This window comes from Acidobacteriota bacterium, assembly GCA_016184105.1.
Lineage (GTDB): Bacteria > Acidobacteriota > Vicinamibacteria > Vicinamibacterales > 2-12-FULL-66-21 > JACPDI01.
Genome location: JACPDI010000041.1, coordinates 1 through 47,473, shown reverse-complemented (window position 1 = coordinate 47,473; position 47,473 = coordinate 1). Strand labels below are relative to the sequence as shown.

59 protein-coding genes and 2 pseudogenes are annotated in these 47,473 nt (G+C 67.3%); 8 read left to right on the top strand and 53 right to left on the bottom strand.

Features of this window, described 5'->3' with window-relative positions:
- The 3 genes from HYU53_15435 to traF form a co-directional block, all read right to left on the bottom strand.
- Window positions 1-714, bottom strand: a 714-nt coding sequence (locus tag HYU53_15435; GenBank protein ID MBI2222587.1) for a PilT/PilU family type 4a pilus ATPase, incomplete at its 3' end; no start/stop codon positions are given.
- Window positions 715-767: 53 nt separating this feature from the next.
- Window positions 768-2,531, bottom strand: coding sequence for a type IV-A pilus assembly ATPase PilB (gene pilB, locus HYU53_15430; GenBank protein MBI2222586.1), 1,764 nt, complete (start codon window positions 2,529-2,531; stop codon window positions 768-770).
- A gap of 178 nt (window positions 2,532-2,709) precedes the next feature.
- Window positions 2,710-3,705: a conjugal transfer protein TraF gene (gene traF, locus HYU53_15425; GenBank protein ID MBI2222585.1), complete on the bottom strand. Its 996-nt coding sequence runs from the start codon at window positions 3,703-3,705 to the stop codon at window positions 2,710-2,712.
- Window positions 3,706-3,934: 229 nt separating this feature from the next.
- Between traF and HYU53_15420 the strand changes: the two genes are divergently transcribed.
- Genes HYU53_15420 through HYU53_15405 form a run of 4 tightly spaced genes read left to right on the top strand, consistent with a single transcriptional unit; the run spans window position 3,935 to window position 8,440 of the window.
- Window positions 3,935-4,564 carry a YIP1 family protein gene (locus HYU53_15420; protein MBI2222584.1) on the top strand — a complete coding sequence of 210 codons (630 nt, stop codon included), beginning with the start codon at window positions 3,935-3,937 and terminating at the stop codon, window positions 4,562-4,564.
- Window positions 4,565-4,567: 3 nt separating this feature from the next.
- On the top strand, window positions 4,568-5,899 hold the full coding sequence (locus tag HYU53_15415; protein MBI2222583.1) for an efflux RND transporter periplasmic adaptor subunit: 1,332 nt from the start codon (window positions 4,568-4,570) through the stop codon (window positions 5,897-5,899).
- A 3-nt stretch (window positions 5,900-5,902) separates the two neighbouring features.
- Complete coding sequence (locus HYU53_15410) at window positions 5,903-7,126, top strand: ABC transporter permease (protein ID MBI2222582.1); 1,224 nt, start codon at window positions 5,903-5,905, stop codon at window positions 7,124-7,126.
- A 3-nt stretch (window positions 7,127-7,129) separates the two neighbouring features.
- Window positions 7,130-8,440, top strand: coding sequence for an ABC transporter permease (locus HYU53_15405; GenBank protein ID MBI2222581.1), 1,311 nt, complete (start codon window positions 7,130-7,132; stop codon window positions 8,438-8,440).
- Between the two features lie 87 nt (window positions 8,441-8,527).
- Here the strand turns inward: HYU53_15405 and HYU53_15400 are convergent, their stop codons facing one another.
- Window positions 8,528-8,929 carry a response regulator gene (locus HYU53_15400; GenBank protein MBI2222580.1) on the bottom strand — a complete coding sequence of 134 codons (402 nt, stop codon included), beginning with the start codon at window positions 8,927-8,929 and terminating at the stop codon, window positions 8,528-8,530.
- Between the two features lie 217 nt (window positions 8,930-9,146).
- Here HYU53_15400 and HYU53_15395 point away from each other — a divergent pair, with 217 nt between their 5' ends.
- On the top strand, window positions 9,147-11,159 hold the full coding sequence (locus HYU53_15395; GenBank protein ID MBI2222579.1) for an elongation factor G: 2,013 nt from the start codon (window positions 9,147-9,149) through the stop codon (window positions 11,157-11,159).
- A gap of 83 nt (window positions 11,160-11,242) precedes the next feature.
- On the opposite strand, the gene rplQ is transcribed toward HYU53_15395, so the two are convergent.
- From rplQ to HYU53_15225, 34 genes and pseudogenes are all read right to left on the bottom strand, one after another.
- Entirely contained in the window at window positions 11,243-11,866 is a 624-nt protein-coding gene (rplQ, locus tag HYU53_15390) for a 50S ribosomal protein L17 (protein ID MBI2222578.1), read from the bottom strand.
- A 39-nt stretch (window positions 11,867-11,905) separates the two neighbouring features.
- Window positions 11,906-12,886, bottom strand: a complete 981-nt coding sequence (locus tag HYU53_15385; protein ID MBI2222577.1) for a DNA-directed RNA polymerase subunit alpha — start codon at window positions 12,884-12,886, stop codon at window positions 11,906-11,908.
- 101 nt (window positions 12,887-12,987) lie between these two features.
- Entirely contained in the window at window positions 12,988-13,617 is a 630-nt protein-coding gene (gene rpsD / locus HYU53_15380) for a 30S ribosomal protein S4 (protein MBI2222576.1), read from the bottom strand.
- 27 nt (window positions 13,618-13,644) lie between these two features.
- On the bottom strand, window positions 13,645-14,097 hold the full coding sequence (gene rpsK / locus HYU53_15375; GenBank protein MBI2222575.1) for a 30S ribosomal protein S11: 453 nt from the start codon (window positions 14,095-14,097) through the stop codon (window positions 13,645-13,647).
- Between the two features lie 2 nt (window positions 14,098-14,099).
- Window positions 14,100-14,474, bottom strand: coding sequence for a 30S ribosomal protein S13 (gene rpsM / locus HYU53_15370; protein ID MBI2222574.1), 375 nt, complete (start codon window positions 14,472-14,474; stop codon window positions 14,100-14,102).
- Window positions 14,475-14,574: 100 nt separating this feature from the next.
- The gene (gene rpmJ / locus HYU53_15365) at window positions 14,575-14,688 is read right to left on the bottom strand and encodes a 50S ribosomal protein L36 (GenBank protein MBI2222573.1); all 114 of its coding nucleotides are present in this window, start codon (window positions 14,686-14,688) and stop codon (window positions 14,575-14,577) included.
- On the bottom strand, window positions 14,685-14,855 hold the full coding sequence (gene infA / locus HYU53_15360; GenBank protein MBI2222572.1) for a translation initiation factor IF-1: 171 nt from the start codon (window positions 14,853-14,855) through the stop codon (window positions 14,685-14,687). Before infA ends, rpmJ begins: the two co-directional genes overlap by 4 nt.
- Before the next feature lie 48 nt (window positions 14,856-14,903).
- The gene (gene map, locus HYU53_15355) at window positions 14,904-15,692 is read right to left on the bottom strand and encodes a type I methionyl aminopeptidase (GenBank protein ID MBI2222571.1); all 789 of its coding nucleotides are present in this window, start codon (window positions 15,690-15,692) and stop codon (window positions 14,904-14,906) included.
- On the bottom strand, window positions 15,689-16,375 hold the full coding sequence (locus tag HYU53_15350) for an adenylate kinase (protein ID MBI2222570.1): 687 nt from the start codon (window positions 16,373-16,375) through the stop codon (window positions 15,689-15,691). Before HYU53_15350 ends, map begins: the two co-directional genes overlap by 4 nt.
- 4 nt (window positions 16,376-16,379) lie before the next feature.
- Complete coding sequence (gene secY / locus HYU53_15345; protein MBI2222569.1) at window positions 16,380-17,765, bottom strand: preprotein translocase subunit SecY; 1,386 nt, start codon at window positions 17,763-17,765, stop codon at window positions 16,380-16,382.
- Window positions 17,766-17,771: 6 nt separating this feature from the next.
- The gene (rplO, locus tag HYU53_15340; protein MBI2222568.1) at window positions 17,772-18,218 is read right to left on the bottom strand and encodes a 50S ribosomal protein L15; all 447 of its coding nucleotides are present in this window, start codon (window positions 18,216-18,218) and stop codon (window positions 17,772-17,774) included.
- On the bottom strand, window positions 18,219-18,434 hold the full coding sequence (rpmD, locus tag HYU53_15335) for a 50S ribosomal protein L30 (GenBank protein MBI2222567.1): 216 nt from the start codon (window positions 18,432-18,434) through the stop codon (window positions 18,219-18,221).
- Between the two features lie 2 nt (window positions 18,435-18,436).
- The gene (gene rpsE / locus HYU53_15330) at window positions 18,437-18,952 is read right to left on the bottom strand and encodes a 30S ribosomal protein S5 (GenBank protein ID MBI2222566.1); all 516 of its coding nucleotides are present in this window, start codon (window positions 18,950-18,952) and stop codon (window positions 18,437-18,439) included.
- 14 nt (window positions 18,953-18,966) lie between these two features.
- A complete protein-coding gene (locus HYU53_15325) occupies window positions 18,967-19,341 on the bottom strand; it encodes a 50S ribosomal protein L18 (GenBank protein ID MBI2222565.1) in 375 nt (124 codons plus the stop codon).
- 2 nt (window positions 19,342-19,343) lie between these two features.
- Window positions 19,344-19,883 (bottom strand): 50S ribosomal protein L6, encoded by a 540-nt coding sequence (gene rplF / locus HYU53_15320; protein MBI2222564.1) that lies wholly within the window; start codon window positions 19,881-19,883, stop codon window positions 19,344-19,346.
- Window positions 19,884-19,888: 5 nt separating this feature from the next.
- Entirely contained in the window at window positions 19,889-20,293 is a 405-nt protein-coding gene (gene rpsH / locus HYU53_15315; GenBank protein MBI2222563.1) for a 30S ribosomal protein S8, read from the bottom strand.
- A 71-nt stretch (window positions 20,294-20,364) separates the two neighbouring features.
- Window positions 20,365-20,550, bottom strand: coding sequence for a type Z 30S ribosomal protein S14 (locus tag HYU53_15310; GenBank protein MBI2222562.1), 186 nt, complete (start codon window positions 20,548-20,550; stop codon window positions 20,365-20,367).
- Window positions 20,551-20,629: 79 nt separating this feature from the next.
- Window positions 20,630-21,172 carry a 50S ribosomal protein L5 gene (gene rplE, locus HYU53_15305; GenBank protein MBI2222561.1) on the bottom strand — a complete coding sequence of 181 codons (543 nt, stop codon included), beginning with the start codon at window positions 21,170-21,172 and terminating at the stop codon, window positions 20,630-20,632.
- Entirely contained in the window at window positions 21,169-21,501 is a 333-nt protein-coding gene (locus HYU53_15300) for a 50S ribosomal protein L24 (GenBank protein ID MBI2222560.1), read from the bottom strand. The genes rplE and HYU53_15300 overlap by 4 nt, the downstream gene beginning before the upstream one ends.
- A gap of 3 nt (window positions 21,502-21,504) precedes the next feature.
- Window positions 21,505-21,873, bottom strand: coding sequence for a 50S ribosomal protein L14 (gene rplN / locus HYU53_15295; GenBank protein MBI2222559.1), 369 nt, complete (start codon window positions 21,871-21,873; stop codon window positions 21,505-21,507).
- 6 nt (window positions 21,874-21,879) lie between these two features.
- Window positions 21,880-22,134: a 30S ribosomal protein S17 gene (gene rpsQ, locus HYU53_15290; GenBank protein ID MBI2222558.1), complete on the bottom strand. Its 255-nt coding sequence runs from the start codon at window positions 22,132-22,134 to the stop codon at window positions 21,880-21,882.
- Between the two features lie 5 nt (window positions 22,135-22,139).
- Window positions 22,140-22,328: a 50S ribosomal protein L29 gene (rpmC, locus tag HYU53_15285; protein ID MBI2222557.1), complete on the bottom strand. Its 189-nt coding sequence runs from the start codon at window positions 22,326-22,328 to the stop codon at window positions 22,140-22,142.
- Window positions 22,325-22,763 (bottom strand): annotated as a pseudogene (rplP, locus tag HYU53_15280) (50S ribosomal protein L16). Before rplP ends, rpmC begins: the two are co-directional and overlap by 4 nt.
- Before the next feature lie 3 nt (window positions 22,764-22,766).
- Complete coding sequence (gene rpsC, locus HYU53_15275; GenBank protein MBI2222556.1) at window positions 22,767-23,447, bottom strand: 30S ribosomal protein S3; 681 nt, start codon at window positions 23,445-23,447, stop codon at window positions 22,767-22,769.
- A 2-nt stretch (window positions 23,448-23,449) separates the two neighbouring features.
- The gene (rplV, locus tag HYU53_15270) at window positions 23,450-24,196 is read right to left on the bottom strand and encodes a 50S ribosomal protein L22 (protein ID MBI2222555.1); all 747 of its coding nucleotides are present in this window, start codon (window positions 24,194-24,196) and stop codon (window positions 23,450-23,452) included.
- An 88-nt stretch (window positions 24,197-24,284) separates the two neighbouring features.
- Complete coding sequence (rplB, locus tag HYU53_15265; GenBank protein ID MBI2222554.1) at window positions 24,285-25,109, bottom strand: 50S ribosomal protein L2; 825 nt, start codon at window positions 25,107-25,109, stop codon at window positions 24,285-24,287.
- Between the two features lie 2 nt (window positions 25,110-25,111).
- Entirely contained in the window at window positions 25,112-25,405 is a 294-nt protein-coding gene (locus tag HYU53_15260) for a 50S ribosomal protein L23 (GenBank protein ID MBI2222553.1), read from the bottom strand.
- A gap of 2 nt (window positions 25,406-25,407) precedes the next feature.
- Entirely contained in the window at window positions 25,408-26,028 is a 621-nt protein-coding gene (gene rplD / locus HYU53_15255; protein MBI2222552.1) for a 50S ribosomal protein L4, read from the bottom strand.
- Window positions 26,029-26,030: 2 nt separating this feature from the next.
- A complete protein-coding gene (gene rplC, locus HYU53_15250; GenBank protein ID MBI2222551.1) occupies window positions 26,031-26,717 on the bottom strand; it encodes a 50S ribosomal protein L3 in 687 nt (228 codons plus the stop codon).
- A gap of 78 nt (window positions 26,718-26,795) precedes the next feature.
- Window positions 26,796-27,128, bottom strand: coding sequence for a 30S ribosomal protein S10 (gene rpsJ / locus HYU53_15245; protein ID MBI2222550.1), 333 nt, complete (start codon window positions 27,126-27,128; stop codon window positions 26,796-26,798).
- Window positions 27,129-27,176: 48 nt separating this feature from the next.
- A complete protein-coding gene (tuf, locus tag HYU53_15240; protein MBI2222549.1) occupies window positions 27,177-28,376 on the bottom strand; it encodes an elongation factor Tu in 1,200 nt (399 codons plus the stop codon).
- A gap of 90 nt (window positions 28,377-28,466) precedes the next feature.
- Complete coding sequence (gene fusA, locus HYU53_15235; protein MBI2222548.1) at window positions 28,467-30,566, bottom strand: elongation factor G; 2,100 nt, start codon at window positions 30,564-30,566, stop codon at window positions 28,467-28,469.
- 9 nt (window positions 30,567-30,575) lie between these two features.
- The gene (rpsG, locus tag HYU53_15230) at window positions 30,576-31,049 is read right to left on the bottom strand and encodes a 30S ribosomal protein S7 (protein ID MBI2222547.1); all 474 of its coding nucleotides are present in this window, start codon (window positions 31,047-31,049) and stop codon (window positions 30,576-30,578) included.
- A gap of 44 nt (window positions 31,050-31,093) precedes the next feature.
- The gene (locus tag HYU53_15225; GenBank protein ID MBI2222546.1) at window positions 31,094-31,468 is read right to left on the bottom strand and encodes a 30S ribosomal protein S12; all 375 of its coding nucleotides are present in this window, start codon (window positions 31,466-31,468) and stop codon (window positions 31,094-31,096) included.
- Between the two features lie 474 nt (window positions 31,469-31,942).
- Here HYU53_15225 and HYU53_15220 point away from each other — a divergent pair, with 474 nt between their 5' ends.
- Window positions 31,943-33,598, top strand: coding sequence for a M20/M25/M40 family metallo-hydrolase (locus tag HYU53_15220; GenBank protein ID MBI2222545.1), 1,656 nt, complete (start codon window positions 31,943-31,945; stop codon window positions 33,596-33,598).
- A gap of 19 nt (window positions 33,599-33,617) precedes the next feature.
- Here HYU53_15220 and HYU53_15215 read toward each other — a convergent pair whose 3' ends face one another.
- The 12 genes and pseudogenes from HYU53_15215 to HYU53_15160 all read right to left on the bottom strand — a co-directional run bounded on the left by HYU53_15215 (window position 33,618) and on the right by HYU53_15160 (window position 42,255).
- Window positions 33,618-33,950, bottom strand: a complete 333-nt coding sequence (locus HYU53_15215; GenBank protein ID MBI2222544.1) for a DinB family protein — start codon at window positions 33,948-33,950, stop codon at window positions 33,618-33,620.
- 1 nt (window position 33,951) lies between these two features.
- Complete coding sequence (locus HYU53_15210) at window positions 33,952-34,683, bottom strand: sulfite exporter TauE/SafE family protein (protein MBI2222543.1); 732 nt, start codon at window positions 34,681-34,683, stop codon at window positions 33,952-33,954.
- Entirely contained in the window at window positions 34,683-34,820 is a 138-nt protein-coding gene (locus tag HYU53_15205) for a hypothetical protein (GenBank protein ID MBI2222542.1), read from the bottom strand. The genes HYU53_15210 and HYU53_15205 overlap by 1 nt, the downstream gene beginning before the upstream one ends.
- Window positions 34,817-36,304: a DUF853 family protein gene (locus HYU53_15200; protein MBI2222541.1), complete on the bottom strand. Its 1,488-nt coding sequence runs from the start codon at window positions 36,302-36,304 to the stop codon at window positions 34,817-34,819. The genes HYU53_15205 and HYU53_15200 overlap by 4 nt, the downstream gene beginning before the upstream one ends.
- Before the next feature lie 8 nt (window positions 36,305-36,312).
- Window positions 36,313-36,804, bottom strand: a complete 492-nt coding sequence (locus HYU53_15195; GenBank protein MBI2222540.1) for a ferritin — start codon at window positions 36,802-36,804, stop codon at window positions 36,313-36,315.
- A 107-nt stretch (window positions 36,805-36,911) separates the two neighbouring features.
- A complete protein-coding gene (locus tag HYU53_15190; GenBank protein ID MBI2222539.1) occupies window positions 36,912-37,475 on the bottom strand; it encodes a class I SAM-dependent methyltransferase in 564 nt (187 codons plus the stop codon).
- Between the two features lie 66 nt (window positions 37,476-37,541).
- A pseudogene (locus tag HYU53_15185) lies at window positions 37,542-38,021 on the bottom strand (GNAT family N-acetyltransferase).
- On the bottom strand, window positions 38,021-38,407 hold the full coding sequence (locus HYU53_15180) for a DUF488 family protein (GenBank protein ID MBI2222538.1): 387 nt from the start codon (window positions 38,405-38,407) through the stop codon (window positions 38,021-38,023). Before HYU53_15180 ends, HYU53_15185 begins: the two are co-directional and overlap by 1 nt.
- Window positions 38,408-38,418: 11 nt before the next feature.
- Window positions 38,419-39,945: an MFS transporter gene (locus HYU53_15175; GenBank protein MBI2222537.1), complete on the bottom strand. Its 1,527-nt coding sequence runs from the start codon at window positions 39,943-39,945 to the stop codon at window positions 38,419-38,421.
- A gap of 50 nt (window positions 39,946-39,995) precedes the next feature.
- The gene (locus tag HYU53_15170; GenBank protein ID MBI2222536.1) at window positions 39,996-41,273 is read right to left on the bottom strand and encodes an aminopeptidase; all 1,278 of its coding nucleotides are present in this window, start codon (window positions 41,271-41,273) and stop codon (window positions 39,996-39,998) included.
- 47 nt (window positions 41,274-41,320) lie between these two features.
- Window positions 41,321-41,827 (bottom strand): isoprenylcysteine carboxylmethyltransferase family protein, encoded by a 507-nt coding sequence (locus tag HYU53_15165; GenBank protein MBI2222535.1) that lies wholly within the window; start codon window positions 41,825-41,827, stop codon window positions 41,321-41,323.
- A complete protein-coding gene (locus HYU53_15160) occupies window positions 41,824-42,255 on the bottom strand; it encodes a hypothetical protein (protein ID MBI2222534.1) in 432 nt (143 codons plus the stop codon). Before HYU53_15160 ends, HYU53_15165 begins: the two co-directional genes overlap by 4 nt.
- A 300-nt stretch (window positions 42,256-42,555) precedes the next feature.
- On the opposite strand from HYU53_15160, the gene HYU53_15155 reads away from it, so the two are divergent.
- Together HYU53_15155 and HYU53_15150 are read left to right on the top strand one after the other, a co-directional pair.
- The gene (locus tag HYU53_15155; protein MBI2222533.1) at window positions 42,556-42,750 is read left to right on the top strand and encodes a DNA-binding protein; all 195 of its coding nucleotides are present in this window, start codon (window positions 42,556-42,558) and stop codon (window positions 42,748-42,750) included.
- Window positions 42,747-43,139, top strand: coding sequence for a type II toxin-antitoxin system death-on-curing family toxin (locus HYU53_15150; protein MBI2222532.1), 393 nt, complete (start codon window positions 42,747-42,749; stop codon window positions 43,137-43,139). The genes HYU53_15155 and HYU53_15150 overlap by 4 nt, the downstream gene beginning before the upstream one ends.
- Before the next feature lie 168 nt (window positions 43,140-43,307).
- On the opposite strand, the gene HYU53_15145 is transcribed toward HYU53_15150, so the two are convergent.
- The 3 genes from HYU53_15145 to HYU53_15135 form a co-directional block, all read right to left on the bottom strand.
- Entirely contained in the window at window positions 43,308-44,102 is a 795-nt protein-coding gene (locus HYU53_15145) for an inositol phosphorylceramide synthase (protein MBI2222531.1), read from the bottom strand.
- A 14-nt stretch (window positions 44,103-44,116) separates the two neighbouring features.
- Entirely contained in the window at window positions 44,117-44,317 is a 201-nt protein-coding gene (locus HYU53_15140) for a hypothetical protein (GenBank protein ID MBI2222530.1), read from the bottom strand.
- A 101-nt stretch (window positions 44,318-44,418) separates the two neighbouring features.
- The coding region (locus tag HYU53_15135; protein MBI2222529.1) for a DNA-directed RNA polymerase subunit beta' at window positions 44,419-47,473 on the bottom strand (3,055 nt) is incomplete at its 5' end.

The following is a 47,473-nucleotide window of genomic DNA, read 5'->3' as shown; positions in this document are numbered from 1 at the left end:
GATCGTCTGCGCCGCCGAGTTCGTGTGCAGCGTTCCAAATGTAAGATGGCCCGTCTCCGCGATCCTCAGGGCCGCCTCGATCGTCTCCAGGTCGCGCATCTCGCCGATGAGCACGATGTCCGGGTCCTCGCGCAGCGCGGCCCGTAGCGCCGCCGTGAACGAGTTCGTGTCGCTGTGCAGCTCGCGCTGGTTCACCACGCACGACTTGTGCGGGTGGATGTACTCGATCGGGTCCTCGATCGTGAGGATATGGTCGTGGCGCTCGTTGTTGATCTTGTCGATCATCGCGGCCAGGGTCGTGGACTTGCCGCTCCCGGTCGGGCCGGTGACGAGCACCAGGCCGCGCGGCCGCTCGGCCAGCGTCGCAATGACCGCCGGCAGCCCCAGCTCCTCGAATGTCTTGATGCGCTCGGGAATGACACGGTACACCGCGGCCACGGCGCCGCGCTGGTTGAACACGTTGCACCGGAAACGCGCCAGCCCGCGGATCCCGAACGAGAAGTCCAGCTCCAGGCTTTCCTCGAACCGTTTCTTCTGCGAGTCGGTGAGCACGCTGTAGGCGAGCTGCTTGGTCTCGGCCGGCGTCAGCACGGGCAGATCCAGCGGCTGGAGCTTGCCGTGAATCCGTATCTGCGGCGGCGTGTTCGTGGTCAGGTGCAGGTCGGACCCGTCCAGGTCAACCAGCGCTTTCAACAGATCCGGAAGTGTCGCCATGCCTGTTTGCCTTTTCCCTTTTTCCTTGTCCCTTGTCCCTTGTGCCGTGTGCCTTACCTGACCGTCTCCCGCACGACCTCTTCGATCGTCGTGACACCCTCTTTGACCTTCAGCAGCCCGCTGCGGCGGAGCGAAATCATGCCTTCCTCCACCGCCTTCTTCCGCAGCTCGAGCCCGGAGGCGCCGACCAGGATCAGCTCGCGCAGTTCGTCGGTGATCTCCATCACCTCGTACAGGCCGACGCGTCCCTTGTACCCGGTGCCGTTGCACTTCTCGCAGCCGGCCCCCTTCTTCGGGACGACGTGCTTCGCCTCCTCCGCCGTGAAGCCCGCCTCCTTCAGTCCCTCGGCCGGCAGCGCGTGGTCTTCCTTGCAGTTGGAGCACACGCGCCGCACGAGGCGCTGCGCGCAAATCAGGTTGACGGAACTGGCCACCAGGAACGGCTCGATGCCCATGTTCATCAGGCGGTTGATCGTGCTCGGCGCGTCGTTGGTGTGCAGCGTGGAGAGCACGAGGTGGCCCGTGAGCGCCGCCTTCACGGCGATTTCCGCCGTTTCGAAATCGCGGATCTCGCCGACCAGGATGATGTTCGGGTCCTGCCGGAGGAAGGAACGCAGCGCCGCGGCGAAGTTCAGCCCGATGTTCTCGCGGATCTGCACCTGGTTGACCCCCACGAGGTTGAACTCGACGGGGTCTTCGGCCGTCATGATGTTCGTTTCCGACGTGTTGATCTTGGAGATCGAGGAGTAGAGCGTGTTCGTCTTGCCGCTGCCCGTCGGACCGGTGACGAGCACCATGCCCCACGGCTTCAGGATCGCCGTCTCGAACTTCTTGAGCGACTCCGCCTCGAAGCCCAGCCTCGTCATGTCGAGCATGAGCTTGTCCTTGTCGAGGAGCCGGAGCACGATCTTCTCGCCGAACAGCGTGGGCAGGCACGAGACGCGGAAGTCGATTTCCTTCTGGCCGACGTTGTCGGCAAACCGGATCTTGATGCGGCCGTCCTGCGGCAGCCGCTTCTCGGCGATGTCGAGCTTCGCCATGATCTTGAGGCGCGACGTGATCGCGTCGCGGAACTTCATGGCGGTCTGCATGATGTTGTAGAGGATGCCGTCGATCCGGAACCGGACCCGGAACTCCTTCTCGTACGGCTCGATGTGGATGTCGCTGGCGCCCTTCTGGATGGCGGAGATCAGCATCAGGTTCACGAGCCGGATGACCGGCGCCTCGCCGCTCTGCTTCTCCAGCGCCCCGACGTCGATCTGGTCCAGCTCCTCGAGCACCTCGACGTCTTCGTCGCCGACCTGCGACACCTCCTCGAGCGCCCTGGTCGCGAACTCGAGCGAGACGCCCTGGCCCTGCCCGTCCCCCTTCGCCCCGCCCGCGGGGGCAGCCGCCGCAATGTAGTACTTCGAAATCGCATCCAGAACCGCGGTTTCCGACGCCACGACGGGCTCGACGTTGTAGCCCGTCATGAACTTGATGTCGTCCATGGCGAACACGTTCGTCGGGTCCGTCATCGCAATGGTCAGCGTGGCGCCGGCGCGCGAGAGCGGAATGATCTGGTACTTGTGCGCCGTGTCGGACGGAACCAGCTTGATGACGGTCGGATCGATGTCGAACTGGTGCAGGTTGATGGAGGGAACGCCGTACTGCTTCGAGAGGAGCGCCGTGATCTCCTCGTCCTTGACGAACCCCAGCTTGACGAGATTGAACCCGAGCTTGCCGCCGTTCTGCTTCTGGTAGTTCAGCGCCTCCTGCAGCTGGGCAGGCGTGATGCGCTTCTCTTTGAGCAGCAGCTCGCCGATGCGGACAGCCATTTAGATGCGGACCACTCCCTCACGTGAAGGCGCGTTGTGCTCTGGGGAAAGGGTATTGTCGCCCGCTCTGACATTTTTTGTCAAGACAGAACAGTAATTGTCACCGCGTGCAAGTATGTGTAGATGCGGACGTTGGAGGTGCAGACGCCGGCCTTCAGGCCTGCGGACACCGGCGACCTTAGTACGCCACTCGCCCCGCCACCCCCCAACGGCTGTCATTGTCCTGGCCTTGGCTCCAAAACCCATCCACCCAGATGCCCGGCCGCACCGCGATGCTGCCGCCCAGGGCGAATACCCTTTCGCCCTCCGAGCGCGTCGTCGTGCGGACTCCTCCCCGGAGCGCAAATCGGGGCAGCCAGCGGCGCTCGATGCCAACCGCCACCCGGCGTCCGGCGAGGTCTTCGCGCTGCTCGGTCAAATCTACGTCGGCCGAGAGCGTCGTCTCCGCTCCGAGGGCAAGCGCAACGCCGGCGCGCGCCTGGCGCTCGAGCATGAACCTCTGGCCGTCCACCGCCCTGAACGACGGCTCTGCCAGGTGGCGCACGGTGAGCCCCGCCCGCAGCGCGCCGGCGTTCCAATGGATCCCCAGGTCGGCATCGAACCTGTTGGTCGCGCGCCCCACAAGGTCGGCTGCCCGGTCGAGCACCACGCCGGTTCCCCCCTCCACCTCCATCCCGGCGGCGGCCACGCCGCGGACGAATTTCAGCGTGGATCCGACGACGAGGGCGCTCGTGAGCGAGTGCGCCAGCGTCACTCCCGTCTGGTGCGTGACGAGCGACCGCACTGGGGTATTGCCGCTTTCTCGGCCGATCCGTTCGCCTGCTGCAGGCACAGCCGTGTACCGGGTTCGGTAGTACGAGAGGCCCAGCGGTGGAGTCGCGAGGGCGAACCCGGTCACGCTCTGGTCGATTGCCGAACGCGCCAGCCGCGACGGGTCGGGGTCCGGCTCACGGCGGCGCGCCTGTCTCTCCAGGATCAGGTTGAAGAACGGCCCGCTTGCCAGACCCGCCGGATTCCACCACGCCGCGGCCGCATCGTCTGCCACGGCAACAAAGGCCCCCCCCAGCCCGAGGGCGCGGACGCCGGCTTCCTCAAAAGGTTGGGCGAGTGCCCTTCCATCGCTGCCCAACAGCAGTGCCAAAACCGTCAGCAGCGTGCGTTTTTGTCGGGACATGAGGCCAGATTATCCGAAATCGAAACCGCCAGAACGGCCGCTTCGTATAACCATCTGGAGTACAATTTGGATGAGGGCTCCGCCTTGCGGGACCCGGCCTTTCTACTCACCCGAGAGACCCGCCATGCCGACATCACTCGCTGACACAGGGCCGAGCCCTGCCCGGTCTGGCGTTCTGGCCAGGCTTATCGGGATCGTTTTTTCTCCCCGCGCGACCTTCGAGCAGGTCGTGGCCCAGCCGAAATGGCTGGGCGCGATGGTCATCATCTTGCTGACGATGGGGGTCATTTCCTTCGTCTTCATGAGCACGGAGGTTGGGCAGGAGGCGGTGCTGGCCAAGCAGTTGGACAGCATGGAAGCCTTCGGGATGGAGGTCACCCCCGAAATCGAGTCCCGCCTCGAGCAGGGGATCGGGCGCGTGAAATATTTCGGCGTGCTCAACGGTCTGGCCTGGGGGCTGCTGCTGGCGGCGATCGCCGGCATCCTGTTCGTGGTGTTCAACGCGGCGCTGGGAGGCGCCGCGAGCTTCAAGCAGGTCTTCGCGGTCACGGTCTACTCGTCGGTCATCACGCTGGTGCAGCAGCTCTTTTCGACGCCGATCGCGTACGCGCGCGGGTCGCTCGACAGCTCCACGAACCTGGCGGTCTTCTTCCCGATGCTGGACGACACGTCGTTTTTCGCGCGCCTGCTCGGCACGATCGACCTGTTCTGGATCTGGTGGTTTGCCGTCCTGGCGATTGGCCTGGCGGTGCTGTACCGGCGCCGCACGCAGCCGATTCTCACGACGTTTCTGGGCATCTACGCGCTGATTGCGATTGTGATTGTGATTGCCGCGGTGATGGCCGGCCGTAACGGATAACTCATGAAGATGTCGCGGAACAAGATCATCATCGCCGTTGTCGTTGTTCTCGCCCTCGCAGCGATCGCGATTGCGAATCTCGCGTTCAGGCGGAACGACGCGGTCACCGTCGACGCGGAAGCCATCAGGCGGCACCGGCTCGAGGCGATTGTCTCGGCCTCGGGCAAGATCCAGCCGAAGCGCTCGGTCAACATCAGCGCCGACACGATGGGGCGCGTCGTCGACCTCGCGGTCGAGGAGGGCCAGAACGTCACGCGCGGCCAGTTCCTGCTGCAGATCGACCCGCGCAACCTGCAGACGCGCGTCGAGAGCGGCGAGGCGGGCGTCCGCGCCTCGCAGGCGCAGCTCGAGCAGATGCGCGTGGCGCTGGAATCGGCGCGCACCGCGTACACGCTCGCCCAGGATACGGTCGCGCGCCAGCGCGAGCTCTGGAAGCAGGGCCTCACGACGAAGGAAAACCTCGATCGCGCCGAGACCGAGGCGCGCCAGCGCGAAATCGAGGTGCGCAACCAGGAGAAGCAGATCGAAACGCTGCGCATCCGGGCCGGCCAGGAGCGCGCCAACCTCGCCAACGCGCGCTACGACCTGAGCAAGGTCCGGATCGAGTCGCCCATCGACGGCATCGTCACGCGGCGGAACATCGAGGAGGGGGAGACGGTCGTCATCGGGACGATGAACAACCCGGGGACGCAGCTGCTGACGATCGCCGACATGTCGATCATCGAGGCGGAAGTCGAGGTGGACGAGACCGACATCCCGAGCGTCAGGCTCGGGCAGCCCGCGAAGATCACGATTGACGCGATGCCGGACAGGACGTTTACCGGCAAGGTGACCGAGATCGGCAACAGCCCGATCCAGGCGGCGCAGACCGGGCAGCGGCAGGCGACCAACTTCAAGGTCGTCGTGACCGCGGACGCGCAGATCCCCGAAGTGCGCCCCGGGTTCACGTGCACGGCGGAGATCACGACGGCGACGCGCGAGAATGCCGTCGGCGTCCCCATCCAGGCGACGACCGTGCGCGAATTCACGGTGGACGAGCAGGGCCGCATCGTCCGCGAGCCCCGCGCCACGAAGACGCGGCGGCGTTCCTCCTCCGTGGGCGTGCAGGCGGCCGAACTCAAGGCGGGTCAGACGCGCAAGGAGATCGAAGGCGTGTTCCTCGTGCGCGAGGGCCGCGCCGAGTTCACGCCGGTCAAGACCGGCATCGCGGGCGAGAAGTACTTCGAGGTGCTCTCCGGGATCAAGGAAGGGGACCAGGTGATCACCGGGCCGTTCAGCTCGGTGAGAACGCTCGGCGACGGAGACGCGGTGAAGATCGAGACGAAGAAGAAGTAAGACGTGTATCAATTCCTCGAGTCGGCTCGCATCGCCCTGAACGCGGTCTGGGCGAACAAGCTGCGGTCGTTCCTCACGCTGCTCGGCAACATCGTGGCCGTGACGTCGATCATCGCGGTGGTGTCGCTCATCCAGGGCATGAACGGCTACGTGACCGACGTCATCCTGAGCGACGTCGGCGCCGACTCGTTTTCGGTGCAGCGCTACCCCATCACCCGCAGCGACGAGGACTTCGACAAGGTCCGGAACAACCCGCGGATCACCCTCGAGGACGCGGCCGCGATCCGCCGCTTCAGCTCCAACATCTCGGCGGTGATGGCCGAGGCGGGCGCCCAGGCGGAGATCCGCTATCGCGACAAGAAGCTGGACGCGGTCCGCACGCGCGGCGTCTCGCGCGACTACGTGTACTTCTCCGGGTACGACATGGAGAAGGGGCGGCTGATCAGCCCGAGCGAGAACGATCGCAACCGCAACGTCGTCATCCTCGGGTACGACACGGCGGACAAGCTGTTCGGACCGCAGGACCCGTTGGAGAGGATCGTCACGATCGAGGGCATCCACTTCCGCGTGCTCGGCGTTGCCGAGAAGAAGGGATCCGCCTTTGGCCACTCGCAGGACGAGTTCGCGCTGATCCCGCTCGGCGCCTGGTTCAAGCTGTTCGGGTCGCGCCGCAGCCTCGACCTGACCGTCAAGCCGAAGAACCCCGAGGTCCTCGCGGCGGCCATGGACGATGCGATCGTCGCGCTGCGGGCGTCGCGCCGGCTGCGCGCGCGGCAGGACGACAACTTCGGCATGTTCACGTCCGACACGCTGCTGGACATCTACCACTCGGCCACCAACGGCATCTTTGCGGTGCTCATCGGGGTCGTCGCGCTGTCGCTGGTGGTGGGCGGCATCGTGATCATGAACATCATGCTGATGGTCGTCACCGAGCGCACGTCGGAGATCGGCCTGCGCAAGGCGCTCGGCGCGCGGCGCCGGGACATCACCTGGCAGATCCTCACCGAGTCGATCACGCTGTCCACGGTGGGCGGCGTGGCCGGCATCTTCCTGGGCTTCGTCCTCGCCCGGATCGTCAGCACGCTGACGCCGATCCCCTCGGCGGTCGAACCGTGGTCGGTCGTGCTGGGGCTCTCCATTACCGCGGGCGTGGGCCTGTTCTTCGGCCTGTACCCCGCCATGCGCGCGGCGCGCCTCGACCCGATCGAGGCCTTGCGGAGGGAGTAGCGCGTGGCGATCCGGGCCGGGCTTCTCGACGAGATCGTCCGCATGGCGTTCGACACGGTGCGCACCAACAAGATGCGGTCCGGGCTGACGATCCTCGGCATCGTGATCGGCATCACCGCGCTGGTCGGCATGACCGCCGTGATCAAGGGCTTCGACGAGTCGATGCGGGACATGTTCCGCGAGCTCGGGCCCAAGACGCTGTTCGTCCAGAAATTCGGCGCCGTCAGCATGACGCAAGGCAAGGCGTTCGCGGACCTGATCAAGCGCCCCACGCTCAGCGTCGCCGACGCGAAGGCGATCGAGCGCGAGTCGGAGACGCTCGACCGCGTGGACGTCTGGATCGGCGCGTGGGGCATCGCCACCCAGGAGCGGATCTTCTACCGGAACAAGCGGACCAAGCCGCTCGTCGTGTTCGGCGCGACCCAGAACTTCGCGGCCGTGAACTTCGTGAAGCTCGACATGGGGCGGTTCTTCAACGACGGCGAGGTGCAGCGCCGCCGCCAGGTCGTGGTCCTCGGCCGCACCGCGTTCGAGTCGCTCTTCGACAACATCGACCCGCTCGAGAAGGTCGTCCGGATCGGCAGCGACGAGTACACCGTCGTCGGCGTGCTCGGCAAGCGCCCGAGCCCGGGGGGCTTCAACGTCGGCGCGGATGACTTCGTCGTCGTGCCGTACACCACCCACCAGAAGTTCTACGGACAGGTCGGAAACGACCGGCTCCGCTTCCGCGGCGTCGCCACCAACGCCAGTGCCATGCGCAGCGCGATGATCGCCGTCGTCCCCCGCGAGAACGCGACGCGCGACGAGGCGATCGCCGAAGTCCGCAGCATCATGCGCGCGCGGCACAACCTGCGGCTCGACCAGGAGGACGACTTCGACATCGTCACGCAGGAGGCGGGCATGAAGATCTGGGACAAGTTCAGCCAGGCCATCTTCCTGGCGCTGGTGGTGATCTCTTCAATCGCGTTGATGGTGGGGGGCATCGGCGTCACCGCCATCATGACGATCTCGGTGACAGAGCGCACGCGCGAGATCGGCCTGCGCAAGGCGCTCGGCGCGCGCCGGCAGGAGGTCCTCTGGCAGTTCCTGTTCGAGGCCGTCTTCCTGACCTGCGTGGGCGGCCTGATCGGGATCCTGCTGGGCAGCGCCATCGGCGTCGCCGTGCACTACTTCACCGGCTTCCCCGTGTTCCTTCCCTGGTGGTCCTTCGCGCTCGGGTTCGCCTTCTCCGCGATCGTCGGGATCTTCTTCGGCATGTATCCCGCGCTCCGCGCCTCGCGGCTCGATCCCATCGAAGCGCTGCGGTACGAGTAGGCTCACCACGGAACTCGCGGGAGCCGCCCGCCCTGAAGGCTCCTCCTGCGGGTTCCGCGGATGCTGTGGTGGACATCCGGGATCGGCCTACTGCGGCTGGTCCCGTCCCAGGAGCTGGTCCAGGAACTTGATCAGGACGTCCAGGCTTTCGGGCTTCGCGAACAGAAATCCGCGTTCGCGGGTCACCTCGCGCTCTTCTTCGTCGCTGAGGACCGCTCCGGTCAGGATGATGACCGGCACGGTGGCCAGGGGCGCTTCACGCCGCAGCATTCGCAACACGTCAAGGCCCGTGAGCGTCTCCGGCAGGCGCACGTCCAGGATGACGGCGTCCACCGGACCCCGGCGCAGCGCGGCAAGCGCCTCGCCCGCCGTCGCGGCTTCCACCGGCCGATAGCCGTACTTCGTCAGAAACCGGCGCAGCAACGCCCGCGCAATCGGCTCGTCGTCGAGGACGACGACGGAAGGCGTCAGGGGGGCCGGAGCTGTCATGGCTCGACAGCAGGGTACCGCCAAAGGTCGGTCGGAGCCAAACCTGAGCTTCGGAAAACCCGCCGCCGGGGACCCCTCTGCGCGCTTGAGTACGCCCTCCGGGGTCGCATACGATCTGACGTGACACCCCTGATTTCCGGGACCGACATGAACTGATAACCGGCAGCCGATCGCTGAGAGCTGACACCCTGCCTGCGTCAGCTCGGAGGGTACCCCTATGAAGGTTTACGACGCGGGAAGCCTGCGCAACGTCGCCCTTGTCGGACACAGCGGCGCCGGCAAGACCCAGCTCGCTTCCACCCTGCTCTTCACCGCCGCCGCCGTCACGCGCCACGGGAAAGTGGACGACGGGACGACGGTCACCGACTACGACGACGAGGAAATCGCCCGCAAGCACACGCTCTCCGCCAGCCTCGCGTTCGCCGAGTGGCAGAAGACCAAAATCAATTTCGTGGACACGCCGGGCATGGCCAACTTCCTCAGCGAAGCCCGCGCCGCGCTGCGCGTCTGCGACTGCGCGCTCGTGGTCGTGGATGCCGTCTCGGGCGCGCAGGTCACGACCGAAAAGACCTGGGCCGTCGCCGAGGAATACGACGTGCCGCGCATCGTCGTGCTGAACCGGCTGGATCGCGAGCGCGCCAACCTCGACCGCGCGCTGGCCAGCATGCACGAGGCATTCGGGCGCTCGGTGGTCCCCGTGCAGCTCCCAATCGGCGAAGAGAAGGATTTCAGAGGGGTTGTCGACCTGCTGTCGATGAAGGCGGTGACCTTCTCGGGGGGCAAGCCGCAGGAATCCGAGATTCCGGCCGGCATGGCCGACCAGGCGAAGGCCGCCCGCGAAGCGCTCATCGAGATGGTCGCGGAGGCCGACGACACCCTCATGGAGAAGTTCTTCGAGGCCGGCACGCTCACGCAGGAAGAGCTCGCCGGCGGCCTCAAGCGCGGCGTGCTCGCGCGCCGCATCTTCCCCATGCTGTGCGCGTCGGCGATCGAGAACGTCGGCAGCCAGGCGCTGCTCGACGCGGTCGTCTCGCTGGCCCCCTCGCCGCTGGAGCGCGCCCTGAAGGGGGTGAAGATCAAGGGAGGCGAGGAGGTTGACCTGCCGGTCAACGACAGCGCGCCCTGCGCCGCGTTTGTGTGGAAGACGATGGCGGATCCCTTCGCAGGACGCATCACGATGTTCCGCGTCCTGTCCGGCAGCCTGAAGTCGGATGCGACCGTTCAGAACGTCACGCGCGACACGCAGGAGCGGCTTGGCAGCCAGGAGACCACCACCAACGACACGCTCGGCGAGAAGACCGCCACCGCGACACTCCCGGCCATCACGTTCCCGGAGCCCGTCATCTCGTATGCGATCGAGCCGAAGAGCCGCGGCGACGAGGACAAGATCAGCACCTCGTTGCACCGCCTCCAGGAGGAAGATCCGACGATCGCCTACACGCGCGATCCGCAGACGAAGGAACTGCTGCTCGCCGGGCAGGGCCAGATGCACATCGAGGTCACGGTGGCGAAGCTCAAGCGCCGCTTCGGCGTCGAGGTCAACCTCAAGCTGCCTCGCATCCCGTACCGCGAGACGATCACGGTGGCCACCGACGCGCACGGCCGCCACAAGAAGCAGACGGGCGGCCACGGCCAGTTCGGCGACTGCAAGATCACCGTCGAGCCGCTGCCGCGCGGGAGCGACTTCGAATTCGTGGACGACATTTTTGGGGGGTCCATCCCGAGGCAGTTCATCCCGGCCGTCGAGAAGGGCATCCAGGACACGCGCATGCGCGGCTACCTCGCCGGTTACCCGGTCGTGGACTTCCGCGTGCGGCTGACCGACGGCCAGTTCCACGCGGTGGACTCGAACGAGCTGTCGTTCAAGATGGCCGGGTCGCTCGCGTTCAAGGACGCGATGTCGCGGGCGCGGCCGACGCTGCTCGAGCCGATCATGGATGTCGAGATCTACGCGCCCAGCGACTACGCGGGCGACCTGATGGGGGACATCAACGGCCGTCGCGGCCGCGTCCAGGGCATGGAGCAGCGCGGCTCGATGACCGTGGTCAAGGCGCAGGTGCCGATGGCCGAGATGCTGACCTACGAGCAGCACCTCACGTCAGCCACCGGTGGGCGCGGCTCGTACCACATGGAGTACTCGCACTACGAGGAGGTGCCGGCGCACCTGCACGGCAAGATCATCGCCGCGTCGAAGGCGGAACGCGGGCAGGAGGCGGCGGAAGAAGTCTGACCGAGGCCTGAATTGGAGGATTGGAGGATTTGATTTGAGAGCAGCCGATTCTCAAATCACCAATCCTCCAATCCTCAAATTGTCTACTGTCCGCGCTTGGACCCGCCCGTCTTGGCCTTTCCGCGGGTCGGCCCGGCCTTCTTGGATTTGGCGGCCTTGGCCTGGCGCGCCTCGGCGGCTTCCGCCGCGTCGGCGGTTTCCGCCTTGTCCTTCCGGCCGCCGCGCAGCCGATCGGCCGCGGCCCTGAGCCGGCCGCCGACCCCCTTCGACTTGGACTTCTCGGCCTCGCCGCTTTCCTTCGCGGCCTCTTCGGCCTTCGGATCGTACTCGCTGCCGACAAGCTCCACCTGCGCGACGGCCGCCGAGTCGCCGCGCCGGTGTCCGAGCTTCAGGATGCGGGTGTAACCGCCCGGCCGCTCCGCGAAGCGGGGCGCGATGGTCTCGAACAGCTTCGACACGATGTCGTTGTCGTGGATATCGCGCGCGACGAGCCGGCGCGCCGTCACGACGCGCACGGTCTCGCCGTCGGCGAGACCGCGCTTCGCGATGGTGATCAGGCGCTCGACGAACGGGCGCAGCTCCTTGGCCTTGGGCACCGTCGTCTCGATCCGCTCGTGGCGGATGAGAGCCTGCGCCTGGTTCCGCAGCAGCGCGATGCGGTGCTCGGTGACCCGTCCCAGCTTTCGTTGTCCAACTCTATGACGCATGTCTGTATCTCTGTAGCGGCCAGTGGCCACTACGCGTAACTATTCCTGCGCATGCGTGGGCTGGTCGAGCCGCATCCCGAGGCTCAGGCCCATGCTGGACAGGATTTCCTTGATCTCGTTCAGCGACTTGCGGCCGAAGTTCTTCGTCTTCAGCATCTCGCCTTCGGTCTTCTGCACCAGCTCGCGGATCGTGCGGATGTTCGCGTTCTTGAGGCAGTTGTACGACCGGACGGACAGCTCCAGCTCCTCGACCGACTTGTCCAGGTTCTCGTTGAGCACCGTGCGCGGCTGCTCCGCGGCGGCCTCGCCGGTCGCCTCGTCGACGTCCTCGAGGCTGATGAAGATGCTGAGGTGATCGCGCACCAGCCGCGCCGCCTGCGACACCGCCTCGCGCGGCGTGATGGCGCCGTTGGTCCAGACGTCGAGCGTCAGCTTGTCGTAGTCCGTGGTCTGCCCCAGGCGCGCCGCCTCGACGAGGTAGTTCACCTTCTTGATCGGCGAGTGCACCGAGTCGATCGGGATCCACCCGATGCCGAGGTCCTCGTCGAAGTTCTTGTCGGCCGCGACGTACCCGCGCCCGCGTTTCACGCGCAGCTCCATCACGAGCCTGCCGCCTTCGCTCACCGTGGCGATGTGGGCATCGGGCTCGAGGATCTCGATGTCGGCGTCGGTCTGGATGTCGCGCGCGCGCACCTCGCCCGGCTTCTCGACGCGGACGTACAGCGTCTTGGGCTGATCGACGTGCATCTTCAGCGGGATCTGCTTCAGGTTCAGGATGATGTCCGTCGCGTCCTCGACGACACCCGGAATCGGCGAGAACTCGTGCAGGACGCCGTCGATCTTGACGGCCGTCACCGCCGCACCCTCGATCGACGACAGCAGCACGCGGCGGACGCTGTTGCCAATCGTGGTTCCGAAGCCGCGTTCGAACGGCTGCGCGTAGAACCGGCCGAACCGGTCCGTCAGGGTCTCGCGCTCAACCTCCAGCCGCTTGGGCCGCTGGAAACCTTTCCACAGCATGTTCTTAGATCCTCTCTGACGATCACGATCATCGGCGGGCCTGAAGGCCCGCCGCTACACGTGCACGTGTGGCCGCCGGCCTTGAGGCCGGCGGGGCACCGTTACTTCGAATACAACTCGACGATCAGCTGCTCCTGCACCGGCAGGTTGATCTGCTCGCGCGTCGGGAGCGACATCACGCGGCCCGACAGGTTCGACGGATCGAACTGCAGCCACTCGGGAATGCCGCGCCCCTTCACCTCTTCCATCGCGTGCGCGAGCACCGCGCTCTGCGCGCCGGCCCCTTTCACGCTGATCACGTCGCCCGCCTTCACCGAGTACGACGGCACGTCCACCTTCTTGCCGTTGACGAAGAAGTGGCCGTGGCGCACCAGCTGGCGCGCCTGCGGGCGCGAGGTGGCGAGGCCGAGGCGGTAGATCACGTTGTCGAGCCGCCGCTCGAGGAGCTGCAGCAGCGTCTCGCCGGTGATCCCGCGCGTCCGCTCCGCCGTCTCGAAGTAGCGGCGGAACTGGTTCTCGAGAACGCCGTAGATGCGCTTGACCTTCTGCTTCTCGCGCAGCTGCAGCCCGTACCCCACGAGCTTCGCCTTGCGCGCCTTCCCGTGCTGGCCTGGCGGCAGATTGCGCTTTTCGATCGCGCACTTCTCCGTGTAGCACCGCTCTCCCTTCAGGAAGAGCTTCATGCCTTCACGCCGGCACAGCCGGCAAACGGGACCAATGTAACGAGCCATTCTTCTTCCTTGCTGTAGTGGTCAGTGTCAGACCCGCCGCCGCTTCGGCGGCCGGCATCCGTTGTGCGGGATCGGCGTCACGTCGCGGATCGACTTCACGTCGATCCCGACCGTCTGCAGCGCCCGGATCGCCGACTCGCGCCCCGCCCCCGGGCCCTTGACCCGCACCTCGACGCTGCGCAGCCCGAACGTCTTGGCCGCGTTGCCGGCGGCGATCGCCGCCTGCGTGGCGGCGAACGGCGTGCCCTTGCGCGACCCCTTGAAGCCGATCGCGCCCGCGCTCGACCACGAGATGACCGACCCGTCCGGATCGGTGATCGTGATGATCGTGTTGTTGAACGATGCCTGGATCATCGCGTAGCCGTGGTGCACCACGCGCTTCTCGCCGCGCTTCTTGAACGTCTTCTTGCGCTTGCCGGCAGGCTTCTTTCCACCTTCCGGCGTGACTGCCGCGTCGGTCTGCGGTTCTGTCTTTGCCATCGCTACACCGTCTTCTTCTTCGCCACTGCACCGCGCCGCGGGCCCTTGCGGGTCCGCGCATTGGTGCGCGTGCGCTGGCCGCGCACCGGCAGGTTGCGGCGGTGCCGCAGCCCGCGGAAGCTGCCAATCTCCATCAGCCGCTTGATGTTCATCGAGACTTCCTTGCGAAGGTCCCCTTCGACCCCGCCCTGCTCCTCGATGACCCGGCTGATCTTCCGCACGTCGTCTTCCGACAGATCCTTCACGCGGACGTCCGGGCTGACGCCCGCCGCGCCCAGGATGTCGTTCGACCGCTTGCGGCCGATGCCGTAGATGTACGTGAGGCCGACTTCAACGCGCTTGGTGCGCGGAAGATCGACGCCTGCTATGCGTGCCATGCTTCTCGATCCTTGTAGTGGTCAGTGGTCAGTGCTCAGTCGTCAGTGGTCAGTCGTCGTCGCTTTACCGGCCACTGATCACCGGCCACCGGCCGCTGATCTATCCCTGCCGCTGCTTGTGCTTCTGGTTCGTGCAGATCACCCGGACGACGCCGCGCCGCCGGACGACCTTGCAGTTCGCGCAGATGCGCTTTACCGATGCTCGTACCTTCATAACAGTTTCTTCACGATCCTCCCGCGCTTCGCGTCGCGCGGCGATAGCTCGACCCGTACCCGGTCGCCCACGAGCAGCCGCACGAAGTTGCGGTGCGGGCCGCCGGGCGCGTGCGCGGTCACCTCGTGGTGCCCGTCAAGCTCCACGCGGTAGAGCGCGTATTCCAGCTGCTCCCGGACGGTCCCGTCGACTTCCGTCCTCGTCGTGACGCCCGCCTATTGCCGCGCCCGCGCCGCGAGCCGGTGCGCCTGGCCGTTCCGCCTCGTCAGGATCAGCGGGCCGTCGCCCGTGATCGCGACCGTGTGCTCGAAGTGCGCCGACAGGCTGCCGTCCCGCGTGACCGCGGTCCAGCCATCGGGCAGCACCTTCACGCTGGCGCGCCCCGCGTTCACCATCGGCTCGATCGCGAGCACCATGCCCTCGACCAGCCGCGGCCCGCGGCCCGCCTGGCCGTAGTTCGGAATCTGCGGCTCCTCGTGGAGCTTCGTGCCGATCCCGTGCCCCACGAACTCGCGCACCACGGAAAACCCGTGCTGCTCGACCCAGTCCTGGATCGCGTGGCCGATGTCCGACAGCCGCCCGCCGATCCGCGCCGCGTCGATGCCGCGATACAGCGCCTCTTCCGTCACGCGCAGCAGGTCCGACGCCTGCGCGCTGATCCGGCCGACGCCGACGGTCACCGCCGAGTCGCCGTAGAACCCGTCGAGGAGCACGCCCATGTCGAGCGAGATGACGTCGCCGTCGGCCAGGCGCCGCTGGTCCGACGGGATGCCGTGGACCACTTCCTCGTTCACCGACGCGCACAGCGTGGCCGGATATCCGCGGTACCCTTTGAACGCCGGCACCGCCCCGGCCTCGCGCACGCGCTTCTCGGCGATCCGATCCAGCTCCGCGGTCGTCACGCCCGGCTGCGCATGCGACGCGAGGTCGGCGAGGATCTCCGCCACCAGCGCGTTCGCCGTGCTCATCCGCTGCAGCTCGGCCGCCGACTTGCAGACGATCACATCAGCTCCGCCGCGCCGTCCGCGCCGCTTGGCCGCCTGGTCCCCGCCGCCTGCGCCTCGCACACCGCCTGCCGGAGCGCCGCCGCGACGGCGTCCTGCGCCTGGTTGCCGTTCAGCACGCGAAAGGTCGGCCGCGACCGGTAATACTCGACCAGCGGGCGGGTCTGCCGCTCGTAGACCTGCAGGCGCTCCCGCACGACCTCGGCGCCATCGTCGCTCCTGACGAGCAGCTCGCCGCCGCACCGCGGGCAGTTCACCGTGCCGTCCGCCGTGGTCGTCAAGCCGCAGCGGTTGCAGACGCGCCGTTGTGCGGTGCGCCGCACCAGCTCCTCGGTCGGCACCCGGAACTCGATGACGAGCAGCGACGGCCGCCCCTCCATCATCGCGTCGAGCGCCTCGGCCTGCGCCACCGTGCGCGGGAAGCCGTCGAGGATGAACCCGCGCGCGACGTCCGGGCGCGACAACCGCTCCCGCACAATCGCGATCATGACGTCGTCGCTGACGAGCTGGCCGGCGTCCATCGCGCGCTTCGCGATGCGCCCCACGTCGGTCCCCGCAGCAACCGCCTCGCGCAGGATGTCTCCCGTCGAGATCTTCGGGATCCCCTCCTCGCGTGCGAACCGCTCCGCCTGGGTGCCCTTGCCGGCACCCGGGGGGCCCAGGATGATCAGGTTGCGCGACACGGGGCTAGCCCCTGCGCCCCCGGATCCGGGTCCGTCGCATGAAGCCGTCGTAGTGCCGCATGATCAGCTGCGATTCCACCTGCTGCACCGTGTCCATCGCCACGCCGACCACGATCAGCAGCGACGTGCCGCCGAAATAGAACTGCACGTTCATGCCCTCGGTGATGAACCGCGGGAGCGCGGCGTCCAGCCATTCGCCGATGACCGGGATCGGCGCCACCTTGAACCCCGAGATCAGCAGCTCCGGCAGGATCGCGACGAGCGCGAGGTAAATCGCGCCCACCAGCGTGATCCGCGCCAGGATCGTGTCGATGTACTCGGCCGTCCGCTTGCCGGGGCGGATCCCCGGGATGAACCCGCCGTACTTGCGCATGTTCTCCGCGACGTCATCCGGGTTGAAGATGATCGCCGTGTAGAAGTACGCGAAGAAGATGATGCCCGCGATGTACAGCAGGTTGTAGAGCGGCATCCCGTACGCCACCGCGTCGGTGAACAACCGGAACCAGCCGCCCTCGGTGAAGGCCGGCGCCAGCGTCATCGGAAACGCGAGGATCGATGAGGCGAAGATCACCGGGATGACCCCGCCCGTGTTCACCTTCAGCGGGATGTGCGTGCTCGACCCGCCGTACTGCCGCCGGCCGACCACCCGTTTCGCGTACTGCACGGTCACCCGCCGGTGCCCGCGCTCCACGAAGACGATCGCGCCCACCACGACCACCATCATCGCGACGAGCAGCACCAGCCGCAGCAGCGTCATCTGCCCGGTGCGCAGCTGGTCGAACGTCGTCACGACCGCGCTCGGGAAGCCGACGACGATTCCCGAGTAGATGATGAGCGACATGCCGTTGCCGATGCCGCGCTCGGTGATCTGCTCGCCCAGCCACATGATGAAGCAGGTGCCGGTGGTCAGCGTCAGCACCGTCATGAACCGGAACGTCCACCCCGCGTGCTCCACCAGGTGCAGCCCGCCCGCGACGTTCGTCTGCTTCTCCAGGAACACCGCGATCCCCAGCGCCTGGACGACGCTCAGGAGGATCGTCCCGTAGCGCGTGTACTGCGTGATCTTCCGGCGCCCCAGCTCCCCTTCCTTCGAGAGCCGCTCGAGGTACGGCCAGACGACCGTCAGCAGCTGCAGGATGATCGACGCGCTGATGTAGGGCATGATGCCCAGCGCGAAGATCGTCACCTTCGAGAGGTTCCCGCCCGAGAACATGTCGTACAGCCCGAACATCGTGTTCGAGAGCTGGTTGGCCAGCTCGGCGAGCGCCTGCGGGTTCACGCCGGGCGTCGGGATGTGGTTGCCGATCCGGTAGACGCCGAGGAGCAGCAGCGTGAAGCCGATCCGCTTCCGCAGCTCTTCGACCTGCCAGAGATTCTTGAGGCTGTCCATATGCCTTTACGCGAGCACCTCGGCCTTGCCCCCCGCCGCGGCGATCTTCTCCGCCGCCTTGCCGCTGAACTTGTGCGCCCGCACCGTCAGCGCCTTCGCGATGTCCCCGCGCCCGAGCACCTTGATCCGCTTCGCGCCCTTCCGCACGAGCCCCTGCTCGCGCAGCAGGTCCACGGTAATCTCGGTGCCCGCGTCGAACTGCTCGGCGAGCGTATCGAGGTTCACCACCGCGTACTCATCGCGGAAGATGTTGTGGAAGCCGCGCTTCGGAATGCGGCGGTGCAGCGGCATCTGGCCGCCTTCGAACCCGCGCTTCCGCTTGTAGCCCGAGCGCGACTGCGCCCCCTTGTGGCCGCGCGCGGCCGTCTTGCCGTGGCCGGAGCCCTGGCCGCGTCCCACCCGCTTCTTCGAACGCTTGGCGCCCTTCGCGGGGCCGAGATTGCTCAGATCCATTTAGTCCACCACTTCCACCAGATGACGCACCTTGTGGATCATGCCGCGCGTCTCGGGCGTGTCGGCGAGTTCCACCGTGTGCCCGATCCGGCGCAGCCCCATGCTCTGCAGCACGATGCCCTGGTTCCGGTTGAACCCGATCGCGCTGCGAATCTGCCTGACCTTCACGCGCGCGGCCGGCCTGGCGCCGCCCGCCTGCTGCTTCGCCTTCGCCATGGCTACTCCCGCGCCCCCGCCAGTTCGAGATCGCGGCCGCGCAGCCGCGCCACCAGCGCCGGGTCCTTCAGCTGCGAGAGCCCCTCGACGGTCGCGCGCACGACGTTGTGCGCGTTGGCCGAGCCGAGCGACTTCGTCAGCACGTTGGTGACGCCGGCCGACTCCACGACCGCGCGCACCGCGCCCCCCGCGATGATCCCGGTGCCGTCCGGCGCCGGCTTGAGCAGCACGCGCCCGGCGCCGAAGTGCCCCACGATCGGGTGCGGGATCGTCGTCCCCTGGAGCGGCACGCGGATCAGCGACTTCTTCGCCGCCTCGATCCCCTTCTTGATCGCCGAGGGAACTTCCTTCGCCTTGCCGATGCCGAACCCGACCACCCCATGGCCGTCGCCGATGACGACGAGCGCGCTGAAGCTCAGGTTCTTGCCGCCCTTGACGACCTTCGTGACGCGGCTGATCGAGACCACCGTGTCCTTGAGATCGAGCTGCGAGGGATCGATTTTGTCGCGTGTCCTCATCATAAGATTCGTGCCTAAAACTGCAGTCCTGCCTCGCGCGCCGCCTCGGCGATCGCCTTCACGCGCCCGTGGTAGAGAAACCCGCCGCGGTCGAACACCACCTGCCTGATGCCTTTTTCAATCAGCCGCTCGGCGATGAGCTTGCCGATCGCCTTCGCCCCCATCGTGTTGCCGCCGCGGGTGCCCTTGGGCGCCTTCCCCTTCACGGCCGGCTCGGTCGACGAGGCGGACGCGAGCGTGCGGCCCGACAGATCGTCGATGACCTGGGCGTAGATGTGCGAGTCGCTGCGGAACACGGCCAGCCGCGGCCGCTCGGCCGTGCCGGTGATCCGCTTCCGCTGCCGGAGCCGAATCCGCTCGCGGCGATCCTTCATCGTCTTGATCTTCATAACTACGCCCCGGTCTTCCCGACCTTCTTCTTCAGCACTTCGCCCGTGTAGCGCACGCCCTTCTGCTTGTAGGGGTCGGGCTTGCGCAGCCGGCGGATGTCGGCCGCGACCTGGCCCACCAGCTGGCGGTCGATACCGGTCACCGTGATGTGCGTCTGCTTGTCGACCGCGATGTTGATCCCCTCGGGGATGGTGAACACCACGGGGTGCGAGTAGCCGAGCGCGAAGATGACCTGCTTCCCCTTCACCTCGGCGCGATAGCCGACGCCGACGATGTCGAGGTCCTTCTGGAAGCCGTCGGTGACCCCCTTCACGGCGTTGGCGACGAGGCTGCGCGCCAGGCCGTGGAACTTCCCGAGCTCCGGGTTGTTCTCGTCGGTCGTCCGCGCGTGCAGGTGGTCGTCCTTCAGCTCGAAGCGGACGCCCGGCGGCAGCAGCTGGCGCAGCTTGCCCTTCGGTCCCTGCACGTCGACGCCGGCGGCGTCGACGTGCACCTTGACGCCCTTCGGCACGATGATGACTTTCTTGCCAATTCGAGACATGTGTCCTACCAGATGTTGCAGAGCACTTCGCCGCCGACGCCCGCCTTGACCGCCTCGCGGCCGGTCATGACGCCGCGCGAGGTCGTCAGGATGCTCGTGCCGAGGCCGCCGAGGACCTCCGGCACGCTGTCGCGCCCCAGATAGACGCGGCGCCCCGGACGGCTGACGCGCTGCAGACCGGAAATCACCCGCTCGCCGCGCGGGCCGTATTTGAGGTTGATGCGGAGCAGCGCCTGCGGCGGCGCGCCCGGCTGGGCATCCAGCAGCTTGTAGCCCTGGATGTAGCCTTCGGTCTCGAGGATCCGGGCGATCTCCACTTTCAGCTTCGACGCGGGGATGTCCACGCGCGAGTGGCGCGCGAGCGTCGCGTTGCGAATCCGCGCGAGCATGTCAGCAATCGGGTCAGTCATACCTTCGAACCTTCGGCTTGAACTTGGCGACTTGGTGATGTCGTGATCGCCAACTCACCACATTCATCCATCTACCAGCTACTCTTGATTACCCCGGCGATCTCGCCCTCGAGCGCCAGCTTGCGGAAGCAGAGGCGGCAGAGGTCGAACTTCCTCATGTACGCGCGCGGGCGCCCGCACAGGCGGCACCGGTTGCGGTGCCGGATGCCGTACTTGTGCGGTCGGGTCTCTTTCGCGATCTTTGCGGTTGTCGCCATTCTCAAATCCCACTGTAGCCGCCGGGCTTCAGCCCGGCGGTGCGGCAGAGGCGGGCCTGAAGGCCCGCCTCTGCGCGTGTCAATTCGCCCGGAACGGCATGCCCATCAGCTTCAGGAGCGACCGGGCCTCTTCGTCGGTCTTCGCCGTGGTCACGACCGAGATGTTCATGCCGCGCGCCTTGTCCACCTTCAGGTAGTCGATCTCCGGGAAGATCAACTGGTCCTTCAGCCCGAGCGTGTAGTTGCCGCGCCCGTCGAAGCCGCGCGCCGACACGCCCTTGAAGTCGCGGACGCGCGGCAGCGCGATCGAGATCAGCCGGTCGAGGAACTCGTACATCCGCTCGCCGCGCAGCGTGACCATCGCGCCGATCGGCATCCCCTTGCGGACCTTGAACTGCGCGATCGACTTCTTCGCGCGCGTGACCACCGGCTTCTGCCCCGTGATGCGCCCCAGCTCGTCGGCCCCCGTGTCGACGATCTTCGCGTTCTGCGTCGCCTCGCCGAGCCCCATGTTGATCACGACCTTCTCGACCTTGGGGACGGCCATCGGGTTCTTGTACCCGAACTCCTTGCGCAGCGCCGGCACGACTTCCTTCGCGTAACGGTCTTTCAGCCGGTTCATTTGTCGATCACTCCCTCGCACTTGCGGCAGACGCGCACCTTGCGCCCGTCCTCGAGCGTGCGGCGGCCGATGCGCGTCGCCGCGCTGCACTCGGGGCAGACCAGCTGCACGTTCGACGCGTGCAGCGACGCCTCGCGCTCCACGATCCCCCCCTTGACCTGCTTGGCCGGGTTGGGGCGCGTGTGGCGCTTGATCATGTTCACGCCTTCGACGATCAGGCGGTTCTTCGCGGGAAGAATCCGGAGCACGCGCCCGCGCTTGCCGCGGTCGCGGCCCGCCTGCACGACGACCGTGTCGTTCTTCCGAATCGGTGTGGCGAGACGAGACATGGCTTACAGAACCTCGGGAGCCAGCGAAACGATTTTCATGAACCGGCGCTCGCGCAGCTCGCGCGCCACCGGGCCGAACACGCGCGTGCCGATCGGCTCACCCTGGTCGTTGATCAGCACGGCCGCGTTGCGATCGAAGCGGATGTAGCTGCCGTCGCGGCGGCGCTGTTCCTTGCGCGTCCGCACCACCACGGCCTTCACCACCTGCCCCTTCTTCACGTTCGAGTCCGGCGTCGCTTCCTTCACCGACGCCGTGACGATGTCCCCGAGCCGCGCGTAGCGCCCCGTCGACCCGCCGATCGGGTTGATGACGCTGATCTTCCGCGCGCCGGAGTTGTCCGCCACGTCGAGGATGGAACGCATCTGAATCATGGCGTTCTAGACCTCCTGCGCCTTCTCGACGACGCGCGTCACGACCCAGCGCTTGCGGCGGCTGAGCGGCCGGCTCTCGACGATGGCCACCCGGTCCCCCACCTTCGCGGTGTTCTCCTCGTCGTGCGCCATGAACTTCGACGTGCGGCGCACTTGCTTGCCGTACACCTCGTCCCGCACCTTGCGCTCGACCGCGACGACGACCGTGCGGTCCATCTTGTCGCTCACGACGCGCCCGTACACTTCTGCTTTCGCTGCCATGGCCGTTATCCCTGCTTCTCGCGGAGAATCGTCTTGACCCGCGCGAGGTCGCGCCGCACGGACGACACCTTGTGCGCCGCCTCGAGCTGCCCCATCGACTTCTGCATGCGCAGCTTGAACAGCTGGTCTTCCATCTCGCGGACGCGCTGCTGCAGCTCGTCGCTGCCCAGGCCCCGCAGTTCCGCCGCCTTCATACCGCCTTCTCCTCGGCGAAGCGCGTCGCGAACTTCGTCTTGATCGGCAGCTTCGCCGACGCCAGCCGCATCGCCTCACGCGCCTCCGTCTCGGTCACGCCTTCCATCTCGAACAGGATGCGGCCCGGCTTGACCACCGCCACCCACTGCTCCGGCGCGCCCTTGCCCTTCCCCATCCGGGTTTCCTGCGGCTTCTTGGTGATCGGCTTGTCTGATCGGCTTGTCGGGGAAGACCCGGATCCATATCTTGCCGCCACGTTTGATGAATCGGGTCATCGCCACCCGCGCCGCCTCGATCTGGCGATCGGTCAGCCAGCAGGCTTCAAGGGCCTTCAACCCGAAGTCGCCAAACGACACATCGGACCCACGCCATGCCTTGCCGGCCATGCGGCCGCGCTGCTGCTTCCGGAACTTGACCTTCTTGGGCATCAACATGACTTACGCCCTCGCTCCCCGTCGCGGCGCGCGGTAGTCCTCTTCGCGGCCGATCCGCGGCGTCAGCCGCTCGCCCTTGTAGAGCCACACCTTCACGCCGATCGTGCCGTAGGTGGTGAACGCCTCGGCGAAGCCGTAATCGATGTCCGCGCGCAGCGTCTGCAGCGGCAGCTGGCCGTGCAGGTACCACTCGGAGCGCGCGATCTCGGCGCCGTTCAGCCGCCCGCTCACGCGCACCTTGATGCCGCGCGCGCCGAAGCGCAGCGCGGACTCGACCGCCTTGCGCATCGCGCGGCGGAACGCCACGCGCTTTTCGAGCTGCATCGCCACCGACTCGCCGATCAGCTGCGCCTCGAGCTCCGGCTTCTGGATCTCCAGGATGTTGATGAACACCTCGCGGCTGGTCCGCTTCTGGATCTCCTGCTTCAGCTTGTCGACCTCCGTCCCCTTGCGGCCGATGATGATGCCCGGCCGCGAGGTGTGGATGTCGATCTTCAGCTTGTTGGCGGCGCGCTCCACGTCGATGCGCGACACGCCGGCGTGCGAGAACCGCTTCTTCAGCTCGCGCTTGAGCTTCAGGTCCTCGTGCAGGAGCTTCGCGTAGTCCTTGTCGGCGTACCAGCGCGAGCGCCAGGTCTTGTTGAAGCCGAGCCGGAACCCGTATGGATGTACCTTCTGACCCACGTCTATGCCTCTTTCGCTTGGGTGGCGGCGGCCTTTCGAGTTTTCGCCCTGCCCGTCTTCACCGCGCCGCGCGGCGTCGCGCCGCGCGCCTTCGCCTTCGGAGCGCCGCCGGCGGCCGCGCGCGTCTCGGCGCGCTCGGCCACCGCGACCGTCAGGTGCGCGGTGCGCTTCTGCACGCGGAAGGCGCGCCCCATCGGCGCCGGACGCACGCGCTTCAGCGACGGGCCGGACCCGGCGTAGCACGCCGCCACGTAGAGCCGATCGACGTCGCCGCTGAACCCGTCCTTGTTCTGCGCGTTGGCAATCGCCGACCGGAGCACCTTCTCGACGTCGTGCGCGATCGACTTGCGCGCGAACCGCAGCGTCGCCAGCGCCTCGTTCACGCTGCGGCCGCGAATCAGGTCGAGCACCAGCTTCGCCTTCTGCGGCGAGGTGCGCACGTACTTGGCCGTGGCCTGCGCCTGGATCATCACGCACCCGCCTTCGGCGCGGACGCCGCCGGGGCGCCGGCACCACCCGGCGCGCCCGCAGCCGGGGCCGTCGCCGCGGCCTTCTCGGCCCTCGTCGTGTGCCCCTTGAACTGCCGCGTCGCCGTGCACCGCCAGCGTGTGCCCCACCATCTCGGGCACCACGGTCGAACGCCGCGACCAGGTCTTGATGACCTTCTTCTCGCCGCTGCGGTTCATCACCTCGATCTTCTCGAGGAGCGGAACGTCGACGAACGGCCCCTTCTTCAGTGAACGACTCATAACTGTGATTCCTGTCGTGCTCAGCGGTCAGTGGTCAGTGGCCAGAACAACTCTGCGCGACCGACCACCGGCCACCGGGCACTGGCCGCTACTTCGACCGCCTCTGCACGATGAAGCGATCCGTTTCCTTCCGCCGGCGCGTCTTGAACCCCTTGGTGGGCATGCCCCACGGCGACACCGGGTGCCGGCCGCCCGAGGTCTTGCCCTCGCCGCCGCCGAGCGGGTGATCGACCGGGTTCATGGCGACGCCGCGCACGTGCGGCCGCTTGCCCAGCCACCGGCTCCGGCCCGCCTTGCCGATAGAGACGTTCTCGTGATCGACGTTGCCGACCTGCCCGATCGTCGCCACGCACTCGATGCTGATGTGACGGACTTCGCCCGACGGCATCTTCACCGACGCGTACTCCCCTTCCTTGGCGACGAGCTGCACGGCCGCGCCCGCGCTGCGCGCGATCTGCCCCCCCTTGCCGGGACGCAGCTCCACGTTGTGGATCATCGTGCCCAGCGGGATGTTCTTGAGCGGCAGCACGTTGCCCGGCAGGATGTCGACGTTGTCCCCCGCGACGACCGTGTCCCCCACCTTGAGCCCCACCGGCTGCAGGATGTAGCGCTTCTCCCCGTCGACGTAGGTCAGCAGCGCGATGAACGCCGAGCGGTTCGGGTCGTACTCGATGGTCGCGACTTTCGCCGGGATGTTCCGCTTGTCGCGCTTGAAATCGATCACGCGGTAGTTGCGCTTGTGACCGCCGCCGCGCCACCACGAGCTCAGCTCGCCGTGGTTGTTGCGGCCGCCGGAGCCCTTGAGCGGCTCGGTGAGCGGCTTGTACGGGCGCGTCGCGGTGATCTCGTCGAACGCCTGCACGGTCTGGAAGCGCCGCCCCGCGGACGTCGGCTTGTACTTGCGAATCGGCATGGTTACGCTCCCTCGAGGAAGTCGGGCACTTTCTCGCCTGCCTTCAGGCGGACGTAGGCCTTCTTCCAGTCCGGGCGCCGGCCGGCAAACCGCCCCTGGCGCTTCATCTTCCCGTGCACGAGCGCGGTCCGGATGCCGTCCACCTTGGCGCCGAACAGCTTCTCCACCGCGCGCTTGATGTCCACCTTCGTCGCCGCGGAGGCCACCTCGAAGGCGATCGTGCTGCGGCCGTTCTCGCGCATCACGGTCGTCTTTTCGGTGATCAGCGGGCGACGGATCACGTCTGTCAGTTTCATCGCTATCCCAGCACTTCCTGGAGGCGCTCCACCGCCGCGCGTGTCGCGATAATCCGCGTCGTGTCCATGACGTCGCGCGCCGTCAGGCGGCCGCTCGGCACCAGGCGCACGCCGGCGATGTTGCGCGTCGAGCGCGCCACGCGCTCGTCGGGCTGCACGTCGACGAGGAGCGTCTTGCCGTCCGCGCCGAGCCGCTTCAGCGTCTCGGCGGCCTGCTTCGTCTTCGCCTCGCCGAACGCCAGCGCATCGACGACCGTCACGGCGCCATCCTTGAACTTGGCCGCCAGCGCGGCGCGCAGCGCGCCGCGCTGGACCTTCTTCGGCAGCGCGTAGTCGTAGCTGCGCGGCTGGGGCCCGAACACGGTGCCCCCCTTGCGCCACAAGGGGTTCCGGATCTCGCCGACCCGCGCGCGGCCGGTGCCCTTCTGCCGCCACGGCTTCCTGCCGCTGCCGCTGACGAGCGCGCGGTTCTTCGTCGCGTGCGTGCCGCGACGCTCGCCCGCGTTCTGGTGCACGACCGCTTCCCAGATCAGGTCGGTCTTGATCGGGCCGCCGAACACCTCGTCGCGGACTTCAATCTGCCCGACCTTCTCGTTCTGCGCGTTGACCACTTCGAGCTGCATGGCTACTTCTTGCCCTTCTTCGGCTTTTCCTGCGCCTGCGGCTGCGGCTCGCGGCGCGGCGCCAGCGCCTTGCGGATCAGCAGGTAGCCGCCGGGCTTGCCCGGGATCGCCCCGCGCACGACGAGCAGGTTGTTGTCGCCGTCCACCTTCACGATGCGCAGGTTCCGCACGGTCACGCGGTCTCCGCCCATCCGGCCCGCCGCGCGCATGCCCTTCACGACGCGGGACGGATACGACGAGGCGCCGATCGATCCGGGCGCGCGATGGAACATCGATCCGTGCGTCGCCGCGCCCCCCGCGAAGTGGTGGCGCTTGACGACCCCCTGGAACCCGTGCCCGCGGCTGACGCCGATGACGTCCACCTGGTCTCCCGCGTTGAACACGGCGTTGACGAGCACCTGCTCCCCGGCCTTCGGGGCTTCCGCGCCCCTGGCGACCTTGACTTCCCGCCGCACGCGTGTCGGCGGCACGTTCGCCTTCGTGAAGTGGCCCGCGGTGGGCCTGTTCACCTTCGCGGGACGCTCCTCCACCAGCCCGAGCTGCACGGCCTCGTACCCGTCGGTCGCCGCGGTCTTGCCCTGCACGACCACACACGGCCCGGCCTTGATGACGGTGGCGGGCTGCACGGTGCCGTCGGCAGCGAACAGCTGCGTCATCCCGAGTTTCCTGCCGATGATGCCTGTAACCATAAATGTTCACCGCACGTGTAGCCCCGGGGCTTCAGCCCCGCGGGACGTCCGGCCTGAAGGCCGGACGCTACAGGTGAGCTATTTGTGTTCCTTCCCGAACGCCTTGATCTCGACGTCCACGCCGGCCGGAAGATCCAGCTTCATCAGCGCGTCCACGGTCTGGGGCGTCGGCTCGAAGATGTCAATCAGCCGCTTGTGCGTGCGGATCTCGAACTGCTCGCGCGACTTCTTGTCCACGTGCGGCGAGCGGAGCACGGTCCACTTGTTCTTCTCGGTCGGCAGCGGGATCGGGCCCGCCAGCTGCGCGCCCGTGCGCTTCGCGGTCTCCACGATCTCGGAGGTCGATTGATCGAGCACGCGATAGTCGTACGCCTTGAGCCGGATCCGAATCTTGTCGCTGAAAGCTGCCATCTCTGTGATCCTTGAATCTGAGGAAATCCTCACATCCTCAAATTCTCGTTACTGAGTAATTTCGGTCACCGTCCCGGCGCCCACCGTGCGGCCCCCTTCGCGGATCGCGAAGCGCGAGCCCTTCTCGATCGCCACCGGCGCGATCAGCTCCACCGACACGTTCGTGTTGTCCCCCGGCATGATCATCTCCACCCCCTCGGGCAGGTGCAGCGTCCCGGTCACGTCCGTCGTCCGGATGTAGAACTGCGGCCGATACCCGTTGAAAAACGGCGTGTGCCGCCCCCCTTCATCCTTCCCCAGCACGTACACCTCGGCCTTGAACTGCGTGTGCGGCGTGATCGACCCGCCCTTGGCGAGCACCATCCCCCGCTCCACGTCGTCTTTTTCCGTCCCCCGCAGCAGCACCCCGATGTTGTCCCCCGCCACCCCTTCATCGAGCAGCTTGCGGAACATCTCCACCCCGGTCACCACCTTCTTCTGCGTCGGCCGGAACCCGATAAGCTCCACTTCCTCCCCGACCTTCACCTTGCCCCGCTCCACCCGCCCGGTCACCACCGTCCCGCGCCCCGAGATCGAGAACACGTCCTCGATCGGCATCAGGAACGGCTTGTCCACCTCCCGCTGCGGCAGCGGCACATACTGGTCCAGCGCGTCCATCAGCTTGGTGACCGATTCGACCCCTTCGCTGTCCCCCTGCAGCGCCTTGAGCGCCGACACCCGCACCACCGGCACGTCGTCGCCCGGGAACCCATACCCCTTCAGCAGCTCCCGCACCTCCAGCTCCACCAGGTCCAGCAGCTCCGGGTCGTCCACCAAATCCACCTTGTTGAGCGCCACCACCAGATACGGCACGTCCACCTGCCGGGCCAGCAGCACGTGCTCCCGCGTCTGCGGCATCGGCCCGTCGGTCGCCGACACCACCAGGATCGCCCCGTCCATCTGCGCCGCGCCCGTGATCATGTTCTTGATGTAGTCGGCATGCCCCGGGCAGTCCACGTGCGCGTAGTGCCGCTTCGGCGTCGCATACTCCACGTGGCTCGTCGCGATCGTCAGGATCTTCGTCTCGTCGCGACGCCCCTGCGATTCCGACGCCTTCGCCACCTCGTCATACGGCACGAACTTCGCCCACCCCTTGTCGGCCGCCACCTTCGTCAAGGCCGCCGTCAACGTCGTCTTCCCGTGGTCGATGTGCCCGATGGTCCCCACGTTCACGTGAGGCTTGGAACGATCGAATTTTTCCTTCGCCATCTCTCTCGTCTCCGCCGGCCTAAAGGCCGGCGTCTACACGTGCCGGCCGTCTGTGTCGCCGCCGGCCTTCGGGCCGGCGGCCCCAACACGTCATTTCCCTTGCACCCTCGCAACGACTTCCTCTGCCACGTTCTGCGGCGCGGGCTCGTAGCGATCGAAATGCATCGAGTAGGTCGCGCGTCCCTGCGTGCGCGAGCGCAGCTCGGTCGCATAGCCGAACATCTCGCTGAGCGGCACGCGGGCGGCGACGATCTGCGTGCCGCCGCGGTCTTCCTGCGACTGGATGTGGCCGCGCCGGCTCGCCAGGTCGCCCATCACGTCGCCCATGTACTCCTTCGGGACGACGACTTCGACGCGCATGACCGGCTCGAGCAGGATCGGCCTCGCCTTGTGCGAGGCGTCCTTGAACGCCATCGAGCCGGCAATCTTGAACGCCATCTCCGACGAGTCCACGTCGTGGTACGAGCCCTCGTACAGCTCGATCGCCACGTCGTCCACCGGGTAGCCGGCGAGGACGCCGGTCGTCATCGCTTCGCGAATCCCTTCGTCGATCGGCTTGATGAACTCGCGCGGGATCTTGCCGCCGACGATGTTGTTGATGAACTCGTAGCCTTCGCCGGGCTGGCGCGGGATCAGGCGGATCTTCGCGTGGCCGTACTGGCCGCGGCCGCCGGTCTGGCGCACGTACCGGCCCTCGCCTTCGGCCGGGATCGTGAGCGTCTCCTTGTAGGCGACCTGCGGGCGCCCGACGCTGGCTTCGACGCTGAACTCCCGCTTCAGGCGGTCGACGATGATCTCGAGGTGCAGCTCGCCCATGCCGCGGATGATCGTCTGGCCCGTCTGCTGGTCCGTGTTCACGCGGAAGGTCGGGTCCTCGGCCATCAGCTTCTGCAGGCCGGTGCCGAGCTTCTCCTGGTCCGCCTTCGTCTTCGGCTCGATCGCCAGCGAGATGACGGGCTCGGGGAAGTCCATCGACTCGAGCACGATCGGGTGCTTCTCGTCGCAGATGGTGTCGCCGGTCGTGACCGTCCTCAGCCCGACCGCCGCCGCGATGTCGCCGGCGTAGACTTCCTTGATTTCCTCACGCTTGTTGGCGTGCATCTTCAGGAGCCGGCCGATGCGCTCGTTGCGCTGCTTGGTCGAGTTGTAGCCGTTGGAGCCCGATGCCAGGACGCCCGAGTAGACCCGGAGGAACGCGAGCTGGCCGACAAACGGGTCGGTCATGATCTTGAAGACGAGCGCCGAGAACGGCGCCTTGTCTTCGGCCGGCCGCTCCGCCGGCTGGTCCTTCCGCGGGTCGATGCCGGTGATCGCCGGCACGTCCACCGGCGAGGGGAGGTAGTCGACCACCGCGTCGAGCAGCGGCTGGACCCCCTTGTTCTTGAACGCGGACCCGCAGATGACGACCACGAACGGGGCCTCGTCGCCGCGGACCGACTCGATGGTGCGCTTGCGCAGCGCGCCCTTGATTTCGGCCTCGGTGACCTCCTCGCCGTGCAGGTACTTCTCGAGGAGCTTGTCGTCGGCTTCGCTGACCTTTTCAATCAGCTGCTCGCGGTAGTGCTTCGCCTCGGCCAGCATGTCGGCCGGGATGTCCTCGAGCTCGTAGTCGGCGCCCATCGTCTCGTCCTTGTAGCGGATGGCTTTCATCCGCACGAGGTCGACGACGCCGGTGAACCGGTCCTCGCTGCCGATCGGCAGCTGGATGGCGACGGGATTGCCCTGGAGCTTCGTGGAGATCTGCTCGAGCGTCCGCTTGAAGTCCGCGCCGACGCGGTCCATCTTGTTGACGAAGCAGATCCGCGGCACGCGGTACTTGTCGGCCTGGCGCCACACGGTTTCCGACTGGGGCTCGACGCCCGCGACGGCGTCGAACACCGCCACGGCGCCGTCGAGAACGCGCAGCGAGCGCTCGACTTCGGCCGTGAAGTCCACGTGGCCCGGCGTATCGATGATGTTGATGCGGTGCTCGCGCCAGAAGCAGGTCGTGGCCGCCGACGTGATGGTGATCCCGCGCTCCTGCTCCTGCTCCATCCAGTCCATGACGGCCGTGCCCTCATGGACCTCGCCGATCTTGTACGTGATCCCCGTATAGAAGAGGATCCGTTCAGTCGTCGTCGTCTTCCCGGCATCGATGTGGGCCATGATGCCGATGTTGCGACACCGATCGAGGGCTACCTGTCTGGGCATTACGTGTTGTTACCAGCGATAGTGCGCGAACGCCTTGTTGGCTTCCGCCATCCGGTGCGTGTCTTCCCGCTTCTTGACCGCGCCGCCACGCATGTTCGACGCGTCCATGAACTCGTTCGCGAGCTTCTCTTCCATCGTCTTGCCGTCTCCGCGCGAGCGCGCGAAGCTCACCAGCCAGCGGATGCTGAGCGACAGGCGGCGGTTCGGGTTCACTTCGATCGGCACCTGGTAGTTCGAGCCGCCCACGCGGCGCGACTTCACTTCGAGCGCCGGCTTGACGTTCTCGACCGCCTTCTTGAACACCTTCAGCGGATCGTCGCCGGTCTTCTCCTGAACGATCTTCAGGCTGCCGTACATGATCTGTTCGGCCGTGCTCCGCTTCCCGTCGCGCATGACCGTGTTGATGAACTTGGTCACGAGCGAGCTGTTGTAGAGCGGGTCGGACGGAACTTCGCGCTTCGGAATCTCTCGTCTGCGTGGCATTTCGTTCGTCTCTCACCCGCCGGCCTAACGGCCGGCGGCGACACCTACTGCTTCGGCCTCTTCGCCCCGTACTTCGAACGCCCCTGCTTCCTGCCCTGCACGCCGACGGCATCGAGCGTCCCGCGGACGACGTGGTAGCGCACGCCGGGGAGATCCTTCACGCGGCCGCCGCGAATCAGCACGAGCGAGTGCTCCTGCAGGTTGTGCCCCACGCCCGGGATGTACGTGGTGACCTCGATCCCGTTGGTGAGGCGAACACGCGCGACCTTGCGCAACGCCGAGTTCGGCTTCTTCGGCGTCTGCGTGAATACGCGGATGCAGACCCCGCGCTTCTGCGGGCTGTCCTGCAGGGCCGGGCTCTTCGTCTTCGAGAGCACTTTCTCGCGTCCCCTGCGCACGAGCTGGTTGATCGTCGGCACAGACACTCCCTGAAAAGGGGGACAGTCCCACTTTTCAAATGCGATCGCCGAAAAGTGGGACTGTCCCCCTTTTCAGGCTTGCCGCAGGCCTAGAAGCAGATGCTTGGCGCCTGCTGCGACTTACCCTATTCGTGTGTTGTCGTTCAGGCGTCCCGGCGTTCTCACCGGGCACGCACGAAAGAAGCTCGCGGCTTCTTCTGGGTGGCTGACGCTAGATAGGGTGTCCTAGCGTCTCCCAAACCTTGGGAGGATATCAGACCTGCAGAAACCTTGCAAGTGGGTGACACGACACGACAAAGCTCAAAGGGGCTCAAAGGGGGCCAAAGGCCGGACGGGCTGGCCTTTGGCCTCAACCGATCGAGACAACTGTCGCTCCCTCAGCCGTTTCGGCGCCGGCGGCCAGCGCGGCCGTGCTATGGTTTTCCGCAGAGCCTTCCTGGAGAACCCATGCGGATACAGAAACCCGCGATTCTCATGATTGCGGCGGCGCTCGCCGTGGGCACCGCGCCGGTGATTGCCGAAGAAAACATCGACTACGCGACGAACCACAGGATCAGGAAGGAAGCGCGCGAGCGCTCACAGGTCATGCGTACGCTGCACTTCCTCACCGACGTGCACGGGCCGCGGCTGACGGGATCGCCTGCCTACAAGGCGGCGGCGGACTGGGCCGTGAAGCAGCTGACCGAGTGGGGCCTCGAAAATGCCCGGCTCGAACCGTGGGACTTCGGTCATCCCGGCTGGGCGAACGAGCGTTTCGCCGGCTTCATTCTCTCCCCCGTGAAAGATTCGCTCGTCGGCGAGGTGCTCGCCTGGACGCCGGGAACAAACGGAACCGTATCCGGGCAGGCTGTCCGGATCGAGCCTCCGCAGTGCTCGACCTCGCCCGGCGCGAGCGGCAGCCCGTTCGCGCCGCCCGCGGCGCAGCCCGCCCCGCCGCCGGCGGCGCCGGCCTGCCCCACGCAGGAGGCGCTCACGAAGTATTTCGCCAGCGTGAAGGACAAGGTCGCCGGAAGGATCGTGCTCGCCGGAGTGCCGGCGAAGGTCGCGGTCTCGCTCACCTCACCCGAACCGCGGATGGACGAAGCGACGCTCCGCCGCCGCTTCGACCTGGACAACCCGGCGCCCGCCTACACGCCGCCCGAGTCCCCTCGTCCCGCCGACGGCCAGCTCACGGCCGCCCAGATCGCGCAGCAGATCGATCAATTTCTGCGGGGTAACGGCGTGCTGGTCCGGCTGAACGACGCGGGGCGCGAGCACGGCCAGGTTCGCGCGTTCCAGAATCGGACCTACGACACGTCGAAAGCGGTGCCGACCGTGGTGCTGCGCAACGAGGACTACGGCCGCATCAGCCGCATCCTGGATGACGGCACGCCGGTGGAGCTCGAGTTCACGATCGTCAACCGCGACTATCCCGAAGGGCGCACGGCGTACAACGTCCTGGCGGAGATTCCAGGGACGGACAAGCAGGACGAAGTGGTCATGCTCGGCGGTCACCTCGACTCGTGGCATTCGGCCACGGGCGCAACCGATAACGCGACGGGCGCCGCGACGATGATGGAAGCGGTGAGGATCCTGAAGGCGCTGGGCGTGAAGCCGCGCCGCACGATCCGCGTGGCGCTCTGGGGAGGCGAGGAACAGGGATTGCTCGGCTCGAAGGCGTACGTCGCGCAGCACTTCGGCACGTTCGAGAACCCCGGGGCGGAGTACGCGAAGTTCAACGGCTATTTCAACGTGGACTCCGGCACCGGCCGAATCCGCGGGGGCAGCGTCTTCGGCCCGAGGTCGACCGGCGAGATCCTGCGCGACGCCTTTGCGCCCTTCGAGGACTACGGCATTGTCGGAATGTCGGTGACGAAGAGCCGCCGCACGGGGGGCACCGACAGCACGTCGTTCAACGAAGCCGGGCTGCCGGGCATCGGGCTCGGGCAGGATCCGATTCAGTACGGCAGCCACACGTGGCACACGAACCTGGACACGTACGAGCGGGTGATTCCGGAGGAACTCATGCGCTCGGCGGCGGCCATCGCCGGAGCCGTGTATCACGTCGCCATGCGCGACGCGATGCTGCCCCGCTTCAGCGCCGAGGACATGCCCAAACCGCCTGCCCCGCCGCGCTCCGTGACGCAGTGATCGTCCGAGCGGCCGGTTTTCACGCCACGCCGTAGTTCTCGCGAAGACCCTTGACGTGATGGCGCACGTGGCCGGCCATGATGTAGGCCAGCGCGCGCACGGACACCTTCGCGCCGTTGGCGGTGCCCGTCAGCGCGGCGTGGCGACCGTCCAGCCGCCGAAGCGTGGCGAGGTTCCCGCCGCGCACGAGCGCGAACTCCTCGGCGAGTTCCTTCAGCGGAATACCGTCGTAGGCCGATCGCGCCACATAGGTGTTCTCGTCAAAGCCGGCGAGCGGCGTTTCGTCCCCGCGGCCGATGCGGAACGCGCGGTAGCCGAAGACGCGCTCGGCGTCGATGATGTGTCCCAGCACCTCACGTGAGCAGCGCGCGAAGGCTCAGCGCGATCACGATCAGGCCGACGAGGACGCCGAACGGTTTGTGCGGGATGCGCGTGCACGCCCAGGCGCCGATCGGCGCGGCGACCAGCCCGCCGAGCGCCAGCCCGACGATGATCGGCCAGTTCCCCAGCCCCAGCATCACGATGAAGACCGCTGAGGCCGCCAGCGTCACGAAGAACTCGACGGCGTTCACGCTGCCGATGGTGAGCCGCACGTCGTTGCCGCGCGCGATGAGCGTGCTCGCCACGATCGGTCCCCATCCGCCGCCGCCCATCGCGTCGAGCAGCGCGCCGCCGAAGCCAAGCGGAGCCAGATGGGTGGTCACCACGCGCGGTGGAAATTCCCGGAAGGCCTTGAGCACGATCACACCGCCCATCACCAGCAGGTACGCCGAGACGTACGGCCTCAACGCGTCTCCGGGGAAGCTGCTCAGGATGTACGCGCCGGCGGCCGCGCCGAGGACGCCTGGAAGCAGCAGCCGCCGGAAGAGCGATCGATTGACGTTCCCGAACGCGTGATGCGCCGCCGCCGATGCCCCGGTGGTAAAGCACTCGGCCGCATGGACGGTGGCGCTCGCCACCGCCGGCGGCACGCCGAACGACAGCAGCAGGCTGGAGGCCGTCACGCCATACGCCATTCCCAGCGTGCCGTCGATCACCTGCGCCGCGAATCCCGCGGCGACGTACAACCAGAACAGGTCGGGCATTATGACGACACGACGAGCGATGGCCGCTCGAGATCGAGCAGCAGCTTCCCTTCGGTGACGTGCTCGCGCCTGATGAAGATGCGCAGCTCGAAATGCGTGGCGCGCTCGTTATAGAGGATGCGCTCGGACGGACTCACCGGCGTCGCGTGCCTCCCAGCAGGCCTCCGAAGATCCCTCGGAGGATCTGCCGGCCGATTTGTCCGCCGACGGTGCGCGCCGCCTGCTTGGCCATCGTCTCCACCATCCCCTGGCGGCGTTTCGTGCCCCAGAGCATGTCGGCGACGGGCCCCCGGCCCTCGCTCGGAGGGTGAGAGGTCTGCGGCGCCGGAGGAAAGGGTCCGCGGGGGGCGCCGGCGCGCCGCGTCAGGATCTCGTAGGCCGACTCGCGGTTGACCGGCGTCTCGTACTTGCCGCGGACCGGGCTCCGCGACACGACCGCGGCACGCTCCTCCGCCGTGATGGCGCCAATCCGCGCGCGCGGCGGGGCGATCAGCGCCCGCTCGACGGCGGAGGGCACCCCGTTCTCCTGGAGCGTGGACACGAGCGCCTCGCCGACACCAAGCTGCGAGATCACCTGGGCGACATCCAGCTTCGGGTTCGGCACGAACGTCTCGGCCGCCGTTCGCACGGCCTTCTGATCGCGCGGCGTGTAGGCGCGCAGCGCGTGCTGGATGCGGTTCCCGAGCTGTCCGAGAATCTCGTTGGGCACGTCGTCGGGAAACTGCGAGCAGAAGTACACGCCGACGCCCTTCGACCGGATGATGCGCACGACCTGTTCGACCCTCTCCCGCAGGGCCGCCGGCGCATCGTCGAAGAGCAGGTGCGATTCGTCGAAGAAGAACACGAGTCGGGGCGTGTCCGGGTCGCCGATTTCCGGCAGGTTCTCGAACAGCTCCGAGAGGAGCCACAGCAGGAACGTCGCGTAGAGCCGCGGCTTCAGGATCAGTTGATCTGCCGCGAGGATGTTGATGATGCCGCGACCGCTGAGATCGGTTCGCAGCAGGTCGGCCAGTTCGAGCGCCGGCTCACCGAACAACGCCTCGCCACCGTCGCGCTCGAGCGTGAGCAGCGCGCGCTGGATGGCGGCGACCGGCTGCGTGCTGACCAACCCGTACTCGCTCGAGATCGCCTTGCGGTGATCGGCAACGAAGGTCAGCAGCACGCGAAGGTCATCGAGATCGAGCAGCAACAGCCCCCGGTCATCGGCGAGCTTGAAGGCGATCTCGAGCACGCCGGCCTGCGTGTCGTTCAGCTGGAGGATTCGCCCCAGCAGCGCGGGGCCGATCTCGCTGACGGTCGTCCGCACCGGGTGCCCGGACTTGCCGTACAGATCCCAGAAGACGACGGGGCTGGCTTCGGGCGTATAGCCGGAGATGCCGACCTCAGCGGCGCGCCGCAGGATCCTGTCGTTCGCGGCGCCCGGCATCGCGAGACCCGCGACGTCCCCCTTCACGTCCGCGATGAAGATCGGCACGCCGAGGCGTGAGAAGCCCTCGGCGAGCACCAGCAGCGAGACGGTCTTGCCGGTGCCCGTCGCGCCGGCCACCAGCCCATGGCGGTTGCCGTACTTCGGAAGCAGGTGGACCTGGCGCTCGCCCTTGCCGATCAGGATGTGGGACACGGGCGGCGTCAGGCCTTGTCGACGTGGACCAGGTACGCCTCGACCATCAACAGGTTCCGCTCGCCCGACTGCCGGATCACGCCGAGCAGGCGATCCATCTTCACGACTTCCTCGAGCTGTTCGTCGACGAACCACTGCAGGAAGCCCTGCGCAATGTAGTCGTTCTGCTTGACGGCGAGGTCCATGAGCGCCGCGACCTGCTTGGTGACTTCCTGCTCCCAGGCGAGCGCGGCCTGCACGGCGTCCTCGGCGGACGCAAAGGTGGGCGTCGGGGGAGGAATCGGCGGGATCTGCAGATCCCCCTTCGTGTCCAGCACGTACTTCACGAACTTCATCGCGTGCTGCCGCTCTTCCTCGGCCTGGTCGAAGAACAGCTTCGCCAGCAGCTGCAGCTGGCGCTGCTGGAAGTGCGCGGCAATGCTCACGTACTGCATGCTGGCGCCGAATTCGTGTCCGATCTGCTGGTTGAAGGCCTTCGCGAGCTCTCGGCTGATTAGCACGGCACTCTCCCGGATAGGTGATGCGTCAGGGCAATTATGACCTGTCTGGCGAACGAATGCCTACGGGGCGTCGAATTCGGGCCTGGAGCCTGGCTCCTCGGTCCGAATCAGACTCGACCTGTCGCCGGCCTGGCGGCGTCGAAGTAATGATTGTCTCCTTCGTCGTCGTACTCGCTGACGAGCACGAGCCCGGCTTCCGCGATCACCGCCTTGTAGGTATCCGCCCCCAGCGAGACGGACGTGCGGCCGGTCGAGATGTCAGGCCAGGTGAACGCCTGCGCGGGGGCCGTGAAGAGGAAGCGGCCGCCGGAATTGAGCGCGCGCGCGACCCGATGGATCACGTGGCGCTGCGTGTCGGCCGGCAGCAGAAACATCAGGCCCCACGCGAGCGCGCCGTCGAATGTCCGCCCAAAAAGGGCTGACTCTTCGGCGGCCTCGCAGGCGATCGGTGCAGTCGGGAACCGGCTCCGAAAGGCTGCGGCCAGGCTGGGAGCGGCCTCAACGCCGTAGACCGCCAGGCCCTCATCCATCAGCGCTTCGCTGATCGGCACGCCGGAACCGCAGCCCAGGTCGAGAATCGACCCGCCTTTTGGAATCGACTGCGCCCACGCGCGAACCGTCGCCACGCCAATGGTCGACTTCGCGCGGTGCTCGGCGAATTCCCGGGCCACGGCCTCCCAGCCGGTCGATCGCTCCATGCCGCCTGTGAGTTCCTTGTAGAAGATCACCGCGGCGTGCGGAGTTCTTCCGTCCGTGTCGAGGGCGTACCGCGGGATCGTGCCCGCGTGGGTCCAGCCCAGGCGGCGATACAGGCGCTCGGCCGCCTCCCCACGCTTCGCGTCCAGCGTCAGAAGGGTAAACCCGGCGGCCCGGGCCGCGTCCTCAACCGTTCGCATCAGCTGAGTGCCCAGGCCCGCGCGGCGGGTCCGGCGATGCACCAGCAACTTGGCGATCTCCGCGCGATGCGGCTGGTTGGGCGCCCACGCGGGATGGAGCTGAACGGTACCGGCGATGCCTTCCGTGTCGCGGGCGACCAGGAAGATGGCGCGGGGATCGGAGGCAGACAGGGTCCTTCGCCACCACGCTTCGGCGCGCTCGAGGGGGAGAGGCGCGAGGAAGCTCACCGCGGCGCCGGACTCGACCGCGTCAACCAGGAGCCGGGCGAGGTCCCGAATGTCGGCGTCGCCGGCCGGCAGATGGAGTCGCTCGATCACGATCAGGCCAGGATCGCGCCGTGTTCCTTCAACAGCGCCTTCAGCACGGACCGGTGGCAGCGCGCTTGGTCCGCGCAGTAGCAACCGACCGAGAGATTCGTCCGGTGCGAGAGCGCGGCCAGCAGCGCGAGGAGCCGAGCCGCCTCCGGGCGTTTCATTTCGGCGCGGTACCGCTGCGCGAATGACCGCCACGCGCGATCGTCGGCCGCACCGTGTGCCTGCTTGACGAGCGCCTCCGATGGCGCCAGGTCTGGAAGCCAGACGTCGTAGAAGTCGCGCGAGGCATGCTCCGACTTGGGCACGCCGCGCGGCGGACGACGAACCGTCCCGAGACGCAGGCCCTCACCGGCCGCTCGAGGGCTTCCCAGACGCACGACACGAATGGCCATCGCGCTCCCCCCTATTCCACCGCCTCGCCGATCGCCCCGTGGCGGGCCGCCACCACCGCCGCGACGAACAGCCCGCCGAACACCGTGAAGACGACAATCCCGAACAGCTGCACCCAGTCCGTGATCGCCACCGGCCGCGCGACCCGCCACATCGCGCCCGCCAGATCGAAGGGCGCGTTCGCCTCTCGCATGGTCTTGAGTGCCGCGAGGAGCGCGGTGAGGACGAAGACCGAGGCGCCGATGAGAAGCCCTCCGATGAGGCCGCGCGCGGCCAGGGCCGCCGCGGCGAGCGGCCGCGCCGCGCGTACGGGCTCCACGGTGAAGTGCGGCTCGCGAACGCCGATCGGCACGAAGCGCGCGAGCATCACCAGCCCCGGAATCCCGAACACCATCGTGGACAGGAAGAACGTCGGCCACCCGATCGCATCCACGACGAAACCGGTGACCGGGCCGGCAATCAGGCGCGGCAGCGCAAACAGGCTCGAGAACAAGGCGTACTGCGTCGCGGAAAATCGCTTCTGCGTGATGCGCAGGAGCAGGACGGAGAAGGCGCCCGTGCCGAGCCCTGATGTCAGCAGCTCGAAACTGGTCGCGGCGTACATCATCGGCAGGCTGGGCCCATCGGTGCGCGACAGGAGGAAATAGCCGACGTTGGAGAACACCTGGAGGAACCCGAAGACCCACAGCGAGTGCCCGAGTCCTGCCAGTGTTGTCACCCACCCGCCGACGAATGCGCCGACGATGGTCGCGACCATGCCGACCGTGGCGAGCGCGATGCCGCGATGATCCGCGGTGTAGCCCATGTCGATCAGGAACGGACGCGTCAGCGCCTGCGCGAGCTGGTCGGCGAACTTGTAGAGGAGCACGAACGCCAGGATCTCGAGCGCGCGATGCCGCGCGAGAAAGCCGAGGAAGGGATGCCAGATCGCGTCGCCAAGCGATCGCGGAGCGACCGCCTCCTCCTCCGGATCGGGCGCCTTCCAGGTCAGGATCAGCACGGGAATGTACACGAGCGCCAGCAGCACGTTCACCGCCGGCCACCCGATGCGCCCGGCAAGCGTGATCGCGGCGCCGCCCGAGACCACCATCGCCGCGCGGTACATCGCCGTGCGCGCGCCGATCACGGCGCCCTGTTCTTCCGTGTGCTCGTGGAGGACGTCGACCGTGTAGGCGTCGTACGCGATGTCCTGCGACGCGGATGCGAGCGCGATCCCGAGCGCGATGGCGCCGACCACCCAGATCGCGTCGGGATGGTGGCCGACGCCGGCCAGCGCGAGGCCGAGCGCGGCAAGCGCGATCTGCGTGACCGCCATCCAGCCACGTCGTCGTCCCCAGAACGGGGGGACGTAGCGATCCATCAGCGGCGACCAGACGGCCTTGAAGGCCCACGGCGCCTGCGCGAGCGTGAACAGCCCCACCACGCGGATGTCCACGCCGATGTCGCGCATCCAGTCGGGGATGGAGTACCAGACGAGGCCGAGCGGCAGGCCCGAGGAGAAGGACAGCAGCGCGACGGCGGCGGTGCGCCACGAACGCATGGCGCGCGCGAGGCTCGCCAAGGCGCCGCCCGTGCCGGCGTGAGGTGCAGTCACCGTGACAGTGTGCCCGATAACGCGGCGGCCCACTCGCCCGAACGCATCAGGGGCTCGGACGTGCCGTCGGGCAGCACGCCGTTCACGTCGAGTTCGGCCGACCCGATCATGAAGTCCACGTGCACCGCGCTGCGGTTGCCACCCTCGTTCTCGAACGCCTCGTCGGTCATCTCCTCGCCGCCGGCCATCGTGAACTTGTAAGCGGCGCCGAGCGCGACATGGCTCGCCGCGTTTTCATCGAACAGCGTCGTGTAGAACAGCAGGCCGGATTGCGAGATCGGCGAGCCGTGGGGAACGAGCGCGACCTCGCCGAGCCGCGCGGCGCCCTCGTCGGTGGACAGCAGCTGCCGGAGCACGGACTCTCCTTTCTCGGCGGTCGCGCGCACCGCGCGCCCCGCCTCGAACTCGAGGCGGAACTTCTCGATGACGGTGCTGCCGTAGCTGAGCGGCCTCGAGGAAGAGACGACGCCGTCCACGCGATCCTTGTGGGGCATCGTGAAGACTTCTTCCGTGGGCAGATTCGGCGCGAAGGGGATGCCGTTCCGGCTGGGAGACTGGCCGCTGACCCACGCGTGGCCGGGCGGCAGCCCGATGCGCAGCCTGGTCTGCGGACCTTCATATTCGAGCGCGATGTACTGCTTCCGGTTCAGAAAGTCCCTGCGCGCCGCCAGCGCCTTCAAGTGCGCGCGCCAGGCCTCGACCGGATCCGGCTGATCGAGCCGGCACAGCCGCGCGATCGTGTCCCAGAGCCGCTCGACCGCGCCGTCCGGCTGCAGCTCGGGAAACACGCGGCGGGCCCACGCGGGCGAGGGGGCCGCGACGACCGTCCAGTTCGTCTCGTTGCGCGAGAGCAGCTCGCGGAACGGGCGGACGGCCAGCGCCGTCGCCTGCTGGACGGCGCTGACGCGGGCCGGCGGCTCGGCGCTGAGGTGATCGGGATCGTTGGCGAAGACCGATACGATGGCGTGGCCCGCCGCCGCGTGTTCGGTGAGTGCGCCGGGGAGCCACGCGGAAAACGCCTCGAAGGACTCGCGTGGCGCGCTGCGGAACCGTGCGAGCTGCAGCGGCTCGTCGCCCCAGATCGCCTCCACGAGCGGCGCGCCGGCACGATACGCGCTCTCGGCAATGCGCCGGACGAGAGGCGCCGCGTCAAGCGAGACGCCGCCGTTGGCCAGCGGCCCGATGACGAGCAGCCGTTGGCCCGCACGCAGGTTCAGTCCCACGCGGACGACCAGCTCCGCGTACGCATCAAGGATGTGTTCGATGTCGGCCATGCAAGCTGAATCGTACCAGAGAAGCGCCCGGCCGGGGTGAGATGGCGCTAGTACAGAAACGGCACGAGCTTGCGGACGCGGCGCCGATAGTCTCCATACTCGGGGAACTCCTGCTCGAGTCGCCGTTCTTCGGAGCGCGACTTGATGTCGAGGAAGATCAGCAGCACGAGCGCGTAACCGACGGTCAGCCAACCCTGCCGCAAGAGCGCCCACCCAAACGCGAGGAGGATGCCGCCGCTGTAAATCGGATGGCGAACGAACCGGTACGCGCCGGTCTGGACGAGCGTCGCGTCGCGTTTCGGATGCGGCAGCGGCGTCAGGTTGTCCCCCAGCGCGGATGCGCCGGCCGTGAAGACCGCGCCGCCGATGACGATCAGCGCCGCGCCGGCGTACGCGGCAAGTGCGGGAAACGGGAACGGCCGCTGCGGCCACCCGCCGACCCTCGTCGGCCCGAAGAACACCAGCCCCATCAATGCGAACTGGATGACGACGAGCCACTCGCCGCGCGTGCCTTTCCACCACGGATCGTGGAGCGTGCCCCGGTGGCTGTTCATGAGCGCCGGCCCCGTTCCCATTCCGCGATCGGCTCGCGAACGGTTTTGAAGAGCGGGGGCGCGGATGGCGCGTGCCCGGTGTCGTCTGGAAACCGCGGCGTGACCCGCCGGCGTTTCAGCTTCGACGCCAGATGCTCCCACTCGAACTCCAGCTGGCCGCGCGTGACCGGCAGGCGTCCTTTGACACGGCTGCGACCCAGCTTCGACCGGTCGAACCGGCACCCACGCCGTTCGGCCTCGTCGCAGATCGCGCGCAGGTACGTGTCGATGCACGCGATGGGCCTGGGATGCGTGCGGAAGCGCGCGAGCTGAGGATGCCGCCGGTAGCCGCGCGTCGCGGCGCCCAGCACCGCTCGCGCGAGCAGCCCCTCGCGCCAGCAGCGCCCGATCTCGACGCCGGAAGACCAGGCGCCCGCGATGACAGACAGCCCAAAGAAGAAGGGAGGAATCAAGAATCGGAACTGTCGCTCGTCGCCCACGCGTCCCCTCCAATCCGCCTAGACACAATGACCACGGCTCCCCCGCGCCGGCCACGATCACCGGGAGCCGCAACGGCGAGGACGAGCGCGGCCGCAAAGAATATTCCCATGAGAAGACGAAACACGCGCTTTCAGAGTGGATCCGTCGTCCGATCGTCTTTCGCAATCCACTCGAAACCGGCCTCACGCAGCACGTGCGCCGGCTGCAAGCGCTTGTGAGACGGCGTCCCTCGCGATACAGTACTGACCATGAAGCTGGCCTTCGAGATCCCCGCAGGGCAGGCCGACAGGCTCCGAGCCGAAGCTGAGCGACTCGGGCTCGCACCCGAGGATCTGGTGCGGGCCGCACTGACGGACCTGCTTGCCACGCCGGACACCGAATTCCAGGCGGTCGCGAACCGAGTGCTCGCGAAGAACCGCGAACTGTACAAGCGCCTGGCCTGATGCGCTACCTGACGCTCGGTGAAGTCGTTGCACTCCACCGGGCGATTCTCGCAGAGACCGGCTGTGCCACCGGTATTCGAGACCTGGCTGCCCTCGAATCTGCCCTCGCTCAGCCGAGAGTCACGTTCGCCGGCTGTGACCTTCACCCGAGCCTTCCCGCCAAAGCTGCCGCCTTGGGCTTTTCAATTGCGCTGAACCATCCCTTTCTGGACGGCAACAAGCGGGTCGCTCACGCCGCAATGGAAGTCTTCCTGAATCTCAACGGCCTCGCGCTGATCGCCGACATAGACGACCAGGAGCGCCTCATGCTGGACTTGGCGTCCGCTCGTTTGACGCGCTCTGATCTCGAACAGTGGCTCGACCAGCACACCAGTCCGACAGCCCGCTGATTCAACCGTCTAACGTCTGCGGCTCGGTAACAGGCGATCGCCCGTTCGTTACCGAGCCGAACGTTGAGACGAACGCGTTCGAATCCGAAAAGTGGCCCCGGCCTCGATCAGTTCCTTGAGAAACGAGAGATCCCCTGGCGCCGCGGCTGCTCCGCGGCAAAGTGCCCTTCACGGTCCAAACGTAAAGTGCGTCTCACCGCCCCAGAGGTAAGCGAGCCAGGACGCCGCGAGGCCCACCGCGGCGATTGCGCCGACGCACAGTGCGAGGGCCGGCGCGACCCGCCGGTCGAACTCGGGAATCCGGCCGGAAGGGTATCCGCGCAGAAAGATGCCGTAGGCGACCATGGCCAGGAAACCGCCCGCGACGACATCCAACACGTAGTGCTGCTTCGTGAACAGCGTGGAGACGGCGACCAGTGTCGCAAACATCGTGGCGATGATTCCGAGGCGGCGATGCACGCGGGAGCATGCCAGCGCAGAGACGAGGGAATGCGCCACATGGAGGGACGGAAAGCAATTGTACGGAGGATCCGATGAATAGAGGGCACGCAGGCCCCAGACGCCGAATCCTTCCCCGATCACCGTGTCGGGCCGCGGTGCCGCGGTCGGATAGACCACGAAGAAGAAGACGTATGCCGTGATCCAGATCAGCAAGTAGGCGTTGACCGTGCGCCGGATCAGCTCGTCCCCTCGAATGACAAAGATGGGAAGCAGGATAAGGAACAGGTACAGCGTTCCGTAGGGAATCGCCCAGGACGGAACCAGAGGCACGGCGCGATCGAGCGCCAGTTCGGGGATGTATCTCGTTTGGGGCGGCAGGAACGCGGGAATCAGGACATAGAAGGGGACCATGGCCGCCAGCAGCACCATCGACACCGGCACGCGGTATGGGCGCGCCAGCGATCGCCTGACCATTCCCCAGCGGGGATTGGTGGGAGGAGCTTCGCCTGGAAGTTGGTTCATCTCGGAAAGAAGGCCTACTCCGGCGCGGGCCGCCGCGCCGCGAACGCTGCCTCGAGACGCGCGGCTTGCGCCGGCACATGGCAGATGCCCATCAGGTGCAGCGCGCCGTAGCGGTTGCCCGCGGCTACGCCGAGGTGGTTGCTGCCTCCCTCGCCATCGCTCGCTCCTGCACCACCGCACGTCGCACGTCGCACGCCGCACGTCGCACGTCGCACGCCGCACGTCGCACGCCGCACGCCGCACGTCGCACGTGAGCGCGGTGGCCCAGGAGCTGTGCGCCCCTGGGCCTTTGCGGCTTGTCTTTGACTGGCTGGTGTTACTCCGCCACCTCGTCGCGCCCGAAGCTCTCCTCGGCCTCCACGAGATACTCCATCTCGCGTTCGAGCTCCAGCTCCTCGGGCGACGGCGCCGGCGGGGGCGGCGGCTCGTCGTGCGGGATGCGCACGTGCTTGTAGTACTCGAAGCCGGTGCCCGCCGGGATGAGCCGGCCCATCGTGACGTTCTCCTTGAGCCCGCGCAGGTAGTCCACCTTGCCGGCAATCGACGCCTCGGTGAGCACGCGCGTGGTCTCCTGGAACGACGCCGCGGAGATGAACGAGTCGGTGGAGAGCGACGCCTTCGTGATCCCGAGCAGCATCGGCCGCCCCTGCGCCGGGCGCCCGCCCGCCGCGATCACGCGCTCGTTCTCCTCGAGGAAGCGGAAGCGGTCCACCTGCTCGTCGACGAGGAACTCCGTGTCGCCGACGTCCTCGATCTTCACCCACCGCATCATCTGCCGGACGATGACCTCGATGTGCTTGTCGTTGATGTTCACGCCCTGCAGCCGGTAGACCTCCTGGATCTCGTTGACGAGATACGCGTGCAGCGCCTTCTCGCCGAGGACCGCCAGGATGTCGTGCGGGTTGCTCGGGCCGTCCATCAGCGGCTCGCCCGCGCGCACGCGGTCGCCCTCCTGCACGTTCACGTGCACGCCGCGCGGCAGCGAGTACTCCCGCTGGTCGGCGCCGGGCTCGTCTGGCACCACGATGATCCGCCGCTGCCCCTTGACGATGCCGCCGAGCCTCACGATGCCGTCGATCTCCGAGATCACGGCGGTCTCGCGCGGCTTGCGCGCCTCGAACAGCTCCACCACGCGCGGCAGGCCGCCCGTGATGTCCTTGGTCTTCGTCGTCTCGCGCGGGATCTTGGCGAGGACGTCGCCGGCGAACACCTGCTCGCCGTCCTGCACCATCAGGTGCGCGTGCGACGGCATGTGGTACTTCCGGGCGACCTTGCCCGCCTTGTCGCGGATTTCAATCAGCGGCTGCTTCTTGTCGTCCGGCGAGTCGATGATGATGAGCCGCGAGAGGCCCGTCACTTCGTCGACTTCCTCGTGCACCGTCATGCCCTCGACGATGTCCTTGAACTTGACCGTGCCTTCCTCCTCCGTGAGGATGGAGAACGTGTACGGATCCCATTCGACGAGGACCTGGCCCTGCTCGACCGTCTGCCCGTCGTTCACCTTCAGGCGCGCGCCGTAGACGATCGGGTACCGCTCGCGGTCGCGCCCCTTCGAGTCCTGGATGACCAGCGACCCGGTGCGGTTCATGACGACGAGCGTGCCCTTCTGCGTGGCCTCCATGTCGCGCTTGGCCTCGACCACCTTCAGGTTCTGGAAGTGGACGGAGCCCTCGTGCTTCGCCTCGAGGGTGGACTGCTCCGACACGCGCGACGCCGCGCCGCCGATGTGGAACGTCCGCATCGTGAGCTGCGTGCCCGGCTCGCCGATTGACTGCGCCGCGATGACGCCGGACGCCAGGCCCAGCTCCACCAGGCGGCCGGTCGCGAGATCGCGCCCGTAGCACTTCGCGCACACGCCCCGCCGCGAGGCGCACGTGAGCACGGAGCGGATGCGCACCTTCTCGATGCCCGCATCCTGGACGACGGTCGCCTTCTCCTCGTCGATCTCGTCGTTGGCCTCGACGAGCACCTCGCCGCTGAACGGATCCGAGATCCGCTCCAGCGCGACGCGCCCGACGATGCGGTCGCGCAGCGGCTCGATAATCTCGCCGCTCTCCACGATCGCCCGGGCGTCGATGCCGTCCATCGTGCCGCAGTCGATCTCCTGCACGATGACGTCCTGCGCCACGTCCACCAGGCGCCGCGTGAGGTAGCCCGAGTCCGCCGTCTTGAGCGCCGTGTCGGCGAGGCCCTTGCGCGCGCCGTTGGTCGAGATGAAGTACTGGAGCACCGTCAGCCCCTCACGGAAGTTCGACGTGATGGGCGTCTCGATGATCTCCCCCGACGGCTTGGCCATCAGGCCGCGCATGCCGGCGAGCTGGCGGATCTGCTGCTTGCTGCCCCGCGCGCCCGAGTCCGCCATGATGTAGACCGGGTTGAACGAGCGGCCGCTGCGGTCCGCCTCCTGCATCTCGCTGAACATCTCGTCGGCGACCTTCTCGGTGGCCTCCGACCAGATGGCGATGACCTTGTTGTAGCGCTCGCCGTTGGTGATCGCCCCTTCGAGGTACTGCCCCTCGACCTTGATCACCTCGTCTCGCGCGCGGTCCACGACCGCGGCCTTCTCCGACGGGATGACCAGGTCGTCGATGCCGATCGACAGGCCCGAGCGCGTCGCATACGTGAAGCCGAGCGACTTCAGGCTGTCGAGCATCTCGACGGTCTTCTCGAGGCCGAACCGCAGGTAGCAGTACTGCACGAGCTGCTGGAGCCCCTTCTTCTTCAGCAGGCCGTTCACGTACGGCATGACCCTCGGCAGCGCGTCGTTGAAGATGACGCGGCCCACCGTCGTGTTGATGATCTTCCGATCGACCGGGCGCGCCTCGGCGTACTGCACCCCCTGGTCGTCGCGGGCGACGGTCAGGTCGATCAGCTCGCCCGTCCACCGCAGGCGGATGGGCGTCAGCATCTCCACTTCCCCCGCCTCGAGCGCGAGGATGACATCGTCCACCGTGCCGAACGCGCGCCCTTCCCCCTTCGCCCCCTGCTTGGCCTTCGTCATGTAGTAGCAGCCGAGGACGATGTCCTGCGACGGCACCGCGATCGGCGCGCCGTTGGCGGGCGAGAGGACGTTGTTCGACGACATCATCAGCACCGAGGCCTCGATCTGCGCCTCGGGCGAGAGCGGGATGTGCACCGCCATCTGGTCGCCGTCGAAGTCGGCGTTGAACGCCGTGCAGACGAGCGGGTGGATGCGGATCGCCTTGCCCTCGACCAGCACCGGCTCGAACGCCTGGATGCCCAGGCGGTGCAGCGTCGGCGCGCGGTTGAGCAGCACCGGGTGCTCGCGGATGACTTCCTCGAGCACGTCCCACACCTCGGGGCGCTGCAGCTCGACCCACTCCTTCGCCTGCTTGATCGTCTGGACCAGG

What these genes read in the sequence shown, in the direction of transcription:
- pilB (MBI2222586.1), bottom strand. Translation starts at nt 2,531, where the DNA reads ATGGCTGTCCGCATCGGCGAGCTGCTGCTCAAAGAGAAGCGCATCACG.
- traF (MBI2222585.1), bottom strand. Translation starts at nt 3,705, where the DNA reads ATGTCCCGACAAAAACGCACGCTGCTGACGGTTTTGGCACTGCTGTTG.
- HYU53_15415 (MBI2222583.1), top strand. Translation starts at nt 4,568, where the DNA reads ATGAAGATGTCGCGGAACAAGATCATCATCGCCGTTGTCGTTGTTCTC.
- HYU53_15400 (MBI2222580.1), bottom strand. Translation starts at nt 8,929, where the DNA reads ATGACAGCTCCGGCCCCCCTGACGCCTTCCGTCGTCGTCCTCGACGAC.
- HYU53_15395 (MBI2222579.1), top strand. Translation starts at nt 9,147, where the DNA reads ATGAAGGTTTACGACGCGGGAAGCCTGCGCAACGTCGCCCTTGTCGGA.
- rplQ (MBI2222578.1), bottom strand. Translation starts at nt 11,866, where the DNA reads ATGCGTCATAGAGTTGGACAACGAAAGCTGGGACGGGTCACCGAGCAC.
- HYU53_15385 (MBI2222577.1), bottom strand. Translation starts at nt 12,886, where the DNA reads ATGCTGTGGAAAGGTTTCCAGCGGCCCAAGCGGCTGGAGGTTGAGCGC.
- rpsD (MBI2222576.1), bottom strand. Translation starts at nt 13,617, where the DNA reads ATGGCTCGTTACATTGGTCCCGTTTGCCGGCTGTGCCGGCGTGAAGGC.
- rpsK (MBI2222575.1), bottom strand. Translation starts at nt 14,097, where the DNA reads ATGGCAAAGACAGAACCGCAGACCGACGCGGCAGTCACGCCGGAAGGT.
- rpsM (MBI2222574.1), bottom strand. Translation starts at nt 14,474, where the DNA reads ATGGCACGCATAGCAGGCGTCGATCTTCCGCGCACCAAGCGCGTTGAA.
- rpmJ (MBI2222573.1), bottom strand. Translation starts at nt 14,688, where the DNA reads ATGAAGGTACGAGCATCGGTAAAGCGCATCTGCGCGAACTGCAAGGTC.
- secY (MBI2222569.1), bottom strand. Translation starts at nt 17,765, where the DNA reads ATGGACAGCCTCAAGAATCTCTGGCAGGTCGAAGAGCTGCGGAAGCGG.
- rplO (MBI2222568.1), bottom strand. Translation starts at nt 18,218, where the DNA reads ATGGATCTGAGCAATCTCGGCCCCGCGAAGGGCGCCAAGCGTTCGAAG.
- rpmD (MBI2222567.1), bottom strand. Translation starts at nt 18,434, where the DNA reads ATGGCGAAGGCGAAGCAGCAGGCGGGCGGCGCCAGGCCGGCCGCGCGC.
- rpsE (MBI2222566.1), bottom strand. Translation starts at nt 18,952, where the DNA reads ATGAGGACACGCGACAAAATCGATCCCTCGCAGCTCGATCTCAAGGAC.
- HYU53_15325 (MBI2222565.1), bottom strand. Translation starts at nt 19,341, where the DNA reads ATGAAGATCAAGACGATGAAGGATCGCCGCGAGCGGATTCGGCTCCGG.
- rplF (MBI2222564.1), bottom strand. Translation starts at nt 19,883, where the DNA reads ATGTCTCGAATTGGCAAGAAAGTCATCATCGTGCCGAAGGGCGTCAAG.
- rpsH (MBI2222563.1), bottom strand. Translation starts at nt 20,293, where the DNA reads ATGACTGACCCGATTGCTGACATGCTCGCGCGGATTCGCAACGCGACG.
- HYU53_15310 (MBI2222562.1), bottom strand. Translation starts at nt 20,550, where the DNA reads ATGGCGACAACCGCAAAGATCGCGAAAGAGACCCGACCGCACAAGTAC.
- rplE (MBI2222561.1), bottom strand. Translation starts at nt 21,172, where the DNA reads ATGAACCGGCTGAAAGACCGTTACGCGAAGGAAGTCGTGCCGGCGCTG.
- HYU53_15300 (MBI2222560.1), bottom strand. Translation starts at nt 21,501, where the DNA reads ATGTCTCGTCTCGCCACACCGATTCGGAAGAACGACACGGTCGTCGTG.
- rplN (MBI2222559.1), bottom strand. Translation starts at nt 21,873, where the DNA reads ATGATTCAGATGCGTTCCATCCTCGACGTGGCGGACAACTCCGGCGCG.
- rpsQ (MBI2222558.1), bottom strand. Translation starts at nt 22,134, where the DNA reads ATGGCAGCGAAAGCAGAAGTGTACGGGCGCGTCGTGAGCGACAAGATG.
- rpmC (MBI2222557.1), bottom strand. Translation starts at nt 22,328, where the DNA reads ATGAAGGCGGCGGAACTGCGGGGCCTGGGCAGCGACGAGCTGCAGCAG.
- rplV (MBI2222555.1), bottom strand. Translation starts at nt 24,196, where the DNA reads ATGAGTCGTTCACTGAAGAAGGGGCCGTTCGTCGACGTTCCGCTCCTC.
- rplB (MBI2222554.1), bottom strand. Translation starts at nt 25,109, where the DNA reads ATGCCGATTCGCAAGTACAAGCCGACGTCCGCGGGGCGGCGCTTCCAG.
- HYU53_15260 (MBI2222553.1), bottom strand. Translation starts at nt 25,405, where the DNA reads ATGAAACTGACAGACGTGATCCGTCGCCCGCTGATCACCGAAAAGACG.
- rplD (MBI2222552.1), bottom strand. Translation starts at nt 26,028, where the DNA reads ATGCAGCTCGAAGTGGTCAACGCGCAGAACGAGAAGGTCGGGCAGATT.
- rplC (MBI2222551.1), bottom strand. Translation starts at nt 26,717, where the DNA reads ATGGTTACAGGCATCATCGGCAGGAAACTCGGGATGACGCAGCTGTTC.
- rpsJ (MBI2222550.1), bottom strand. Translation starts at nt 27,128, where the DNA reads ATGGCAGCTTTCAGCGACAAGATTCGGATCCGGCTCAAGGCGTACGAC.
- tuf (MBI2222549.1), bottom strand. Translation starts at nt 28,376, where the DNA reads ATGGCGAAGGAAAAATTCGATCGTTCCAAGCCTCACGTGAACGTGGGG.
- fusA (MBI2222548.1), bottom strand. Translation starts at nt 30,566, where the DNA reads ATGCCCAGACAGGTAGCCCTCGATCGGTGTCGCAACATCGGCATCATG.
- rpsG (MBI2222547.1), bottom strand. Translation starts at nt 31,049, where the DNA reads ATGCCACGCAGACGAGAGATTCCGAAGCGCGAAGTTCCGTCCGACCCG.
- HYU53_15220 (MBI2222545.1), top strand. Translation starts at nt 31,943, where the DNA reads ATGATTGCGGCGGCGCTCGCCGTGGGCACCGCGCCGGTGATTGCCGAA.
- HYU53_15210 (MBI2222543.1), bottom strand. Translation starts at nt 34,683, where the DNA reads ATGCCCGACCTGTTCTGGTTGTACGTCGCCGCGGGATTCGCGGCGCAG.
- HYU53_15180 (MBI2222538.1), bottom strand. Translation starts at nt 38,407, where the DNA reads ATGGCCATTCGTGTCGTGCGTCTGGGAAGCCCTCGAGCGGCCGGTGAG.
- HYU53_15175 (MBI2222537.1), bottom strand. Translation starts at nt 39,945, where the DNA reads ATGCGTTCGTGGCGCACCGCCGCCGTCGCGCTGCTGTCCTTCTCCTCG.
- HYU53_15170 (MBI2222536.1), bottom strand. Translation starts at nt 41,273, where the DNA reads ATGGCCGACATCGAACACATCCTTGATGCGTACGCGGAGCTGGTCGTC.
- HYU53_15165 (MBI2222535.1), bottom strand. Translation starts at nt 41,827, where the DNA reads ATGAACAGCCACCGGGGCACGCTCCACGATCCGTGGTGGAAAGGCACG.
- HYU53_15155 (MBI2222533.1), top strand. Translation starts at nt 42,556, where the DNA reads ATGAAGCTGGCCTTCGAGATCCCCGCAGGGCAGGCCGACAGGCTCCGA.
- HYU53_15145 (MBI2222531.1), bottom strand. Translation starts at nt 44,102, where the DNA reads ATGAACCAACTTCCAGGCGAAGCTCCTCCCACCAATCCCCGCTGGGGA.